The 55,510-nt window shown below is 71.6% G+C and carries 51 protein-coding genes (1 of these 51 cut by a window edge); 22 read left to right on the top strand and 29 right to left on the bottom strand.

The window, feature by feature from the left end:
• On the top strand, positions 1 to 1,637 hold the 3' portion of the coding sequence (locus ABT232_RS05920; RefSeq protein WP_351836451.1) for an ATP-binding protein. It extends 943 nt beyond the left edge of the window; only the last 1,637 of its 2,580 coding nucleotides appear in the window; the start codon falls outside the window, past its left edge; it ends in the stop codon at positions 1,635 to 1,637.
• A 63-nt stretch (positions 1,638 to 1,700) separates the two neighbouring features.
• On the opposite strand, the gene nucS is transcribed toward ABT232_RS05920, so the two are convergent.
• Positions 1,701 to 2,372 (bottom strand): endonuclease NucS, encoded by a 672-nt coding sequence (nucS, locus tag ABT232_RS05915; protein WP_351836448.1) that lies wholly within the window; start codon positions 2,370 to 2,372, stop codon positions 1,701 to 1,703.
• A 256-nt stretch (positions 2,373 to 2,628) separates the two neighbouring features.
• Between nucS and ABT232_RS05910 the strand changes: the two genes are divergently transcribed.
• Positions 2,629 to 3,021, top strand: coding sequence for an SCO5389 family protein (locus ABT232_RS05910; protein WP_351836445.1), 393 nt, complete (start codon positions 2,629 to 2,631; stop codon positions 3,019 to 3,021).
• Between the two features lie 99 nt (positions 3,022 to 3,120).
• Here ABT232_RS05910 and ABT232_RS05905 read toward each other — a convergent pair whose 3' ends face one another.
• Positions 3,121 to 4,149 carry an LLM class flavin-dependent oxidoreductase gene (locus ABT232_RS05905; RefSeq protein ID WP_351836444.1) on the bottom strand — a complete coding sequence of 343 codons (1,029 nt, stop codon included), beginning with the start codon at positions 4,147 to 4,149 and terminating at the stop codon, positions 3,121 to 3,123.
• Between the two features lie 218 nt (positions 4,150 to 4,367).
• On the opposite strand from ABT232_RS05905, the gene ABT232_RS05900 reads away from it, so the two are divergent.
• Positions 4,368 to 4,709, top strand: coding sequence for an Rv1322 family protein (locus tag ABT232_RS05900; RefSeq protein WP_351836441.1), 342 nt, complete (start codon positions 4,368 to 4,370; stop codon positions 4,707 to 4,709).
• Between the two features lie 13 nt (positions 4,710 to 4,722).
• Here ABT232_RS05900 and ABT232_RS05895 read toward each other — a convergent pair whose 3' ends face one another.
• The 7 genes from ABT232_RS05895 to mce all read right to left on the bottom strand — a co-directional run bounded on the left by ABT232_RS05895 (position 4,723) and on the right by mce (position 14,534).
• Complete coding sequence (locus tag ABT232_RS05895; protein ID WP_351836439.1) at positions 4,723 to 5,571, bottom strand: ABC transporter permease; 849 nt, start codon at positions 5,569 to 5,571, stop codon at positions 4,723 to 4,725.
• On the bottom strand, positions 5,568 to 6,818 hold the full coding sequence (locus tag ABT232_RS05890) for an ABC transporter ATP-binding protein (RefSeq protein ID WP_351836436.1): 1,251 nt from the start codon (positions 6,816 to 6,818) through the stop codon (positions 5,568 to 5,570). Before ABT232_RS05890 ends, ABT232_RS05895 begins: the two co-directional genes overlap by 4 nt.
• Before the next feature lie 132 nt (positions 6,819 to 6,950).
• Positions 6,951 to 7,721 carry an ABC transporter permease gene (locus tag ABT232_RS05885; protein ID WP_351836433.1) on the bottom strand — a complete coding sequence of 257 codons (771 nt, stop codon included), beginning with the start codon at positions 7,719 to 7,721 and terminating at the stop codon, positions 6,951 to 6,953.
• A gap of 5 nt (positions 7,722 to 7,726) precedes the next feature.
• Positions 7,727 to 8,698 carry an ABC transporter ATP-binding protein gene (locus ABT232_RS05880; RefSeq protein ID WP_351836431.1) on the bottom strand — a complete coding sequence of 324 codons (972 nt, stop codon included), beginning with the start codon at positions 8,696 to 8,698 and terminating at the stop codon, positions 7,727 to 7,729.
• Between the two features lie 85 nt (positions 8,699 to 8,783).
• On the bottom strand, positions 8,784 to 9,719 hold the full coding sequence (locus tag ABT232_RS05875) for a coiled-coil domain-containing protein (protein WP_351836429.1): 936 nt from the start codon (positions 9,717 to 9,719) through the stop codon (positions 8,784 to 8,786).
• A gap of 182 nt (positions 9,720 to 9,901) precedes the next feature.
• On the bottom strand, positions 9,902 to 13,882 hold the full coding sequence (gene scy, locus ABT232_RS05870) for a polarized growth protein Scy (protein ID WP_351836426.1): 3,981 nt from the start codon (positions 13,880 to 13,882) through the stop codon (positions 9,902 to 9,904).
• Positions 13,883 to 14,093: 211 nt separating this feature from the next.
• Positions 14,094 to 14,534, bottom strand: a complete 441-nt coding sequence (gene mce, locus ABT232_RS05865) for a methylmalonyl-CoA epimerase (RefSeq protein WP_351836424.1) — start codon at positions 14,532 to 14,534, stop codon at positions 14,094 to 14,096.
• A 147-nt stretch (positions 14,535 to 14,681) separates the two neighbouring features.
• On the opposite strand from mce, the gene ABT232_RS05860 reads away from it, so the two are divergent.
• Together ABT232_RS05860 and meaB are read left to right on the top strand one after the other, a co-directional pair.
• The gene (locus tag ABT232_RS05860; protein ID WP_351836423.1) at positions 14,682 to 15,887 is read left to right on the top strand and encodes an acetyl-CoA C-acetyltransferase; all 1,206 of its coding nucleotides are present in this window, start codon (positions 14,682 to 14,684) and stop codon (positions 15,885 to 15,887) included.
• 38 nt (positions 15,888 to 15,925) lie between these two features.
• Positions 15,926 to 16,882: a methylmalonyl Co-A mutase-associated GTPase MeaB gene (gene meaB / locus ABT232_RS05855; protein WP_351836420.1), complete on the top strand. Its 957-nt coding sequence runs from the start codon at positions 15,926 to 15,928 to the stop codon at positions 16,880 to 16,882.
• Positions 16,883 to 17,130: 248 nt separating this feature from the next.
• Here the strand turns inward: meaB and ABT232_RS05850 are convergent, their stop codons facing one another.
• Positions 17,131 to 17,667 carry a PepSY domain-containing protein gene (locus ABT232_RS05850; protein ID WP_351836419.1) on the bottom strand — a complete coding sequence of 179 codons (537 nt, stop codon included), beginning with the start codon at positions 17,665 to 17,667 and terminating at the stop codon, positions 17,131 to 17,133.
• 116 nt (positions 17,668 to 17,783) lie between these two features.
• Between ABT232_RS05850 and ABT232_RS05845 the strand changes: the two genes are divergently transcribed.
• Both ABT232_RS05845 and ABT232_RS05840 read left to right on the top strand, forming a co-directional pair.
• On the top strand, positions 17,784 to 18,449 hold the full coding sequence (locus tag ABT232_RS05845; protein WP_351836416.1) for a response regulator transcription factor: 666 nt from the start codon (positions 17,784 to 17,786) through the stop codon (positions 18,447 to 18,449).
• Entirely contained in the window at positions 18,446 to 19,885 is a 1,440-nt protein-coding gene (locus ABT232_RS05840) for a sensor histidine kinase (protein ID WP_351836414.1), read from the top strand. The genes ABT232_RS05845 and ABT232_RS05840 overlap by 4 nt, the downstream gene beginning before the upstream one ends.
• An 18-nt stretch (positions 19,886 to 19,903) precedes the next feature.
• Here the strand turns inward: ABT232_RS05840 and ABT232_RS05835 are convergent, their stop codons facing one another.
• The 4 genes from ABT232_RS05835 to ABT232_RS05820 form a co-directional block, all read right to left on the bottom strand.
• A complete protein-coding gene (locus tag ABT232_RS05835; RefSeq protein ID WP_351836411.1) occupies positions 19,904 to 20,380 on the bottom strand; it encodes a MarR family winged helix-turn-helix transcriptional regulator in 477 nt (158 codons plus the stop codon).
• A 92-nt stretch (positions 20,381 to 20,472) separates the two neighbouring features.
• On the bottom strand, positions 20,473 to 21,270 hold the full coding sequence (locus ABT232_RS05830; protein WP_351836409.1) for an AIM24 family protein: 798 nt from the start codon (positions 21,268 to 21,270) through the stop codon (positions 20,473 to 20,475).
• Positions 21,267 to 21,917 (bottom strand): AIM24 family protein, encoded by a 651-nt coding sequence (locus ABT232_RS05825; RefSeq protein ID WP_351836406.1) that lies wholly within the window; start codon positions 21,915 to 21,917, stop codon positions 21,267 to 21,269. The genes ABT232_RS05830 and ABT232_RS05825 overlap by 4 nt, the downstream gene beginning before the upstream one ends.
• Positions 21,917 to 22,549, bottom strand: a complete 633-nt coding sequence (locus tag ABT232_RS05820) for an AIM24 family protein (RefSeq protein WP_351836904.1) — start codon at positions 22,547 to 22,549, stop codon at positions 21,917 to 21,919. Before ABT232_RS05820 ends, ABT232_RS05825 begins: the two co-directional genes overlap by 1 nt.
• A gap of 228 nt (positions 22,550 to 22,777) precedes the next feature.
• On the opposite strand from ABT232_RS05820, the gene ABT232_RS05815 reads away from it, so the two are divergent.
• Together ABT232_RS05815 and ABT232_RS05810 are read left to right on the top strand one after the other, a co-directional pair.
• The gene (locus tag ABT232_RS05815) at positions 22,778 to 23,131 is read left to right on the top strand and encodes a DUF3817 domain-containing protein (RefSeq protein ID WP_351836404.1); all 354 of its coding nucleotides are present in this window, start codon (positions 22,778 to 22,780) and stop codon (positions 23,129 to 23,131) included.
• On the top strand, positions 23,128 to 23,421 hold the full coding sequence (locus tag ABT232_RS05810) for an MTH1187 family thiamine-binding protein (RefSeq protein ID WP_351836401.1): 294 nt from the start codon (positions 23,128 to 23,130) through the stop codon (positions 23,419 to 23,421). Before ABT232_RS05815 ends, ABT232_RS05810 begins: the two co-directional genes overlap by 4 nt.
• A 104-nt stretch (positions 23,422 to 23,525) precedes the next feature.
• Here the strand turns inward: ABT232_RS05810 and ABT232_RS05805 are convergent, their stop codons facing one another.
• From ABT232_RS05805 to ABT232_RS05795, 3 genes are read right to left on the bottom strand one after another with little or no spacing between them, the layout of a single operon-like run.
• Positions 23,526 to 24,176: a TetR/AcrR family transcriptional regulator gene (locus tag ABT232_RS05805; protein WP_351836398.1), complete on the bottom strand. Its 651-nt coding sequence runs from the start codon at positions 24,174 to 24,176 to the stop codon at positions 23,526 to 23,528.
• Positions 24,173 to 24,853, bottom strand: a complete 681-nt coding sequence (locus ABT232_RS05800) for a DUF4166 domain-containing protein (protein WP_351836396.1) — start codon at positions 24,851 to 24,853, stop codon at positions 24,173 to 24,175. The genes ABT232_RS05805 and ABT232_RS05800 overlap by 4 nt, the downstream gene beginning before the upstream one ends.
• On the bottom strand, positions 24,850 to 25,602 hold the full coding sequence (locus ABT232_RS05795) for a hypothetical protein (protein ID WP_351836393.1): 753 nt from the start codon (positions 25,600 to 25,602) through the stop codon (positions 24,850 to 24,852). The genes ABT232_RS05800 and ABT232_RS05795 overlap by 4 nt, the downstream gene beginning before the upstream one ends.
• Positions 25,603 to 25,777: 175 nt before the next feature.
• Here ABT232_RS05795 and ABT232_RS05790 point away from each other — a divergent pair, with 175 nt between their 5' ends.
• Entirely contained in the window at positions 25,778 to 26,287 is a 510-nt protein-coding gene (locus ABT232_RS05790; RefSeq protein ID WP_351836391.1) for a MarR family winged helix-turn-helix transcriptional regulator, read from the top strand.
• A gap of 167 nt (positions 26,288 to 26,454) precedes the next feature.
• Complete coding sequence (locus ABT232_RS05785) at positions 26,455 to 26,925, top strand: hypothetical protein (RefSeq protein ID WP_351836388.1); 471 nt, start codon at positions 26,455 to 26,457, stop codon at positions 26,923 to 26,925.
• A gap of 36 nt (positions 26,926 to 26,961) precedes the next feature.
• Here ABT232_RS05785 and ABT232_RS05780 read toward each other — a convergent pair whose 3' ends face one another.
• Positions 26,962 to 27,303 (bottom strand): DUF3817 domain-containing protein, encoded by a 342-nt coding sequence (locus ABT232_RS05780; protein ID WP_351836385.1) that lies wholly within the window; start codon positions 27,301 to 27,303, stop codon positions 26,962 to 26,964.
• Positions 27,304 to 27,439: 136 nt separating this feature from the next.
• On the opposite strand from ABT232_RS05780, the gene icmA reads away from it, so the two are divergent.
• Positions 27,440 to 29,140: a coenzyme B12-dependent isobutyryl-CoA mutase large subunit gene (gene icmA / locus ABT232_RS05775; protein ID WP_351836382.1), complete on the top strand. Its 1,701-nt coding sequence runs from the start codon at positions 27,440 to 27,442 to the stop codon at positions 29,138 to 29,140.
• 63 nt (positions 29,141 to 29,203) lie between these two features.
• Here icmA and ABT232_RS05770 read toward each other — a convergent pair whose 3' ends face one another.
• Positions 29,204 to 29,818, bottom strand: coding sequence for a TetR/AcrR family transcriptional regulator (locus tag ABT232_RS05770; protein WP_351836379.1), 615 nt, complete (start codon positions 29,816 to 29,818; stop codon positions 29,204 to 29,206).
• 227 nt (positions 29,819 to 30,045) lie between these two features.
• Here ABT232_RS05770 and ABT232_RS05765 point away from each other — a divergent pair, with 227 nt between their 5' ends.
• The 4 genes from ABT232_RS05765 to ABT232_RS05750 all read left to right on the top strand — a co-directional run bounded on the left by ABT232_RS05765 (position 30,046) and on the right by ABT232_RS05750 (position 34,265).
• On the top strand, positions 30,046 to 31,017 hold the full coding sequence (locus ABT232_RS05765; protein WP_351836378.1) for a tetratricopeptide repeat protein: 972 nt from the start codon (positions 30,046 to 30,048) through the stop codon (positions 31,015 to 31,017).
• Between the two features lie 592 nt (positions 31,018 to 31,609).
• A complete protein-coding gene (locus ABT232_RS05760) occupies positions 31,610 to 32,245 on the top strand; it encodes a DUF6230 family protein (protein WP_351836375.1) in 636 nt (211 codons plus the stop codon).
• Between the two features lie 111 nt (positions 32,246 to 32,356).
• Positions 32,357 to 32,929: a DUF6114 domain-containing protein gene (locus ABT232_RS05755; RefSeq protein WP_351836373.1), complete on the top strand. Its 573-nt coding sequence runs from the start codon at positions 32,357 to 32,359 to the stop codon at positions 32,927 to 32,929.
• The gene (locus tag ABT232_RS05750; RefSeq protein WP_351836370.1) at positions 32,919 to 34,265 is read left to right on the top strand and encodes an ICP22 family protein; all 1,347 of its coding nucleotides are present in this window, start codon (positions 32,919 to 32,921) and stop codon (positions 34,263 to 34,265) included. Before ABT232_RS05755 ends, ABT232_RS05750 begins: the two co-directional genes overlap by 11 nt.
• 94 nt (positions 34,266 to 34,359) lie before the next feature.
• On the opposite strand, the gene pyk is transcribed toward ABT232_RS05750, so the two are convergent.
• The 3 genes from pyk to pta all read right to left on the bottom strand — a co-directional run bounded on the left by pyk (position 34,360) and on the right by pta (position 39,168).
• Positions 34,360 to 35,790, bottom strand: coding sequence for a pyruvate kinase (gene pyk / locus ABT232_RS05745; protein ID WP_351836368.1), 1,431 nt, complete (start codon positions 35,788 to 35,790; stop codon positions 34,360 to 34,362).
• Between the two features lie 73 nt (positions 35,791 to 35,863).
• Positions 35,864 to 37,081, bottom strand: coding sequence for an acetate kinase (locus tag ABT232_RS05740; protein WP_351836366.1), 1,218 nt, complete (start codon positions 37,079 to 37,081; stop codon positions 35,864 to 35,866).
• On the bottom strand, positions 37,078 to 39,168 hold the full coding sequence (pta, locus tag ABT232_RS05735) for a phosphate acetyltransferase (protein ID WP_351836363.1): 2,091 nt from the start codon (positions 39,166 to 39,168) through the stop codon (positions 37,078 to 37,080). Before pta ends, ABT232_RS05740 begins: the two co-directional genes overlap by 4 nt.
• A 187-nt stretch (positions 39,169 to 39,355) precedes the next feature.
• On the opposite strand from pta, the gene ABT232_RS05730 reads away from it, so the two are divergent.
• Positions 39,356 to 40,381 (top strand): ATP-dependent 6-phosphofructokinase, encoded by a 1,026-nt coding sequence (locus ABT232_RS05730; RefSeq protein WP_351836361.1) that lies wholly within the window; start codon positions 39,356 to 39,358, stop codon positions 40,379 to 40,381.
• Between the two features lie 35 nt (positions 40,382 to 40,416).
• Here the strand turns inward: ABT232_RS05730 and ABT232_RS05725 are convergent, their stop codons facing one another.
• From ABT232_RS05725 to ABT232_RS05715, 3 genes are all read right to left on the bottom strand, one after another.
• Positions 40,417 to 41,124, bottom strand: coding sequence for an XRE family transcriptional regulator (locus tag ABT232_RS05725; protein WP_351836359.1), 708 nt, complete (start codon positions 41,122 to 41,124; stop codon positions 40,417 to 40,419).
• Positions 41,125 to 41,262: 138 nt separating this feature from the next.
• On the bottom strand, positions 41,263 to 41,967 hold the full coding sequence (locus ABT232_RS05720; protein ID WP_351836356.1) for a response regulator: 705 nt from the start codon (positions 41,965 to 41,967) through the stop codon (positions 41,263 to 41,265).
• Positions 41,964 to 43,616: a sensor histidine kinase gene (locus ABT232_RS05715; protein WP_351836353.1), complete on the bottom strand. Its 1,653-nt coding sequence runs from the start codon at positions 43,614 to 43,616 to the stop codon at positions 41,964 to 41,966. The genes ABT232_RS05720 and ABT232_RS05715 overlap by 4 nt, the downstream gene beginning before the upstream one ends.
• Before the next feature lie 169 nt (positions 43,617 to 43,785).
• Here ABT232_RS05715 and ABT232_RS05710 point away from each other — a divergent pair, with 169 nt between their 5' ends.
• A complete protein-coding gene (locus ABT232_RS05710; protein ID WP_351836352.1) occupies positions 43,786 to 45,180 on the top strand; it encodes a cation:dicarboxylate symporter family transporter in 1,395 nt (464 codons plus the stop codon).
• A 78-nt stretch (positions 45,181 to 45,258) separates the two neighbouring features.
• Here ABT232_RS05710 and ABT232_RS05705 read toward each other — a convergent pair whose 3' ends face one another.
• Positions 45,259 to 46,179 carry an NAD-dependent epimerase/dehydratase family protein gene (locus ABT232_RS05705; protein WP_450871722.1) on the bottom strand — a complete coding sequence of 307 codons (921 nt, stop codon included), beginning with the start codon at positions 46,177 to 46,179 and terminating at the stop codon, positions 45,259 to 45,261.
• Between the two features lie 45 nt (positions 46,180 to 46,224).
• Between ABT232_RS05705 and ABT232_RS05700 the strand changes: the two genes are divergently transcribed.
• From ABT232_RS05700 to ABT232_RS05685, 4 genes are all read left to right on the top strand, one after another.
• Positions 46,225 to 46,740 (top strand): Lrp/AsnC family transcriptional regulator, encoded by a 516-nt coding sequence (locus ABT232_RS05700; protein ID WP_351836346.1) that lies wholly within the window; start codon positions 46,225 to 46,227, stop codon positions 46,738 to 46,740.
• 29 nt (positions 46,741 to 46,769) lie between these two features.
• On the top strand, positions 46,770 to 47,147 hold the full coding sequence (locus ABT232_RS05695; protein WP_351836344.1) for a MerR family transcriptional regulator: 378 nt from the start codon (positions 46,770 to 46,772) through the stop codon (positions 47,145 to 47,147).
• Positions 47,144 to 47,476, top strand: a complete 333-nt coding sequence (gene trxA / locus ABT232_RS05690; RefSeq protein WP_351836341.1) for a thioredoxin — start codon at positions 47,144 to 47,146, stop codon at positions 47,474 to 47,476. The genes ABT232_RS05695 and trxA overlap by 4 nt, the downstream gene beginning before the upstream one ends.
• 198 nt (positions 47,477 to 47,674) lie before the next feature.
• Entirely contained in the window at positions 47,675 to 49,912 is a 2,238-nt protein-coding gene (locus ABT232_RS05685; protein ID WP_351836339.1) for a HelD family protein, read from the top strand.
• On the opposite strand, the gene glgB is transcribed toward ABT232_RS05685, so the two are convergent.
• The 3 genes from glgB to treS all read right to left on the bottom strand — a co-directional run.
• Entirely contained in the window at positions 49,887 to 52,775 is a 2,889-nt protein-coding gene (glgB, locus tag ABT232_RS05680) for a 1,4-alpha-glucan branching enzyme (RefSeq protein WP_351836336.1), read from the bottom strand. The two genes, ABT232_RS05685 and glgB, sit on opposite strands and share 26 nt — an antisense overlap.
• A 33-nt stretch (positions 52,776 to 52,808) precedes the next feature.
• Complete coding sequence (locus ABT232_RS05675) at positions 52,809 to 54,209, bottom strand: maltokinase N-terminal cap-like domain-containing protein (RefSeq protein ID WP_351836333.1); 1,401 nt, start codon at positions 54,207 to 54,209, stop codon at positions 52,809 to 52,811.
• An 86-nt stretch (positions 54,210 to 54,295) separates the two neighbouring features.
• On the bottom strand, positions 54,296 to 55,510 hold a 1,215-nt coding region (treS, locus tag ABT232_RS05670), incomplete at its 5' end, for a maltose alpha-D-glucosyltransferase (RefSeq protein ID WP_351836331.1).

Raw genomic sequence — 55,510 nt, 5'->3', positions numbered from 1 at the left:
AACCCCCGGCGGACGCGCCCTTCGAGGCCGCCACCGGCGACGAGATACCCCTGCCCTCGCTGGCCGAGGGAGCCGCGCCCGTCGCGCTGCTCGCCTCCCGGCTCAGCGAGTCGGCGCGCGCCACCCTGCGGTTCGCCGTCGCCCTCGGCGGCGAGGTGCCGCACCAGGCGCACCTGCCCGCCCTGGTCGGCGACACCCACGCGGACGCCGCCCTCGGCGAACTCCTCGGCTGCGCCCTGGTCGGCCCGGTCGGCGGCCGCTACCGGCTCGCCGCCGGGGTGCAGACCCAGCTGGAGGCCGCCGGATACGCCGACGACCTCCGCGACAGCGCGCTCACCGCGGCCCGGCACTACGCCTGGTGGGCGGGCCACCCCTCGGTCGCCCCCGAGCGGGTGTGCGCCGAGGCCGACGCCGTGCTCGCCGCGCTCGCCGTGCTCGTCCCGGCGACCACCCCGCCCGCCGAGGACGAGGAGAGCCCGGCGGTGCGGCTGGCCCGTACGGCGGCTCCCGCCTTCGCCGCCGGACTGCACTGGAACGCCTGGGAGCGCACCCTGCGGGCCGGCGCGGAGGCCTCCCGGCTCGCCGGAGAGGTCGCGGAACAGGCCTACTTCCACCATGAGCTCGGCATCCTCGCGCTGTGCGAGGGCCGCCTCGACCGGGCCCGCGCCGAACTGGAGGCCTCCATCGCGCTGCGCGGCGCCCTCGCCGACAAGCGCGGCACCGTCGCGGGCCGGCGCGCCCTGGCCCTCGTCGACGACCGCTCCGGCAACACCCCCGGTGTCGGTGTGGTGAGCGCCGGCCCGGTCATCGGCGCCGGCGTCGGCGACGAGGTGGCCGCCGCCCGGCACGAGGAGTCCGCCTCCCCGTCCGGCGGTGTCCCCGCGGCCCTGCCGGAGTTCCCGGCCCCGGCGCGGCCCGCCGACGGCGCCGAACTCGTCACCCACCGCTCCACGGCGGGCGGTACGGCGTCCCGGCGCGCCCGTGGCGGCCTGCGCGGCCTCGCCCGGCGCAACCTGGTCGCGGCCGGCGCCGGGGCCCTGCTCGCGGCGGTCCTCGGCACCGTGGTGACGCTCGGCGCGACCTCCAGCAACGACGCCGACAGCCCCTCGGACCAGGTCGGCGTCAACCCCTCGGCCAGCCAGGGCGAGGGCGACGACAGCCTGGACGCCGACGAGGCGGCACAGGAGGGCGACGGCGACACCGGTACGGCGACCAGCCGCCCGACCGACCCGGGCCCCGACGGCACCTTCGGCACCTCCGACGACCCCACGCCGACGGACACCGCCGCGGAGCCGGACGAGCCGTCCGACGACCCCAGCGGCACCCGGGAGCCCGGCGACGAGCCCTCCGGCTCGCCGTCGAAGCCGCCGTCGTCGACGTCGAAGCCGCCGTCGTCCACCTCCAAGCCGCCGACCGCGACCTCGAAGCCGCCGACGGAGACCTCCCAGCCGCCCACGGAGACCCCCACCGAGACGCCGACGGAGACCCCCACCGAGACCCCCTCGGAGACCCCGTCCACCTCCGACTCCGCCAGCGGTCCCGCCGACACCGGCGCCCCGGTGGAGTCCAGCAGCTCGGCGAGCGCCACCGAGAGCGGCGACACGGGCTCACCCGGCGGCGAGCAGCCGGTGATCTGAGCGCGGTGACAGCGAAGGGCCGGGTCCGTTCCCAGGACCCGGCCCTCCGTCGTGACGCTGATCTCAGAAGAGCCGCAGCTTGTCGTCCTCGATGCCGCGCAGCGCGTCGTAGTCCAGCACCGCGCAGCCGATGCCGCGGTCCGTGGCGAGCACCCGGGCCTGCGGCTTGATCTCCTGGGCGGCGAAGACACCGCGCACCGGCGCCAGATGGGGATCGCGGTTCAACAGCTCCAGATAGCGGGTCAGTTGCTCCACGCCGTCGATCTCGCCGCGCCGCTTGATCTCGACCGCGACGGTCTGCCCCTCGGCGTCCCGGCAGAGGATGTCGACCGGACCGATGGCGGTCATGTACTCGCGGCGGATCAGCGTCCAGCCCTCGCCGAGCGTGTCGATGCGGTCGGCCAGCAGCTCCTGGAGGTGCGCCTCCACGCCGTCCTTGATCAGGCCGGGGTCGACGCCGAGTTCGTGCGAGGAGTCGTGGAGGACTTCCTCCATGGTGATGATCAGCTTCTCGCCCGCCTTGTTGACGACGGTCCAGACGCCCTGTTCCTCACCGGTGCCCTCCTTCAGCGTGCAGGGCGGCGACATCCAGTTGAGGGGCTTGTAGGCCCGGTCGTCGGCGTGGATGGAGACACTGCCGTCCGCCTTCACCAGGATCAGACGGGGTGCCGAGGGGAGATGGGCGGTGAGCCGGCCGGCGTAGTCGACCGAGCATCGGGCAATGACGAGACGCATGGTCGGCAACGCTACTCGACACCCCACGCCCCACGCGATTCGCGTCCTGTTTCTCCAGAACACTCGTGTTCGGTAGTGGCCGATTGTGTGCCTATGGGGATCGGCCTGTATCGGCAATCTCCTGGTGCCGTCACCGTCTGTTGCCTACCGTAGTAAACGGGAGGTCGCGATGTGTGTACTCAGCGTGTCCGGTTCCGCGCGGGCTCCCGTATCTGTCCGGCAACCCCTGCTGGTCGGGGGTGCGAGAGGAGTACCCATGTCGCTCGACGTCTCACCGGCCCTACTCGAACAGGCCGAGCGAGGCGAGGTCGACGAAGCTGACTTCGTCGACTGCGTCCGGACCTCCCTGCCCTACGCGTGGGAGATGGTCAGCTCCCTGGTGGCTCAGCTGAAGGTGGACGGCGGAGACTTCGCCGACAACCAGACGCCCCCGCCGGACGAGCAGGCACGCGGTCAGCTCCTGCGTGCGCTCGCGAGTGACGCCATCCGCGGAGCGCTGCAGCGGCACTTCGGTGTACGGCTGGCCTTCCAGAACTGCCACCGGGTGGCGGTGTTCCCGCTGGACGCCTCGGTGGACGAGAGGCTGGCCCGCTTCACCTCGGTGCGCGCCCAGCTGCTCAACCAGTCTCCGGAGCTGCGGGACTGCTGACGCAGAGCCGCTTGCTTGCCGCTCCGTACACGGGAGGTGCGATCTGTACCGGGGCGGCAAGCTCCCCGCGTCCTACGGGCGTTGTGCGCCCGCGGGGTGTCAGCGCAGCTGCGGCAGTACCTCCGCGCCCAGCCGCCGGACGTTCTCCTCCGTCGCCGCGAGGTCTCCCGAGCCCTCGATGAGCAGGGCGAAGCGGCTGATGCCGGTCCGCTCGCTGGTCGCCGCGAGGCGGTCGGCGCACAGCCGTGGTGTGCCCACCGGGTGCAGCCCGCAGAGCAGTTCGGTGTAGGCGATCGGATCGCGCATCCGGCGCTCCCTGCCGTCCACGGTGACATGCGCGTCGAGACCTTGTTTCAGCCAGCCTGGCATCGCTTTGGTGAGGGCCTCGGCCGCGTCGACCCGGCGGTCCGCGATCTGGCAGACACCGGCCGACACATGGCCCGGGTCCGCGATCTCCTCCGCCGGCCGCCCGGCGGCCCGCGCGCAGGTGCGCCACAGGGCCACCATCTCGGCCTTTTCCTCGTCCCCGATGTGCATGCCGAGCTGCATGGGCAGTCCGCGCTCGGCCGCCATCCGCACACTGGCGGGGGAGGTGCACGCCACCATCACCTCGGGCCCGTCGACCTCCGTCAGGGACTCCGACGGCCTCGGTACGACGGCCACCTCGCGGAAGCGGTACCGCTCCCCGGCGGCCCCGACCCGGGGCTCGCGCAGCCAGCGCACCAGCAGATCGAGTGACTCGGGGAACCCCTGTTCGTACGCCTCCAGTCCGGCGCCGAAGACCTCCAGGTCCACCCACGGCCCGCCCCGGCCAACCCCCAGCGAGAAGCGTCCGCCGCTGGTGATGTGCAGCAGCGCGGCCTGCTCGCCGAGGGCCACGGGGTGGGCGGTGGGCAGCACGCTGACCGCGGTGCCGACCCGGATGCGGCGGGTGCGGCCGAGCAGCAGGGCGGCCAGGGTGATCGCCGACGGACAGGTGCCGTACGGTACGAAGTGGTGCTCGGCCAGCCAGACCGAGTCGAGCCCCGCCTCCTCGGCCACCTCGGCCGAGCGGACCGCGCGGTGCAGCGCCTCCCCCTGGCCCTGACCCGGGAACTGGGCCGCCAACATGAAACTTCCTACGCGCATCGCTCTTCCTGCTTCCTTGGCTCCGACACGGAGCTCCCCCACCCGGCATAACCGTCTGACACGTGCCGAGGACACGGCCTCGCGGATGAATTTGCGGATTGTCTGCAGAATGCCCGGTCCGGAGGGCGACTTGGGTGGTTCGCCGCTTCCGCGTACCCCGGCCGACGGCGCGTAGGCTGGACACGACCCGCTTCCTGTACAGCTGCGTGAGGTGTTCCGTGTCCCCGCGTCACAACCGACCCAAGGGCCCGAGGCATGCCGGCTCCTCCGGCCGGAGCGCCGAGGACGACCGGCCGGAGCGCTACGGCGGCTGGCAGTCGAGCGTGGACTGGCAGGGCGAGGAGTGGAACGTGCGCCATGTCGCGGGCGCGAGCGCGCAGGGCAAGAGCTACCGCTGCCCGGGGTGCGACCAGTTGATCCCCGACGGGGTCCCGCACGTGGTGGCCTGGCCCGAGCACTCGGGCGTCGACGACCGCCGGCACTGGCACAAGGCGTGCTGGAACGCGCGGGACCGCCGCACCACGCGGGTGCAGCGGTCCCGTAACGCGCCGAAGTTCTGAGCCCTCGCCCGTCCTACACGTCCCGCCGCTCCAGCAGCACATAGGCGCCGGCGAAGGCGACGGCCGTGACGCCCAGCATGATCCACAACGGGTCCCAGCCCGAGGGGCCGGACTCGCTGAGGGAGTTGGCGTAGAAGACGCCGAGCTGGTTCGGGATCGAGTACTCGAACAGGAAGTCGCGCAGGTCCTGGAGCGAGGCGGAGAACATGAACAGCGCGAGCACCAGCGGGGCGAGCACCGCGCCGATCATGATGGTGATGGCGCCGGCGGAGTGCCGGATGATCGAGCCGACGATCAGCGAGAGCAGGCCGAGCAGCGCGACGTAGAGCGAGACGCCGACCGTGCCCTTGAACCACTCGGCGCCCGAGGGCTCGCGGGCGTCCACCATGCCGACCTGGGCGAGCGCGACGAGCGTGGCGGAGACCAGCGTCACCGTGAAGGCGACCAGGAAGAAGACCACCGCCTTCGCCGCCAGCACCCGGCCCCGGGAGGGGCAGGCCGTCATCGTCGTACGGATCATCCCGGTGCCGTACTCGGAGGCCGTGGTCAGCACGCCGAGCGTGATGAGGCACATGCTGCCGAGCAGCAGCCCGAAGAAGCCGAGGGCCAGCGCCGGCTCCTCGCCGAGGTCGCCCTCCGAGGTCGAGCTGCTCACCAGCGAGCCGGCCAGCAGTCCGATGCCGACCACGAGCAGGACGAACACGCCCAGCGTCCACATCGTCGACCGGACCGACTTGATCTTCGTCCACTCGGAGGCGATGGCGTGCCCGAGGTGGGTGCGGACGACGGGGATCGGTGAGGTGTAACCGGCGTACGGCATGCCGGGCGCGGCCGGCGGGATCGGGGTCTGGGGCGTGCTCATCGGGCGTCCTCGGACTGGGTCGGGTCGGCGACGGGGGCGGCGGGCGCGGCCGGGGGCTGCGCCGGCACCGGAGGCTGGTCCTGGGGCGCGGCCGGCGCGGCGGACGGGGCCTGGCCGGGCTGCGCGGCGGGCTGGGCGTACGGGTTCGGCACTCCGGCGCCGGCCGGCGCGGGCGCCCCGTACGGGCCCTGGCCCTGCGGCATCGCGAACGGCTGGCCGCCCTGCTGGGGCGGCGGCGGGGCGTACCAGCCCGGCTGGCCCTGACCGGGCACCGGCATCGGCGGCTGGGCGCCCGGCGGCAGCGGCTGCTGGAGGCCCGCCTTCGGGTCGACGGTCGAGCGGTAGTCGACGGTGGCCTGCGTCATCCGCATGTAGGCCTCCTCCAGCGACGCCTGGTGCGGCGACAGCTCCCACAGCCGTACGTCCGTGTCGTGGGCGATGTCGCTGATGCGGGGGAGCGGCAGCCCGGTCACCCGCAGCGCGCCGTCCTGCTCGGGCAGCACCTGCCCGCCGGCCTCGGTGAGCGCGGCGGACAGCTTCTCGCGCAGCTGCGGCTCGGTGTCCGGGGTGCGCACCCGCGCGAACCCGGCGGAGTTCGCCGCGATGAAGTCCCGCACGCTCATGTCGGAGAGCAGCTGTCCGCGGCCGATGACGATGAGGTGGTCGGCGGTCAGCGCCATCTCGCTCATCAGGTGCGAGGAGACGAAGACCGTGCGGCCCTCCGCCGCGAGCGACTTCATCAGGTTGCGCACCCAGAGGATGCCCTCGGGGTCGAGGCCGTTGACCGGCTCGTCGAAGAGCAGCACCTGCGGGTCGCCGAGCAGCGCCGCGGCGATGCCGAGCCGCTGTCCCATGCCGAGCGAGAACCCCTTGGAGCGGCGCCGGGCCACGTCCTGGAGGCCCACCACGCCCAGCACCTCGTCGACCCGGCGGGCCGGGATGCCGGAGAGCTGGGCCAGCGACAGCAGGTGGTTGCGGGCCGAACGGCCGCCGTGCACGGCCTTGGCGTCGAGCAGCGCGCCGACCTGGCGGGCGGCGTTCGGCAGCTTGCGGTACGGGTAGCCGCCGATCGTCACCTGCCCGGAGGTCGGGTTGTCCAGGCCGAGGATCATCCGCATGGTCGTCGACTTGCCCGAGCCGTTGGGGCCCAGGAAGCCGGTGACGGCGCCGGGCCGTACCTGGAAGGAAAGGTTGTACACAGCGGTCTTGTCGCCGTAGCGCTTGGTCAGGCCGACTGCCTCGATCATGCTCCGCACCCATCGAAAGGTTCAGGACAGCGGGGCACACGCCCCCGTAAGGGTTAGGAGGATATCGGGGCGCTGACGGTTCCCTTCAAGGGTGAGTAAAACCCGGCCGGTCGCGCCGGCGGCCGGGCCTGTTCAGGCGTCCCGCCGCTTGAGCGTGACGTAACCGCCGATGAGTGCCGCCGCCACCCACAGGACCATGATCCCGAGGCCGCCCCAGGGGCCGTAGGGGGTGTCGTCGTCGACCGGGGGGACCACCTGCATGATCTTGCTGCCCGCCTGGTCCGGCAGGAACCGGCCGATCTTCTCCGTCGCCGAGACGTTGCCGAGGATGTTGGAGATCAGGAAGAAGAACGGCATGAGGATGCCCAGCGACAGCATCGGCGAGCGCAGCATCGCGGCGACGCCCATCGAGAACATGGCGATGAGGGTCATGTAGAGCCCGCCGCCGATGACCGCGCGCAGCACTCCGGGGTCGCCGATCGAGGCCTTCAGGCCGCCGAGCATCGCCTGGCCGAGGAAGAAGGCGGCGAAGCTGGTGGCCATGCCGACGACCAGGGCGAGCAGGGTGGCGACGGCGAGTTTGCTGAAGAGGAAGGTGCCGCGCTGCGGTACGGCCGCCAGCGAGGTGCGGATCATGCCGCTGCTGTACTCGTTGGAGACCACCAGCACCCCGAACACGATCATCGCCAGCTGGCCCAGGCTCATGCCCGCGAAGCTGATGAACGTCGGATCGAAGGAGAGCCGGTCACGGGCGCTCAAGGTGTCGAACTCGTTCTTCGACAGCGCGGAGATGAGCATGCCGAGCGCGAGCGTGACCACGACGGCGAGCGAGAGTGTCCACACGGTGGACGCGACAGAGCGGATCTTCGTCCACTCGGACCGGATGACCTGGGTGGCCGCCATGCTTCTCAGCCCCTCTTCCAGCCTTCGCCCCACTGCTGCCGCGGCTGCTGCCGCTGCTGCCGCGCGGGCGCGTCGGAGTGTGCGTGGTACTCGACCGACTCGGCGGTCAGCCGCATGAACGCCTCCTCCAGGGAGGCCTGCTGCGGGCTCAGCTCGTGCAGCACCACCTGGTGCTGCGCCGCCAGCTCGCCGATCCGCTCCGGCTTCTCGCCGTCCACCTCGAAGGCCCCGCCGCCGGCCCCCACCGCGGCGATCCCGGCACCGCTCAGCGCATCGAGCAGCCGCTCGGGCTGCGGTGTGCGGATCCGGACGTACGACCGCGAGTTCTGGGCGATGAACTCGGCCATGGAGGTGTCCGCGAGCAGCCGGCCCTGACCGATGACCACCAGATGATCGGCGGTCAGCGCCATCTCGCTCATCAGATGACTCGACACGAACACCGTCCGGCCCTGCCCGGCCAGCGACTTCATCAGATTGCGGATCCAGTGGATGCCCTCCGGATCCAGCCCGTTGACCGGCTCGTCGAACATCAGGATCCTCGGGTCGCCGAGCAGCGCGCCCGCGATGCCCAGCCGCTGGCCCATGCCCAGCGAGAACCCCTTGGCCTTCTTGCGCGCGACCGCCGTCAGACCGACCGTGTCCAGCACCTCGTGCACGCGGCGCTTTGGGATGCCGTTGCTCTGCGCCAGACAGAGCAGATGGTGGTAGGCGCTGCGGCCGCCGTGCACGGCCTTCGCGTCGAGCAGCGCGCCGATGTACTTCAGCGGGTCCTTGAGCCGGTCGTAGTGCTCGCCGTCGATCCGGACGTCCCCGGCGGTCGGCCGGTCCAGACCCAGCATCATCCGCATCGTCGTCGACTTGCCGGCGCCGTTCGGACCGAGGAACCCCGTGACGATGCCCGGTCTGACGGCGAACGTGAGGTTGTTGACCGCCACCTTCTCGCCGTACCGCTTGGTCAGCCCCTCGAGCTCGATCATGCGGCCACGCTAGAACGGGACAAAGCCCTCTGCCACCGGAGCGGCAGAGGGCTTCGCAGCTGTTCGGCTCAGCTGATCCGGCTGGTCACCGGGACTGCTGGGCAGGCACCCCACGGGAGATCGGCTCGTCCTCGGCCGGCGTGCCGGCCGCGGCCACCGCGGCGCCCGTGAGCGTGGCGAGCATCTCGCGCACGTTGGTGAGCTGGGCGTTGATGGAGTCGCGGCGGTTGGTGAGGGCGGCCAGCTCGCGCTCGGATTCCGAACGGATCCGGTCGGCCTTGGCGTTGGCGTCGGCCACGATGTCCTCGGCCTGGCGCTGGGCGGTCTCCACCGTCTGGCGGGCGCGGCGCTCGGCGTCGGTGCGCAGCTTCTCCGCCTCCAGGCGCAGCTGCTCCGCGCGGTGCTCGATCTCCGCGAGGCGCTTCTCCGCCTTGGCCTGACGCGAGGCCAGGTCGCGCTCGGACTGCTCGCGGCGCTTGGCCAGGTTGGTCTCGAAGTCCGCGGCGGCCTGGGCGGCCTTGGCGCGGGTCTCCTCGAAGAGCGCGTCGGCCTCCTCGCGCTTGGACTGCGCGTCCTTCTGCGCCTCGCTGCGCAGCTGGGAGGCGTCGCTCTTGGCCTTCTCGACGATCCGGACGCCCTCGTCCTCGGCCTTGGCCTTGCGCTCCGCCGCGAAGGACTCGGCGTCGTTGCGCACCTGCTGGGCGGCCGACTCGGCCAGCTCGCGGTGCTGCTCGGCCGCGCGCCGGGCCTCCTCGCGCAGGTCCTTCGCCTCTTCCTCGGCGAGTCGCAGGATCTTCTCGACGCGGGCGCCGAGACCGGCGTACGACGGCTCGGCGTCGCTCACCTGGGCCTGGGCGTTCTGCGTCTCGAGGTGGAGCTCCTCGATGCGCTTTTCCAGAGCGGTGATGCGGGCGAGAGCGGAGTCACGGTCGGAGACGAGCTTGGAGATACGTTCGTCCACCTGAGCGCGGTCGTACCCACGCCGCACAAGCTCGAAGCCGTAGGGGGAAGTGTCGCTCATGGGGTTCCTGTCGAATGAGACCGGTGAGGTGATAGTGGAATCCTAGGGGCCAGAACGGTGTGTCATCGAGCGGATGCGTGTTTGATCTGGAGAATGACACCCCTTTTGAGTGGCTAACCGTCGGACTGCTTGCCAAAGACTTGGCCAAAGGCCCCAGGAAACACCCAAACCCGGTCTTCTGACTACCCGTCCGACGACTTGCCACCCGATCGGGGCGCGCCCACCGTCGCACCGGCCTTGACCCCGCCGTCCTTGCCGGCCGACGGCGCCTCGAAGGACTCCAACGCCTCCAGCACGTCCTGGACACGGGAGATCTCGGCGTTGATGTCCTCGCGGCGGCGCACCAGGATCTCCAGCTCGCGCTTGCCCTCCTCGACGGTGCGCTTGGCCTCGCGGATCGCCTCGGCCTTCAGCTCCTCGGCCTCCTTGACCAGCGTTGCCTTCTTCTGCTCGGCCTCCTTCAGCAGACCCTCGGCCTTCTTCACCGCGGCGATCCGCACCTTGCCGGCCTCGGAGTTCGCGTCCGACACCAGCTCCTTCGCCTTCGCCTCGGCCTTGGCCAGCTGCTCCTCGGCCGCCTTGATCAGCGCGTCGCAGCGGTCGCCGGTGGACTTCATGGTCTCGGCGGCCTCGCGGCGGGCCCGCTCGTGCAGCTCCTCGATCTCGGTGGTGATGCGATCGCGCAGCTCCTGGGCGCGCTCCCTTATGGCCGTCGCGTCCCGGCGGGCGCCGACCAGCAGCTCGTCCGCGTCCGTGCGGGCCTTCTCCACCAGCGAGTTGCCCTCGACCGTCGCCTCGGCGACGATCCGCTCCGCCTCCTGACGGGCCGCGCCCACCATCGTGTCGGCCTGCGACTCCGCGTCCGTGGTGGCCTTCGTCGCCTGCGACTGGGCCTCGGCGAGCAGCTTGTCCGCCTCGGCCGCGGTCTCCGTGATGAGCTTGTCGACCTGCTCGGCCGCCTCCGAGCGCCGCTTGTTGGACTCCTTGCGCGCCTCGTCGAGCGTGCGCTCGGCCTCCTCGCGCGCCGCCGAGGTCAGCCGCTCGGCCTCCTCGGCCGCCTCGGTCCTGACCCGCTCCGACTCCGTCCGGATCCGCTCCGCGTGCGCCTGCGCCGACCCGACCGTCTCCGCGGCCTCGGCGCGCAGCCGCTCGGCCTCACCGGTGGCGTCCGAGAGCAGCTGCTCGGCGCTCGCGAGCGCCTCGCCGCGGACCCGCTCGGCCTCGCCGACCGCGTCCGTCGTCACCCGCTCGGCCTCGGCCAGCGCCTCGCCGCGGACCCGCTCCGCCTCCGCGATCGTCTCCGTGGTGAGCCGCTCGGCCTCCGCCAGCGCCTCGGTACGGACCCGCTCGACCTCGGCGGCCGTCTCCGTCGTCAGCCGCTCGGCCTCGGAACGCGCCTCGGTGATGAGGGTGTCGGCCTGCGTCGCCGCGTCCGACCGGATGCGGTTGGCGTCCTCGCGGGCGTCCGCCCGGGTGCGCGCGGCGGCCTGGTCGGCCTCGGCCAGGTTGTCCGACGCCTCGGTGCGCAGCCGCTGGGCGTGCTCGGCCGCGTCCGACCGCAGCCGCTCCGACTCGGCCAGCGCCTCGGCCATGGTCCGCTCGGCGAGCGCCTTGGCGGCCTCCGCCTCCGCGGTGGCCTCGTGCCGCGTCCGCGCGGCGTCCTCACCGGCCCGCTCCCGCTCCGCGTACGCGTCGGAACGGACCCGGTCGGCCTCCTCCTCGGCCTCCCGCCGGGTGCGGTCCGCGGCGTGCTCGGCGGCCGAGCGCAGCCCGGCGATCTCCTCCTGCGCCTGCTCGTGCAGTCCGGCGACCGAGTCCCGCACCTGCTGGGCGTGCTGCTCGGCGGCCGACACCATCTCGGTGGCGCGCCGGTCGGCCTCCTCGACCAGCCGGACCGCCTCGGCCTGCGCCTCCTCCACGCGCTTGCGCGCCGAGGCCAGCAGCTCCTCGCTCTGCTCGCGGGCCCGCTCGCGCTCCTGGTCGGCCTCCTGCCGGGCCGCGCCCAGCGTCTCCTCCGCCTCGCGGCGGCGGCGGACGGCCTCCTCCTGCGCGGCGGCCAGCGTCTCGGACGCCTCCGCGGCCAGCCGCTCGGCGGCGGCCTGCGCCTCGGCCCGCATCCGGTCGGCGCTCTCCTGCGCCTCCGTCCGCAGCCGCTCGGCCTCGGCCGCGGCCTCCGAACGCAGCCGTACGGCGACGGACTCGCCCTCGGCACGGGAGGCGGACGCGTCGGCGGCGGCCTCGTCGCGCAGCCGCTGGGCCTCCGCCTCGGCCTGCTGCTGGAGCGTGCGGATCCGCTCGGCGGACTCGGCGCGCAGCCGGTCGGTCTCCTCGGCGGCCTCCCGGCGGATCCGGGCGGCCTCCTCACGGGCCTCGGTCAGCGCCTGCTCGGCGGCGGCCAGCCGCGCTTCCGCCTCGGTCTGGAGGCGGGTCAGCTCCTCGGCCGCCTCCGACTGCCGGGCCGCGACCGCCCGCTCGGTGTCCTCGCGCAGCTCGCGCGCGGACCGCTCGGCCTCCGCCTTGATGCCCTCGGCCTGCTCGACGGCCTCGTCGCGCCGGCGCTCGGCCTCCGCGCGGGTGCGCTCCAGCGTCTCCTCGGCCTGCCGGCGCAGGCTGGTCGCCCGCTCGATGGCCTCGGTGCGGACCTTCTCGCTGTCCGCGGTGGCGGTCCGGCGCAGCTCGTCCGCGTCGGCCTTCGCCTTGGCGAGCAGCTCCTCGGCGGACTTCGCCGCCTCCTCGATCTGCGCCACGGCCTCCTTGCGGGCCTCGGCGCGGATCTTGTCGCCCTCGTCGACGGCGTCGGAGCGCAGCTGCTCGGCCTCGCCGCGCAGCCTGCGGGCCTCCTCCTGCAACTCGACCGTCTTGGCGCGGTACTCCTCGGTGTCGTCCTTCGCCGCGCCCTTCAGCTGCTCGGCGATGTCGTGCGCCTCGGCGCGCAGCCGGTCCGCCTCGGCCTCGGCCTCGCGGCGGATCCGCTCGGCCTCCTCGGCGGCCGCCTTGGTGGTCTGGCGGGCCTCCTCGGACGCCTTGTTGAGCACGTCCTCGGCGGTCCGGGCCGCCTTCGCCAGCTGGGTGGCGGCCTCCTCGGCGGTGACCGTGCGGGCCTTCTCGGCGGCCTCCGCGACGATCTTCTCGGCCTCGGCGCGGGCGTCCGCGACCAGCTGCTCGGCCTCCGCCTTGGTGGTCTCGGCCTCCTTGGTGGCCTCGCTGACCAGCCGGGCGACCTGCTCCTTGGCGGTGCGGGTACGGGTCTCGTTGGCCGCCTCGGCGTTCGCCAGGGCCTTGGCCGCGGACTCCTTCGCCTCGGTGACCAGCTTCTCCGCCTCGGACTGCGCCTTGCGCAGCGCCTCCTCGGCCTGCGCCATCCGCTGCTCGGCGGCGCGGCTCAGCTCGGCGGACCGACGGCGGGCCGTCTCCGACTCGGTGGCGGTGGAGCTGCGCAGCTGCTCGGCGTGGTCGGTGGCCTCCTGCGCCTGGGTGGAGGCGGCGTTCAGCAGCCGCTCGGCGTCGGCGCGGGCGCGGCGCAGCAGCTGCTCGGCCTCCGCGCGGGCGGCCTCGGCCTCGCTCTGGAGGCGCTGGCGGGCCTCGGCGGTCAGCCGCTCGGCCTCCGCGCGGGCGGCGGCCATCGCCTGCTCGGCCTCGGCGCGGGACTCGTCGAGGAGCCGGCGGGCCTGCTGCTCGGTGCGGGCGCGCAGCTGCTCGGCCCAGGCCACGTTCTCGTTGACGTGGGACTCGACGGTCTGCCGGCGCTCGGCCAGCTCCTGGTCGAGCTGCTGGCGCCGGGTCACCGCCTCCTGGTGCAGCTCGGCCTGGAGGCGGGCGGCCTGTTCGGCGTGCTCCTGCAGGATGCGCTGGGTCTGCGCGCGGGCCTGGCTCAGTTCGCGCTCGGCGTCGGCGCGGATCTGGTCGGCCTGCACCTGCGCGTTGCGCAGCAACTGTTCGGCCTGGTAGCCGATGTCGGCGCTGTCGTAGGCGGGCCGGGTCATGAGGGTACGGCGCGCCTCGTGCAGCTTGGCCCGCAGCACCTCGACCTGGTAGCCGAGGTCCTCGGCGTGCTGGATGGCCTTTTCCCGCTCGGTCCTCAGCCGCTTCATCTCGGCCTCGAACCGAGAGAGGTGGTCGACGTCAGCCGCCGGCTCTCGCTCCTGGCTCTCGTAGCCCCGCACTGCGCGGTCCCATCCGTCCCCTGGTCGCAAGTCTCTCCAAACGAGCTCCGTCCATCCGCCGAACGGGGCCCCCGGGGAATGGTGTCAGATCAACGACGGAGCATGGGCTGCTGCCCCGACGCTCGTCCCCCGAAACCCGGACCCCGGCACGGGTCGCCCCGGTGGAAGCGGGGCGACCGCCCCCAACCCTACCGGCCCCTATGTACGAGGGTCAGTGCTCAGGTGACTCAACGGGCGCCGAAGTGACCAGTTCTGTCAGTACACCGTGGCAATCCTTGGGGTGCAGGAAGGTGATTCGTGACCCCATGGAGCCGCGCCGGGGCTCTTCGTACAGAACGCGTACCCCCTTGTCCTTGATGTCGGCCGCCTCGCCGTCGACGTCCGCCGTACCGAAGGCGATGTGGTGGACGCCCTCGCCGTTCTTGGCGAGCCACTTGGCGACGGTGGAGTCCTCCCGGGTGGGCTCCAGGAGTTGCAGGTACGAAGCCCCGCCGTCGGACGTATCGTTGATCTTGAGCATGGCCTCGCGCACGCCCTGCTCCTCGTTGACCTCGGAGTGGAACACCTCGAAGCCGTAGGTGGCCCGGTAGAACTCGACGGTCTTGTCGAGGTCGAAACAGGCGATCCCGATGTGGTCGATTCGCGTCAGCATGGACTCAGTGCAGCGCTCCGGAGGTGGTTACGCAACGTGCGCGCGATCACACCGACGGCCCGGTGACGGGCGGCATACCGCTCAGTACATTCGAGTAAACCCTCGTTCACTCCTCGGTCGTGCAGGCCGGTAAGGGGATCGCAGCTCATGTCTTCTGCTACGAACGGCACGACGTCCGTCATCGTCGCGGGTGCCCGTACCCCGATGGGCCGGTTGCTCGGCTCGCTGAAGTCCTTCTCCGGAGCCGACCTCGGCGGCTTCGCGATCAAGGCCGCCCTCGACCGTGCGGGGATCGGCGGCGACCAGGTGCAGTACGTGATCATGGGCCAGGTGCTCCAGGCCGGCGCGGGGCAGATCCCGGCCCGCCAGGCCGCGGTCAAGGCCGGCATCCCGATGAACGTCCCGGCGCTCACCATCAACAAGGTGTGTCTGTCCGGCCTCGACGCCATCGCGCTGGCCGACCAGCTGATCCGCGCCGGCGAGTTCGACATCGTCGTCGCCGGCGGCCAGGAGTCCATGACCAACGCCCCGCACCTGCTGCCGAAGTCCCGCGACGGCTTCAAGTACGGCGCGGTGCAGATGCTCGACGCCATGGCGTACGACGGTCTGACCGACTCCTTCGAGGGCGTCGCCATGGGCGAGTCCACCGAGAAGCACAACACCCGCCTCGGCATCGGGCGCCCCGAGCAGGACGAGATCGCCGCCCTGTCCCACCAGCGGGCCGCCGCCGCGCAGAAGAACGGCATCTTCGAGGCCGAGATCACCCCGGTCGAGATCCCGCAGCGCAAGGGCGACCCGGTCCTGTTCAGCAAGGACGAGGGCATCCGCGGCGACACCACCGTCGAGTCGCTGGGCAAGCTGCGCCCGGCGTTCTCGAAGGACGGCACCATCACCGCCGGCTCGGCCTCGCAGATCTCCGACGGCGCCGCCGCCGTCGTGGTCATGAGCAAGGCCAAGGCGCAGGAGCTGGGCCTGGACTGGATCGCCGAGATCGGCGCGCACGGCAATGTCGCGGGCCCGGACAACTCGCTCCAGTCGCAGCCGTCCAACGCGATCGTCCACGCCCTGAAGAAGGAGGGCCTGGAGGTCTCAGACCTCGACCTGATCGAGATCAACGAGGCCTTCGCCGCGGTCGCCGTGCAGTCCATGAAGGACCTCGGCGTGTCCACCGAAAAGGTGAACGTCAACGGTGGCGCGATCGCCCTGGGGCACCCGATCGGCATGTCCGGCGCCCGGCTCGTCCTGCACCTCGCCCTGGAGCTGAAGCGGCGCGGCGGCGGGGTCGGCGCGGCCGCGCTGTGCGGTGGTGGCGGCCAGGGCGACGCACTGATCGTGCGGGTGCCCAAGGCCTGAGTGTTCGCGATAGCGCACATCTAGTGAACGGAGCTGTGATGCAGGACGTCTCCTCGCTGGTCGCCCAGGCCAGGGAAGGCCGGCCCCGGGCGGTGGCCCGCCTGATCTCCTTGGTGGAGGGGGCGTCCCCGCAGCTCAGGGAGGTCATGGCGACCCTCGCCCCGCTCACCGGCAACGCCTATGTCGTCGGTCTGACGGGCTCGCCCGGAGTCGGTAAGTCGACCTCGACCTCGGCGCTGGTCACCGCCTACCGCAAACAGGGAAAGCGGGTCGGTGTGCTCGCCGTCGACCCGTCCTCGCCGTTCTCCGGCGGCGCCCTGCTCGGCGACCGTGTGCGGATGTCGGAGCACGCCTCCGACCCCGGCGTCTACATCCGCTCGATGGCCACCCGGGGCCACCTCGGCGGCCTCGCCTGGGCCGCACCGCAGGCGATCCGTGTCCTCGACGCGGCCGGCTGCGACGTGATCCTGGTCGAGACGGTCGGCGTCGGCCAGTCGGAGGTGGAGATCGCCTCCCAGGCCGACACCTCCGTGGTGCTGCTCGCCCCCGGCATGGGCGACGGCATCCAGGCGGCCAAGGCCGGAATCCTGGAGATCGGCGACCTGTACGTCGTCAACAAGGCCGACCGGGACGGCGCCGACGCCACCGCCCGCGAACTCAACCACATGCTGGGCCTCGGCGAGAGCCGCGGCCCCGGCGACTGGCGGCCCCCGATCGTCAAGACGGTCGCCGCGCGCGGCGAGGGTGTCGACGAGGTCGTCGAGGCCCTGGAGAAGCACCGGGCGTGGATGGAGGAGCGCGGCGTCCTCGCCGAGCGCCGCCGCGCCCGCGCCGCCCGCGAGGTGGAGACCATCGCGGTCACCGCGCTCCGCGAACGCATCGGCGACCTGCACGGCGACCGCCGGCTGAGCGCGCTGGCGGAACGGATCGTCGCGGGCGACCTCGATCCGTACCGCGCGGCGGACGAACTGGTGGCGGGGCTCACCGAGGGCTGAGACGGCCGCGCGGCGGGGCTCACCCAGGGCTGAGACGGGTTGCGCGGCGGGGCTTGCGCCTGCGGTGCCGGGTGCGGGTGGTGGGTGGCTGGGCGCGCAGTTCCCCTGAACGCGGCTTCCCCGCGCCCCTGAACGCGGCTTCGCCGCGTCAGGCGCGTCAGCGCCGAAAGGGGCGCGGGGAACTGCGCGAGCGACACCGAACGACCCGCACCCGGCGACGCAGCCCGGCCCGGCAGAACCGGGCCCGCTCAGTCCTCGTCGGAGTCGTCGTCCCGCTCCGCCGTGACCGTGCCCGTCCTCGGGTCGACCCGCCAGTCCCGCTCCGACCCGGCGGTCTCCACGCTCCACCCCGCGGCGCCCTCCTCCTCCAGGTCCACGGACGTCACGACCCCCTTCGCGGCAGCGGCCCGCGCCGCCTCCCGCGCGTCCACCTCGGCGCCCTTCAGCGCGCGGCGCGCCTGAGCCGTGTCGTCCTCGTCGTGGTCGGTGTCGGTGCCGAGGACCTTGCCGCTCGCCGGGTCGACCCGGACGGTGTAGGAGGTCGTGCCGGAACCGAGGACCTCGACCTCCCAGGCGGCGACGTCACGCTCGTCGTCCCGCTCGTCGTCCAGGTCCACGGAGACCACCGTGCCCGGCCGCTCCTTCAGCGTGGCGTCGATGGCCTGGACGGCCGTCACCTTGCTCGCGGGCGCCCGGTCGGTGCCCCCGTCCGCGAAGGCGACCGCCGCCGCGCCGCCGGTCAGGGCGGTGGCGGTGACGGCGGCGATGAGGATGGTGCGCTTCATGGGAGTCCCCTCCGAATGCGGTTCGTTTCGACGGCACCCACCCTGCCGAGCCCGACCTGAAGCCACGCTGAAGGCACCTGAAGATCGCTTCAGCTTCGGTTTGCCACTCTTGACCCATGCGCCTGCTGATCGTCGAGGACGAAAGACGCCTCGCCCTGTCCCTGGCCAAGGGCCTCACCGCGGAGGGCTACGCGGTCGACGTCGTCCACGACGGCCTGGAAGGACTGCACCGGGCGAGCGAGTCCCCGTACGACCTGGTCGTGCTCGACATCATGCTGCCCGGCATGAACGGCTACCGGGTCTGCTCCGCCCTGCGCGCCGCCGGGAACGACGTGCCGATCCTGATGCTCACCGCCAAGGACGGCGAGTACGACGAGGCGGAGGGCCTGGACACCGGCGCCGACGACTATCTGACCAAACCGTTCTCGTACGTCGTCCTGGTGGCCCGGATCAAGGCGCTGCTGCGCCGCCGGAACACCCCCGGCGCGGCTCCTGTGCTCGCCGTCGGCGACCTGCGGCTGGAGACCGGGGCCCGCCGCGTGCTGCGCGACGGCACCGAGGTGCCGCTCACCGCGAAGGAGTTCGCGGTGCTGGAGCACCTGGCGCTGCGGACCGGCGAGGTGGTCTCCAAGGCCGACATCCTGGAGCACGTCTGGGACTTCGCCTACGAGGGCGACCCGAACATCGTCGAGGTGTACGTCAGCGCGCTGCGCCGCAAGCTCGGCGCCGGGCTGATCCGTACCGTGCGGGGCGCCGGTTACCGGCTGGAGGCGCCGCGATGAGGCGGCCGTTCGGCTCGGTCCGGGCGCGGGCCACGCTGGCCGCGACGGTCGTGGTGGCCGTGGTGCTGATCGCGGCCGGCGCGGCCGTCCTGCTGTCGTTGCGCACCACCCTGGAGAGCCGGGCCGACTCGGAGGCCGACGGCGTCGCCCGGCAGATCGCCTCGCGGATCGCCGCGGGCACCGCCTACGCCGATCTGGACCTGCCCGACGCCGAGGACAATCCGGTGCAGGTCGTCGGCGAGGACGGCCGGGTGCTCGCGGTGAGCGAGGGCCTGGAGGCGATCAGCGGCACCGGAGTCTCCGGCGTCGTCCCGGCGGGCGGCCCGGCCGCCGGGCGGGACGCCGAGGACGCCGAGGAGGCGGCAGACGGGGAGAGCGACTTCGACGGCGGGGACGCCGGCGAGCTCGGCGACATCACCTGGCACGGCTCGGGCACGGCCACCGTGGACGGCGAACGCACCGCCCAGCGCTTCGCCGCGGCCGAGGTCACCGACGCCCGGGACCAGGAGGTCCGGGTCTACGCCGGTGCCTCGCTCGCGGCCCAGCAGGAGGCGGTGCGCATCGCGTCCACCGTGATGCTGATCGGGCTGCCCGTGCTGCTCGCGGTGGTGGGCTCGGTGACCTGGCTGGTCACGCGGCGCGCGCTGCGTCCGGTCGAGGGGATCCGCCGGGAGATGGCCGAGATCACGGCCTCCGAGGACCTGTCCCGGCGGGTGCCCGAACCCGGCACCCATGACGAGATCGCCCGTCTGGCCCGCACCACCAACGAGACGCTGGCCGCGCTGGAGACCTCGGTGGAACGCCAGCGCCGGTTCGTCGCCGACGCCTCCCACGAACTGCGCAGCCCGATCGCCTCGCTGCGCACCCAGCTGGAGGTGGCCGCCGCCCATCCGGAGCTGCTGGACCTGGACGGGGCGGTCGAGGACACCGTACGGCTGCAGCGGCTCGCCGCCGATCTGCTGCTGCTGGCCCGGCTGGACGCGGGGGAGCGGCCCGCGGGCACGCCGGTCGACCTGGTGGCGCTGGCCCGGGAGGAGGCGGCGGGGCGGACGCGGGTGACGGTGGTGGCGGACACCGCCGAGGGCGGCCCGCACGTGGCCGGATCTCGTGGGCAGCTGGGTCGGGTGCTCGCCAATCTGCTGGACAACGCCGAGCGGCACGCGCGGTCGGCGGTCACGGTGACGGTGCGCCGGGCGGGGGAGCGCTCGGCGGTGCTGGAGGTCGCCGACGACGGGCACGGGGTGCCGGAGACCGACCGCGAACGGATCTTCGAACGGTTCGTACGACTGGATGACGCGCGCGGCCGCGACGAGGGCGGCGCGGGGCTCGGTCTGGCGATCGCCCGCGATGTCGCCGTCCGGCATGGCGGCACGCTCACCGTCCGTGCGGCGCCGGCCGGCGGAGCTCTGTTCGAGCTCCGCCTGCCAGTGGTCTGATCCTTTGGAAGTACCTGGTCAGGGGCGTCCGCGGTGGCCGCGAAGGTGCTCGGCGATGGGCTTGAGGGCCTTGTCGAGTTCCGTCAGGGCCTCGGGGGAGAGCAGGTCGATGAAATGGCGGCGGACGGACGACACATGGTGCGGGGCGACCTTCTGCATCGTCTCCATGCCGTGTTCGGTGAGTACCGCGTACAGGCCGCGGCGGTCGGACTCGCAGTTCTCGCGACGCACCAGGTTGGCGTTCTCCATCCGGGTGATCTGGTGCGACAGGCGGCTCTTGGACTGGAGGGTGGCGGAAGCGAGGTCGCTCATCCGCATCCGCAGGTCGTCCGACTCGGAGAGGTTCACCAGGATCTCGTAATCGTTCATCGTCAGGCCGAACGGCTGCAGATCCTTCTCGAGCTGGTACGTCAACAGCCTGTTGACCTCCAGGTGGGTGCGCCAGGCGCACTGCTCCGCATCGGTCAGCCAGCGCGTGGCCGTCTCGGTCTCCATGAATGAAGTCTACCTAAGAAGTTGAATGATGAACTAGTCTCGGTGGTGTGACTGTGCGCACGCGTTCGATGTCACACTCCGCAGACTACCGCTCACAGCCCGAAGCGACGCTGGAGGTCTCCCAGCTGTCCGGGAAGGCGCGGTGTCCCGGTCTGCGCCCCGTGTCCTCCGGCCATCCCGCGGCCGGGCACGCCGGCCTGGTGCGGAATCGCCCCCGTGCTCTCCTCGGGCATGAGGGTCTCGGAGGACTGGAGCAGGACGGTACCCGCTCCCACGAACTCGAACTGGTGCTCCTCCCCGGAGGCCCCGCCGAGGCCCGTCATCGCACGTAGACCGCCCAGGACGCCCGTCAGATACCCGTGGTCGTAGTGATGACACGGTGACGGGCAGTCGGCCCAGCCGACGAGTGCCTGCGGGTCCACCCGGATCGGGGGTTCCAGGAACACCACCGGACCGTTAGATGCGGCCACGAACTTCCCGGTTCCGATCAGCGTGAGAAAGCCCGGCACGATCGACTGTTTGAGGGCCAGAGTTGGCTGAAAAGCGAGCAGATTGCCCGCGCGGATCGTCAGATTGCCGTCTTCGAGGTCGAAGGAGTTCACATCGAAGGCCCGGTCGGCGAGCAGCATCTTGCCCGAGCCCTCGGCCACCACCCACTCGCCGGCGTGCAGCGGCGAGTGGAACGACGTGCGCACCAGCCGGTCCAGCCGGCCGTGCCCGACACCGTTGAAGTCGATCGAGCCGTAGTAGGCGATCATCTTCCCCTTCTGCAGGAACCACCGGGTCCCCGTCAGCTCCACGCAGAAGGTGTACGGATTCACGTTGTCGTCGGCCGGCAGGCTCGCGGGGTCGAGGACCGCCGGGCCGCCCGGCGTCGCGTGGGTGCTCACAGCTTCTCCTCCGAGGCCTGGACGTACACCGCGCCGGTTCCGCTCAGCTCCAGCTGGAACGCCTCGCCGGAGCCCCGGCCCACCATGTCCCGCCAGCCCAGCGCGGTCGACAGCTTGTTGCGGACGTCGCCGTGGTGGGCGACGTAGGCCTGCGGGTCCACGTGCACCGGGCGCTGGGGCGAGATCGGGATCTCGAAGACGCCGCCGTGGGCCATCACGGCGACCGCGCCGTGGCCCTTGAGCGTGGTGGTGAACAGCCCCTGCCCGGAGACCTGCCCGCGCACCATGCCCATGACCCCGCCCTGCGAGCCCAGGAACATCGTCCCCTGCTGGAGGGTGCCCTCGAAGGCCAGGAGGCGGTCGGCCTCGACGTACAGGGTGTCGCCGGCGAGGTTGATCACATGGACGTGATGGCCGCCGTGCCCGAACAGGACGGTGCCGCTGCCCTCCACCGTCATCAGGGGCGTGTCCTCGTCGGCGACCCGGCGGCCGATCATCGACATGATCCCGCCCTGGCCGCCGGCGGTGTTGGGCGTGAAGGACACCTCGCCCTGGTAGGCGAGCATCGCGCCGCGCTGGCTGAACAGCCGCTGACCGGGCACCACGGTCGCCTCGACCATCTTCGGGTTGAGCTCCCGGAAGGTCATCACACATCCCCCGCGATCGTGTTCCGCTCGCTGGGCTGCACGTACACCAGCCCGTCGCCCTCGAAGCGGATCTGGAATGCCTCGCCGCCGCCCTCGCCCATCAGGGTGCGGAAGGTCACACCGGACTGGAAGGACTGCCGCAGGCTCCCCTGGTGCGCCACGTACGCCCCCGGGTCGACGGTCAGCGGGTACTGCGGGCTCACCCGGAGCACCACCGCGGGCCCGTCCGAGGTGATCGCCGCCTGGCCGTGCCCCTCGACGGTCGTGGTGAACAGTCCGTTGCCCTGCGAGGCGCCGCGCAGCCCGGTGAAGCTGGTGCCGGTGCGCAGCGTGCCGTCGGTCGCGAGCAGATTGCTCGACTCCACGTACAGCTTGTCGCCCCGCAGGCCGACCAGGTTGATCTCGGACGCCCGGTCCGCGAACCAGCAGGTCCCGTGCCCCTTCACCTCCATCACCGTCATCTGCTCCCCGGTGATCCGCCGGGTCACCATCCCCCGGATGCCCTCACCGCCGCCGCTCAGCTTCTTGAAGGCCATCTGCCCGTCGTACGCGACCATCGAGCCGTTCTTCGCCCTCACGGCGTCCCCGGTCATGTCGACGGCGAGCACCTTGCTGCCCTGAAGTCGGAACATCGCCACGTCTGCGACGGTAACCGCCGGGGCTGTGCGCGGACAGGGTCCCGGGCAGGAGACGGACCCTGAACGAACCCGGAGGCCGCCCCGAGGCGGCCTTGAGCCCGGGCGGCCCCCCTCTCGGGGCTCCCGGCGCCGTTTGCCACAATGGAGCCCGCTTGTGCATCCGTTCACAAAGCGGCTGCGTCCTCAGCGCATTTCCCAGCGACTCCCACCCGAAGGTGACCCGTGGACATCAAGACCGCCAGCGCCCTGCGCCGCCTCCGCCTGGTCTCGGCCCCCGAGGCCGTCTCCTTCCTCGTCCTGCTCGTCTGCTCCGTGCTCAAGCGGACCACGGACTTCAACGCGGTACCGGTGATGGGCGCCGTGCACGGCGTCCTCTTCGTGCTCTACGTGATCTTCTGGGCCGACGCCTGGAACCGCGCCAAGTGGTCCCTCGGCACCGCCGCCCTGTACTTCGTCCTCTCGGTCCTGCCCACCGGCGGCTTCTTCGCCGAGCGCCGGCTCAAGCGGGAGGCCGAGGACGCGGTGATCGCCTCGCGCGCCCGCCACCAGCAGCGGGAAGGGGCCGTGAAGGCATGATCGTCGCCTTCTCCGTGACGCCGCTGGGCGTCGGCGAGGACGTGGGGGAGTACGTCGCCGACGCCGTCCGGGTGGTCCGCGCCTCCGGGCTGCCCCACCGCACCGACGCGATGTTCACCTCGATCGAGGGCGAGTGGGACGAGGTCATGGACGTCGTCAGGCGTGCGGTGGCCGCCGTGGAGGCCCGCGCGCCGCGGGTCTCCCTGGTCCTCAAGGCCGACATCCGGCCCGGGGTGACGGACGGGCTCACCTCCAAGGTGGAGACCGTCGAACGGCACCTCGCCGAGTAGCGCGACCGGTCCCACGCGGACCTCGGTGACGGGCCCGGTGGCGGGCGACGGGCCCGGTGACGGGCCCACTGAGGGGGGCCCACTGACGGGCTCGGTCTACGGGCTCAGTGACGGGCCGTACGGCGCAGATGGTGCCGGACGGCCCGTTGTGCCACCGGGCCCAGCTCCTCCAGCGCCGCCACCAGCGCGCCGAGCTGCTCCAGCGCGTCCAGCGCCGAGCCCGCCCCGGCCGCGTCGACCCCTTCGTACAGCTCGATGCCCACGAAGGACGCCGCCACCGCCCGCGCCAGCCCGGCGGGATCGGTGAGCCCGGCGAACGGCGTCGCCGCCAGCACCCGCACCAGGACCTGCTCGATCTCGTCGATCCACAGCCGCAGACCCGCCGCCGTCGCGGGGCCGAGCGGGGCATGGGTCTGGGCGCCGGCGAGCAGCTGGCCGAGGAGCGCCACATGGCCGTCGGCCCGCTGCTCGTCGTGGATCGCGCGGCCCACCGCCAGCAGCTCGGAGAGGGACGCGACCTCCGCCAGGCGGGGACGGTAGCGCGCGACCACCTGCTCCGCCCCGTACCGGCAGGCCGCCGCGAGCAGCTCGTCGACCGATCCGAAGTGGTAGAAGACCAGCGCCTGGTTGACCCCGGCGGCCGCCGCGATCGTGCGCGCCGAGGTCTTCGCGATGCCCTGCTCGGTGAGCGTGCGCAGCGCGCCTTCGAGGAGCTTGGTCTTGGTCTCCTGCGCCTTGGCCGTCTCCGGGCTCATGCGCGGGACTCCTCGCGGACCGGGCGCAGACCGGGCCGGACGCCGCAGCTTCGGACGTCGGTGTATGTCGCCGTGAAGCTGCCCTCGTAGCCGAAGAGCGGGCCGGCGTAGGCGTTGACGACCCGGACCCGGATGCGGAACCGGCCCGTGGCGTCGTCGTAGGACTCGCGCACCGTTGCCGTCGCCCCGACGAGCGCGGGCACCCTGACGTCCACCGGCCCCTCCCGGAAGCGGTGCTCGCCGGAGCGGATCAGCAGCGAGCCGTCGGGCTCGGCGCGCAAGTGCAGCTCGCTGGCGAGGTGCTGGTGGGTGCCGAGATAGTCGAGGACGCGGGCGCCCTTGGGGCTCAGCACCATCTGGGCGTCGAAGCGGCGGGGGCGGCCGGGCAGCCGGAAGGTTCGCACGAAGCTCACCGTCTCACGGCCGAAGCGGTCGGTGTACGGAACGTTCTCGATGGTGAAGGGGACGTCGCGGCCGGTGCGCGGGAGAAGGATGTTGCGGGTGGCGCCCAGCGCGAGGAACGGCTTGACGAAGGCGCCCCCGTGCCAGATCCGGGTCATCACGCCCCGGCCGGTGCACGCCTCGCCGCTCGCCAGGCCGACCGAGAAGCGGCGCCGCAGCTCCGGGTGGAGCCGGTCGAAGTCGGAGCCCATCACCGTACGGAAGATCGACGTCATCGCGGGTTCTCCAGGGTGCGCAGCAGGCGGGGCGCGCGGACGTGGGTGGGCGGGGTGCGCAGACAGCGGCGGGCGGCCGGGGTGCCGGACAGCGGCTGCTTGAACAGCGCCACGCAGACGGCGACGATCAGCAGCAGCGGGCAGAGGTACGCCATCGACGCGGCGAACGGGCCGAACAGGCGCAGCGCGGAGCCCAGGCCGAGGCCGGTGCAGGCGACCGTGACGACGAGCGCGCGGACGGCCAGCTCGGCGAGCCAGTTGAGCAGCGCACGTTCCGGGGTGATGCCGCGCTCCAGCCACAGGCGGAGCCGGTCGAAGGACCAGGCGGTGGCCCAGCCCATCAGCGGGCGGAACAGGAGCCGGTCGGCGAGCGCGCCGAACGCGCCCCAGCGGGGCCGGTAGTCGTAGCCGGTGAGGAAGCGGACGCCGTCGCCGTCCGGGATGTACCGCCAGTAGCCGCTGCCCTCGGCGAGCAGGGAGAGCGGGTGCGGGGAGGAGAAGCGCAGCGCGGAGGTGCGGGTGCCGTCGGGCCGTTCCCGCTCGCCGGCCGAGACGCCGGTGCCGGCGACGGTGAGGAAGGGCAGCAGGCGGGTGGCGTACCGGAAGCGCTGGGGCTCGCCCTCCGCGCGCGGGAGGTGGGTGATCTCGGTGAAGCGCAGGTCCCAGCGCTGGTGCTGGGACGGCTCCTGGGTGCGGGACCAGAGCCGGTCGAGATCGGCCCGGATCCGGGTCTCTATGTAGAGCCCCATGGTGTTTCCCCCGTTCGACGGTGTTTTGAGCGTCCGCTCAAAATCCTGGAACGGGACGCTACACCTCTTTGAGCGATCGCTCAAAGAGGTGTGCGGCAAAGACATGTCCAGGGCCTGGGACCGAAAGGCGAGACAGGGCTGACCGGCATATGACCGGCCGGTAAGGTCTGATGACGTGCCGAAGCCGCTCAGTCTTCCTTTCGACCCCATCGCCCGCGCCGACGAACTCTGGAAGCAGCGCTGGGGAAGCGTGCCGTCCATGGCCGCGATCACCTCGATCATGCGGGCGCACCAGATCCTGCTCGCCGAGGTGGACGCGGTGGTCAAGCCCTACGGGCTGACGTTCGCAAGGTACGAGGCGCTGGTGCTGCTCACCTTCTCCAAGGCCGGTGAGCTGCCGATGTCCAAGATCGGCGAGCGGCTGATGGTCCACCCGACGTCCGTGACCAACACCGTCGACCGCCTGGTCAGGTCCGGCCTGGTCGCCAAGCGCCCCAACCCCAACGACGGCCGCGGCACCCTCGCCTCCATCACTGACAAGGGCCGCGAGGTGGTCGACGCCGCCACCCGCGACCTGATGGCGATGGACTTCGGCCTCGGGGTGTACGACGCCGAGGAGTGCGGCGAGATCTTCGCGATGCTGCGACCGCTGCGGGTGGCGGCGAGCGATTTCGAGGAGGAGTAGCAGCCGTCAGCACCGGCGGTGTGTTTACCGCTTTGCGGTGATCCGCCGGTCGGCGTAACGATTCGGTTCATCGGCACCGCATGTGCCCCTGGCAATCTCTGGTCGACCGACATTCGGATGATCGGCGTCCGGATTCATCGACCAACAGGGGAAGTGCCTTGTCGAGCATGCGCGAAATCGCCCGTGGCGTGTTGTCCGCCGGCAGCGCCGCGGTTCTCGCCGCCGCCGTGACACTGGGTGTGGCGGGACCGGCCAAGGCCAGTGCCACCGGGACCACCGCCATCGGGAGCTTCAGCTACGACCTGCACGGGGTGGGCGTCAAGGTTCCGGTCGGGTGCTTCCTCACCCACAGCATCAAGGGCTCGGGCAAGCGCATCACCAGTCAGTTCGCGGGCGTCGACTGCGCCGGCCTGGCGGCCACCTTCTCGCAGTTCTGCAACTGGAGGATGGACTTCGCCTACGCGGACACGAACAACAAGACGTACCGGACGTCCCGCGGGGCCACGCACACCGAGTGCAAGGGCGATCCGTTGCGCAGGACCCGTCCGCAGACCTTGCCGAAGTACGGCAAGGCGTGCGCCAAGTTCCATGTGAACGGCAAGCTGCGGGCCACGCAGTGCCACTACATCACCAAGTGAGATCCGGACGGCGCCGGTGGCCCGCCGGTGCCGGCGTCAGGTCGTCGCGGGGCTCGGCTCGGCCTTGTCGACGATCAGGGGCTGCACCTCGCGGGTGAGCTTGCGCTCGACGAAGAAGGCGGCGGTCGGGATGGTGCCGGCCAGCAGCACCCACAGCAGGCGGCCCATCGGCATCTTCGCCTTCGTTCCGAGATCGAAGGCGAAGATCAGGTACAGCACGTACAGCCAGCCGTGGGCGACGCCGACGAGGGAGACGAAGCCGTCGAACCCGTCCATGTCCAGCAGTCGCTTGCCGATCACACCGACCGTCAGAGCGATCAGCAGGACTGCGGTGACGTAGGCCATCACCCGGTAGCGGGTCAGGACGCTCTTCTTCATGGCGTCGAGCGTAGCCGGTGCCTCCCGGCCCCCGAGCCGCGGCCCGCGTGGCCGTGGACACAGTCACCGGCACCCATCGCGGGACGCGGGCTGTCAGCCATCGACATTTACTAGGACGTCCTAGTAAATTCGAAGCATGGACGCTGACGCCATCGAGGAGGGCCGCCGACGCTGGCAGGCCCGGTACGACGCCGCGCGCAAGCGCGACGCGGACTTCACCACGCTCTCCGGCGATCCCGTGGAGCCGGTGTACGGGCCGCGGCCCGGGGACCGCTACGAGGGGTTCGAGCGGATCGGCTGGCCGGGAGAGTACCCCTTCACCCGGGGCCTGTATCCGACCGGCTACCGGGGGCGCACCTGGACGATCCGGCAGTTCGCCGGGTTCGGCAACGCCGAGCAGACCAACGAGCGCTACAAGATGATCCTCGCGGCGGGTGGCGGCGGACTCTCGGTGGCGTTCGACATGCCGACCCTCATGGGCCGCGACTCCGACGACCCGCGCTCGCTGGGCGAGGTCGGGCACTGCGGGGTGGCGATCGACTCAGCCGCCGACATGGACGTCCTGTTCAAGGACATCCCGCTCGGTGACGTCACCACGTCGATGACCATCAGCGGGCCCGCCGTGCCCGTCTTCTGCATGTACCTGGTCGCCGCCGAGCGGCAGGGTGTCGATCCGGGCGTGCTCAACGGCACACTCCAGACGGACATCTTCAAGGAGTACATCGCGCAGAAGGAGTGGCTGTTCCAGCCCGAACCCCATCTGCGGCTCATCGGCGACCTGATGGAGTACTGCGTCGAGCGCATCCCCGCGTACAAGCCGCTGTCCGTCTCCGGCTACCACATCCGCGAGGCCGGCGCGACGGCCGCGCAGGAGCTGGCCTACACCCTGGCCGACGGGTTCGGTTACGTGGAGCTGGGGCTGAGCCGCGGGCTGGACGTCGACGTGTTCGCACCCGGCCTGTCCTTCTTCTTCGACGCGCACGTCGACTTCTTCGAGGAGATCGCCAAGTTCCGCGCGGCGCGCCGGATCTGGGCGCGCTGGATGCGGGACGTGTACGGGGCCAGGAGCGAGAAGGCGCAGTGGCTGCGGTTCCACACGCAGACCGCCGGCGTCTCGCTGACCGCGCAGCAGCCGTACAACAACGTGGTGCGTACCGCGGTGGAGGCGCTGGCGGCGGTGCTCGGCGGGACCAACTCGCTGCACACCAACGCGCTCGACGAGACGCTGGCGCTGCCGAGCGAGCAGGCCGCGGAGATCGCGCTGCGCACCCAGCAGGTGCTGATGGAGGAGACCGGCGTCGCCAACGTCGCCGATCCGCTGGGCGGTTCGTGGTACGTCGAGCAGCTGACGGACCGGATCGAGGCGGACGCGGAGAAGATCTTCGAGCAGATACGGGAGCGCGGACTGCGGGCCCACCCGGACGGGCAGCACCCGATCGGGCCGATCACGTCCGGAATCCTGCGGGGCATCGAGGACGGCTGGTTCACCGGCGAGATCGCCGAGTCGGCGTTCCGGTACCAGCAGGCGTTGGAGAAAGGTGACAAGAGGGTGGTGGGCGTCAACGCGCACCACGGCTCGGTCACCGGCGACCTGGAGATCCTGCGGGTCAGCCACGAGGTGGAGCGGGAGCAGGTCCGCGCGCTCGGATCGCGGCGCGGCGAGCGGGACGAGGCCGCGGTGCGCTCCGCGCTCGACGGCATGCTGGCCGCGGCGCGCGACGGCTCCAACATGATCGAGCCGATGCTGCGGGCCGTCCGCGCGGAGGCCACCCTCGGCGAGATCTGCGGGGTGCTGCGGGACGAGTGGGGGGTGTACACGGAACCGGCGGGATTCTGAGCCGGCCCGGCCGTTCGCCGGCGCCGCGCGGCCGTCGCGCGGCGCCCGGCGCGTGAGGCGGTGTCAGACCGCGGCCCAGCCCAGCAGGAGCAGGCGGGTGAGGCCCTGGACCCACTGCTCGTCCACAGGCTCCGCGCTCACCAGTTCGCGGTGCACCACCGCGCCCGCCACCACGTCGAAGATGAGGTCGGCGGTACGAGCTGCCTCCTCGGGATCCGTCTCGGAAGGCAGCTCGCCGCGTTCCTGGGCGCGTGCGCGGCCCTCCAGGACCAGGCGCTTCTGGCGGTCGACGATGGAGTCGCGGATGCGTCGGCGCAGGGCGTCGTCGCGGGTGGACTCGGCGACCACCGCCATCAGACCGCTCTTCGCCTCCGGCCGGGCCAGGATCGCCGCGAACTGCAGGACCACGCCCTCGATGTCGGCGGCGAGCGTGCCGCGGTCGGGCAACCGCATCTCGTCGAAGAGTTCGGCCACCGCGTCGACGACCAGTTCGTTCTTGCCCGCCCAGCGGCGGTACAGCGTCGTCTTCGCCACCCCGGCGCGGGTCGCCACGTCGCCGAGGGTCAGTTTCGACCAGCCCAGTTCGACCAGCGCCGCCCGGGTCGCGGCCAGGATCGCGGCGTCGGCGGTGGCGCTGCGCGGGCGTCCGGCCCGTCCGGCGGTGGTGCGGCTCTGCATGGCCCCGACCATATCCGGCACTTTCCGGACGGTCCGTACGCCCGCGCAGTGAGGGAGATCACCGACGCGTGGTCACGGCCGGGCCCTCGGCGGTATTACGCTACGACTCGTAGCGAAAGCGTGTGCGCGGCACACCTGAGCGACGACCACTGGGCGTGGGGTGGGGACCCGGCGCCGGCTTTCACATCGTTTTTCACAGACGCGCGCGAACGGGGGAGGATAGACGCATGCAGCCACGGAACATGTCCATGAGCGGCGTCGTCGACCTCGCCGCGGTCAAGGCGGCCCAAGAGGCCAAGGCCAAGGCCGAGCAGGCGCGCGCCCAAGCGGCCCGCCAGGGCGGGGGCGGGGCCGTCTCCCCGGCCGATCTCGTCATCGACGTCGACGAGGCCACCTTCGAACGCGACGTCCTCCAGCGCTCCACCGAAGTCCCGGTCGTCATCGACTTCTGGGCCGAGTGGTGCCAGCCCTGCAAGCAGCTGAGCCCGGTCCTGGAGCGGCTGGCCGTCGAGTACGACGGGCGCTTCCTGCTCGCCAAGATCGACGTCGACGCCAACCAGATGCTGATGCAGCAGTTCGGGATCCAGGGGATCCCGGCCGTCTTCGCGGTCGTCGCGGGGCAGGCGCTGCCGCTCTTCCAGGGCGCGGCGGGCGAGGCGCAGATCCGCGAGACCCTCGACCAGCTGGTCGCCGTCGCCGAGCAGCGCTTCGGTCTGACCGGCCTCACCGTCGACCCGGAGGCCGAGCCGGGCGCCGCCGAGGCGCCCGTCCAGCCGGTGGGCCCGCACGAGGCGACGCTGAACGCCGCCGCGCGGGCGCTGGACGCCGGTGACCTGGGCGGGGCCGTCCAGGCGTACAAGAACGTGCTGGCCGACGACCCGGCCAACCCGGAGGCGAAACTCGGTCTGTCGCAGGCCGAGTTGCTCCAGCGGGTGCAGGGCCTGGACCCGCAGCAGGTCCGCAAGGACGCCGCGGAGAAGCCGGCCGACGTGCAGGCGCAGATCGCCGCGGCCGACCTGGACCTCGTCGGCGGTCATGTCGAGGACGCGTTCGGACGGCTCATCGACACCGTCGGCCGCACCTTCGGCGACGACCGGGACACCGTACGGCTGCGGCTGCTGGAGCTGTTCGAGGTGGTCGGGGCCGACGATCCGCGGGTGACCGCGGCCCGCAGGGCGTTGGCGCGCGCCCTGTTCTAAGAGTGGCGAAAGCCGCCGAGGCAGCACCTGAGCGGCCGCGCTTTACCAAATCTTGGTAATCGCGGCCGCTGTTACTGCCAGTAAGTCGCAGGCCTTCTTCTGTCGGGTTCCGTCCCGACTTTCCTTCTTTGTCACCCCCGTCGAGGCCACCCAGTGTCGCCGAGCGAGACCGGGGGGTCGTTGTTCGGTTATCCGGCCGTTACTAGCGAGTAACGAACCCCCTTGTGCGGGCGGCGAGAATGCACCACGATCGGCGACGCTCGGTCCATTCCCGCACCCCGACAGCCGGTCGGGTCAAGGGATTTCCTGGGTCCCCACCGAGCAGAGCCCGACGGCGGTGCCGTCGGCTCTTGGGCAGGGGGGTCTTCGCCGGTAGGCGAAGCCTGTCCGGCAGGGTTGTGCGTGATGCGTGTCAGGCGCGACCAGTGGTTGTCGCTCGGGGGTGATCGCCGGTGATTCGGGCGCGGTACGCGCCGCCGAGCGCGGGCGCTCTCCTTCCCGAGGACGTAGCACTTCTCCCATCCCTGCCCGGCTGAGCCGCCGATCCGGGGGCCAGTCAGGTCAGGAGATGTACGTCCGAGAAGGAGGAAATATGGAGTCCCAGGTGCGTGGCGGGACCAGATGGAAGCGGTTCGCCGTGGTCATGGTGCCCAGCGTGGCCGCCACGGCTGCGATAGGCGTCGCCCTCGCGCAGGGTGCTCTCGCCGCGTCGTTCAGCGTTTCCGGACAGTCTTTCAAGGTGACGACCGAGCAGCTCGACGGCACGGGCTTCGTGCAGTACGGCGCTCTCGACGAGGGCTACACGCTCGACGGCAAGAAGACGGTTCACCCCGTCGCCGTCTCGGCGTTCAAGTCCGCGACCATCAAGAACATGTGTCAGTCGGTCGTCACGCCGAACATCCCGGTGCTCGGCAACGTCAGCCTGATTCTGCGGGCGGGCCAGGGTGACACCCCGGTCAAGGCCGAGAACCTGTACATCGACGTCGCCGAGCTGGAAGGCGACGCCGTCTTCCGTGGCATCGACATCGGTGTGGCCGCCAAGGACGCCGCCAAGGGTCCGGGCATGAAGGGCGGCAAGGAGCAGTCGAACCCGTACGGCTTCGCGCAGCAGGCCGACTCGGTCACCCTGACGGACGTGAAGCAGACGGCGTGGGCGACCACCGCCGGCACCTTCAAGCTCAGCGGCCTGAAGATGTCGCTGTCGACGGGTGTCAAGGAGTGCTACTAAGCACTCGCTGACGGGCGGGGGCGCCGCCGGCACCCCCGCCCGTCCACTCTCCAACTCTGCACTACGCAGTACCACTCACCACGGCAACGCCGTTCCAGGGAGCTGTTTTCCATGAGCGCCGAGACTCCTGCCGCACCCGGCCACGACGAGCACTACCTCCGGGTCTTTCGGCGGAACTTCCGCGCCTGGCGGGGCACCCGGCCGTTCTGGGCCGGTCTGTTCGTCATGCTCGGCGGACTCCCCATCGCCTACTTCCCGTACGCGAACCTCCGGCTCGGCCATCTGACGCTGGCGATGGCCACCACCGCGGGTGCCGGGTCCCTGATCATCGGCGTGCTCCTCGTCGTCCTGGGCGTCAGCCTCTGGTTCCAGAAGCACGTGCGGGTCTTCGCGGGTGTGGCGGCGATCCTGCTGGCGCTGGTGTCCATCCCCGTCTCCAACCTCGGCGGCTTCCTCATCGGCTTCCTGTTCGCCCTCATCGGCGGCGCGATGGCCGTCTCCTGGGCCGAGGACGCGCCGCCGGCGCCGCGTAAGACGGACTTCGAGGCAGCCGGCACCGCCCCCGAGGGCGCGGTCGCCCACGACCCGTCCCCCGGCCCGGTCACGGACACGGTGGGTGCAACCGACGATCTGTCAGGAACGAGCCCCGGCAACGAGGCGAACGGGAGGCACAGTGCCGGCTGACGAGGTGACCCACGGGGCTGATGTGGACGAGTCCCGTGTGAGAACCGGGCCGCGCCACGCGGCACCCAAGAAGCCGCTGTTCACCAGGCTCCACATGCCTGCCGGAAAGGCCATAGCCCTCGCGGCGATGCCGACCGCGGTCCTGATGGGGATGGGGTTCACGCCGAAGCTCGCCCTCGCCGAGGACCAGCCGGCGTCGCGCAGTCTGACGGCCGACGAGTACAAGGACTGCGTCGCGGCCCTGGAAGGCGCCGAGAACGGCGAGACCGCCACGGCCACGCCGTCCCCGTCCGCCTCGGCGAGCGAGGACGCGTCGGACGGCGGCGCCGAGCCGACCCCGTCGGCGACGTCCGGGGACGGCTCCCCGGACGCGGAGGAAGGCTCCTCGGGTGAGGACTCTTCGGCGGATTCAGGTTCCGCCGACGAGCCCGCACCCGCGCCGTCCGCCTCCGCCGAGGGGAGTGCGACCAAGGCGCCCGAGAGCGCGGCGACGCCCGCGCCCTCGCCGTCCGAGACGCAGAAGGGCGTGCTGGAGACCATCGGCGACACGGTCACCGGTGTGGTCGACGGAGTCGTCGACGGCATCACCGGCGGCGGCGCCGAGGAGAGTCCGAGCCCCACGCCGTCCCCGTCCGCCTCGGCCACCCCGAGCCCGAGCGCGAGCCAGGGCGGTGACCCGGCGAGCGGTGACACCGGCGGCGAGGACCCGGTCGAGGAGACCACCGACGAGGTCACCGACGCGGTGGAGGACACCGAGGCGGGCGCCGGGGACGCGCTTCCCGAGGCGACGCAGGAGGCGACCGAGGCCCCGGAGGCCACGGCCACTCCCTCGCCGTCGGCGAGCGCCACCACCGACGTCGACGACTGCCCGGTCGCCACGGACGCGGAGGGCGGGGTCGACAACCCGGTTCCGCTGCCCGACGACCCGTGGTACCTGGACGCCAGTTCGCTGACGCTGAAGGGCGCCTCGTACAAGGGCATCGTCGAGGTGCGGACCGCCAACGGCACGGTCAAGAAGGTGCTGAAGTACGTCATATCCAACGGCACCGACATCGGCGACCTGCACCAGACGGTGAAGGACGAGCTGACCGGCAAGACGTACCACGTGCAGGCCGCCAAGGGCTCGACGTCGACCATCACCGACGGCGACACGGTGATGTACACCGAGAGCATCTCCGGCAACCTGCTCGGTCTGATACCGATCACGTTCGACCCGGGGCACCCGCCGCCGCTGGACATCCCGCTGATCTACTTCACCAAGGTGAAGGTGGTGCAGGCCGGCCAGTTCGGCGGCACCCTGCACGTCCCCGGGCTGCATCAGTACATCACCGACTGAACAGCCCCCACAGTCCCGTCCGGGAGCCGCGAAAGCACCGAGGGCGCCCCCTGTCGCAGGGGGCGCCCTCGGTGTCGTACCGGACGGCGGCGCGTCAGTCGCGGTCGCCCTCGCCCAGGTGGTGCACCCGGACCATGTTGGTGGTGCCGGGGACGCCGGGGGGCGAGCCGGCGGTGATGACCATGATGTCGCCCGGGTTGAAGCGCTTGAGCTTCATGACCTCCTGGTCCACCAGGTCGACCATCTCGTCGGTGCTGTTCACGAACGGCACGACGTAGGGCTCCACGCCCCAGCTGAGCGCCAGCTGGTTGCGGGTGGACTCCTCGGTGGTGAACGCCACGATCGGCTGGGAGGCGCGGTAGCGCGAGAGCCGGCGGGCGGTGTCACCGGACTTGGTGAAGGCGACCAGGCCGCGGCCGCCGAGGAAGTCGGCGATCTCGCAGGCCGCGCGGGCCACCGAACCACCCTGCGTCCGCGGCTTCTTGCCCGGCACCAGCGGCTGGAGGCCCTTGGACAGCAGCTCCTCCTCGGCAGCCTGGACGATCTTCGACATCGTCTTGACGGTCTCGATCGGGTACGCGCCCACGCTGGACTCGGCGGAGAGCATGACCGCGTCGGCGCCGTCCAGGATCGCGTTGGCCACGTCGGAGGCCTCGGCGCGGGTCGGACGGGAGTTGGTGATCATCGACTCCATCATCTGGGTCGCCACGATCACCGGCTTGGCGTTGCGGCGGCACAGCTCGATGAGCCGCTTCTGCACCATCGGGACCTTCTCGAGGGGGTACTCGACGGCCAGGTCGCCGCGCGCGACCATCACACCGTCGAACGCCATCACGACGTCCTCCATGTTGTCGACCGCCTGCGGCTTCTCCACCTTGGCGATGACGGGGACGCGGCGGCCCTCCTCGTCCATGACCCGGTGGACGTCGGCGACGTCCTTGGCGTCCCGGACGAACGACAGCGCGACCAGGTCGCAGCCCATGCGCAGCGCGAACCGCAGGTCCTCGATGTCCTTCTCGGACAGCGCGGGCACGTTGACGGCCGCGCCGGGCAGGTTGATGCCCTTGTGGTCGGAGATGACACCGCCCTCGATGACGATCGTCCTCACCCGCGGGCCCTCGACGTCCAGGACCTTCAGCTCGACGTTGCCGTCGTTGATCAGGATCTGGTCGCCGCGCGCGACGTCGCCGGGCAGACCCTTGTAGGTCGTGCCGCAGATCGTCTTGTCACCCGGGACGTCCTCGGTGGTGATGGTGAACTCGTCACCACGCACCAGCTCGACCGGCCCCTCGGCGAAGGTCGCCAGCCGGATCTTCGGGCCCTGGAGGTCGGCGAGCACACCGATGGCCCTGCCGGTCTCCTTGCCGGCGGCCCGGACGCGGTCGTACCGCCCCTGGTGCTCGGCGTGGGTGCCGTGGCTGAAGTTGAAGCGGGCCACGTTCATGCCGGCTTCGATCAGGGCGACCAGTTGCTCGTGGGAGTCGACCGCGGGGCCGAGAGTACAGACGATTTTCGAACGGCGCATGGGGCGATCCTATCGGTTTGTTTCGCTGCGGAATATTCCGGCTGGCGGAAAATACAAAAGGGCGGGATGCCGCTCAAGTGAGATTCGATGAGCCATTAACCAGCGCGTACGTCTGAGTCGCAATCTCCAGTTCCTCGTCGGTCGGTACTACGGCAACTGCGACCCGCGCGTACTCGGGCGAGATCAGCCGCGGTTCGCTTCCGCGTACGGCGTTCAGCTCGCCGTCGACCGCCAGTCCCAGCTCCTCCAGGCCCGCCACGGCCGCCTCCCGCACGGGCGCCGCGTTCTCGCCGACGCCGGCGGTGAAGGCCACCGCGTCCACCCTGCCGAGCACGGCGTAATAAGCGCCGATGTACTTCTTCAGCCGGTGAATGTAGATGTCGAAGGCGAGTTGCGCCTGTTCGTCACCTTCATCCACCCGTCGGCGGATCTCCCGCATGTCGTTGTCACCGCACAGTCCGATCAAGCCGCTCTTCTTGTTGAGAAGAGTGTCGATCTCGTCGGTGGACATTCCGCCGACACGCATCAAATGGAAGATGACGGCCGGATCCATGTCGCCGGAGCGGGTACCCATCACCAGCCCCTCCAAAGGCGTCAGTCCCATGGAGGTGTCCACGCAGCGGCCGCCGCGCACCGCCGAGGCGGACGCCCCGTTGCCCAGGTGCAGCACGATCACGTTCACCTCCTCCGGCGCCCTGCCCAGCAGCTTCGCGGTCGCGCGCGAGACATAGGCGTGCGAGGTGCCGTGGAAGCCGTAGCGGCGGATGCGGTGCTCGTCGGCCGTCTTGACGTCGATCGCGTAGCGGGCGGCCGACTCCGGCATCGTGGTGTGGAACGCGGTGTCGAACACGGCGACCTGAGGCAGGTCCGGCCGCAGCGCCCGCGCGGTGCGGATGCCGGTGAGGTTCGCCGGGTTGTGCAGCGGCGCCACCGGGATCAGCCGCTCGATCTCGGCGAGCACGGTGTCGTCGATGACGGTCGGCTCGGTGAAGTGCTTGCCGCCGTGCACCACCCGGTGGCCGATCGCGGCCAGTTCGGGCGAGTCCAGGCCGAGGCCGTCCTCGGCCAGCCGCTCGGAGACGGCCTTCAGGGCGGCCTCGTGGTCGCGGATCGGCTCGGTCCACTCATGGGTCTCGTCGGCGGCGACCAGGGTGTGCCTGATCCGGGAGGTCTCCTCACCGATGCGCTCGACGAGCCCCACCGCCAGCCGGCTGCTGTCGCTCATGTCGAGCAGCTGGTACTTCACCGACGAGGAGCCGGAGTTGAGGACGAGGACACGGGTCGAGCTCACTGGTCGGACGCCTTCTCGGTCGGGGACTGGGCCTGGATCGCCGTGATGGCGACGGTGTTGACGATGTCCTGGACGAGCGCGCCCCGGGACAGGTCGTTGACGGGCTTGCGCAGACCCTGGAGCACCGGGCCGACGGCGATCGCGCCGGCCGAGCGCTGCACGGCCTTGTAGGTGTTGTTGCCGGTGTTGAGGTCCGGGAAGATCAGCACGCTGGCCTGGCCGGCCACCTCGGAGCCGGGCAGCTTGGTCGCGGCGACCGAGGGCTCGACGGCGGCGTCGTACTGGATCGGCCCCTCGATCCTCAGATCGGGCCGGCGGGCGCGGACCAGCTCGGTGGCCTCGCGCACCTTGTCCACGTCGGCGCCGGAGCCGGAGGTGCCGGTGGAGTACGACAGCATCGCGATCCGCGGCTCCACCCCGAACCGGGCGGCCGTGGTCGCCGACTGCACGGCGATGTCGGCCAGCTGCTCGGCGTCGGGGTCCGGGTTGACCGCGCAGTCGCCGTAGACGAGGACCTTGTCGGCGAGGCACATGAAGAAGACCGAGGAGACGATGCTCGCCTCCGGCTTGGTCTTGATGATCTCGAAGGCCGGGCGGATGGTCGCGGCGGTGGAGTGCACCGAGCCGGACACCATGCCGTCGGCCAGCCCTTCCTGCACCATCAGCGTGCCGAAGTAGTTCACGTCGGAGACGACGTCGTAGGCCAGCTCCACGGTGACGCCCCGGTGGGCGCGCAGCGCCGCGTACTGCTCGGCGAAGGCGTCCCGCAGCTCGGAGGTGGCCGGGTCGATCAGCTGGGTGTCGCCGAGGTCGATGCCGAGGTCGGCGGCCTTCTTGCGGATGCGGTCCTCGGGGCCGAGCAGCGTCAGCTCGCAGACGCCCCGGCGCAGCAGCACCTCGGCGGCGTGCAGCACCCGCTCCTCGGTGCCCTCCGGCAGCACCACCCGGCGGCGGTCGGCGCGAGCCTGCTCCAGCAATTTGTGCTCGAACATCATCGGCGTGACCCGGTCGCTGCTCGGCGCGGACACCCGCTTGAGCAGGTCGCCGGTGTCGACGTACCGCTCGAAGAGGCCGAGCGCGGTCTCCGCCTTGCGCGGGGTGGCCGCGTTGAGCTTGCCCTCCAGGGAGAACAGCTGCTCGGCGGTGGGGAAGCTGTTGCCGGACACCGAGAGCACCGGGGTGCCGGGGGCGAGGCGGGCGGCGAGGGTGAGGACGTCGTCGTTCGGCACCTCGTTCAGGGTGAGCAGGACGCCGGCTATCGGCGGGGTGCCGGCGCTGTGCGCGGCCAGCGAGCCCACCACCAGGTCGGCCCGGTCGCCGGGGGTCACCACCAGGCAGCCCGGGGTCAGGGCGCCCAGGAAGTTCGGCAGCATGGCGCCGCCGAAGACGAAGTTCAGCGCGTCCCTGGCGAGTCCCGAGTCGTCGCCGAGCAGCACCTTCGCGCCGAGCGTGTGGGCGATCTGGGAGACGGTCGGCGCGGACAGGGCGGGCTCGTCGGGCACCACGAAGCAGGGCACCGGGAGCCGGTCGGCGAGCCGCTCGGCGATCTCGTCGCGGTCCTCGCGCGCGACCCGGTTGGTGACCATGGCGAGGACGTCGCAGCCCAGGCCGTCATAGGCGCGGTAGGCGTTGCGGGTCTCGGCGAGCACCGACTCCGCGGTCTGCTTGCGGCCGCCGACCACCGGGATCACGGACGCGGCGAACTCGTTGGCGAGCCGGGCGTTGAGGGACAGCTCGTCGGGGAACTGGGTGTCGGCGAAGTCGGTGCCGAGGACCAGGACGACGTCGTAGTCGCGGGCGACCAGGTGGAAGCGGTTGACGAGGGTGGAGACCAGCTCGTCGGTGCCGCGTTCGGCCTGGAGCGCGGAGGCCTCCTGGTGGTCCAGACCGTAGACGGTCGCCGGGTCCTGGGACAGCCGGTAGCGGGCGCGCAGCAGCTCGAAGAGGCGGTCGGGCCCGTCGTGGACGAGGGGACGGAAGACGCCCACCCGGTCGACCTGGCGGGTCAGGAGTTCCATGACCCCCAGCTCGACGACCTGGCGGCCGTCGCCGCGGTCGATACCGGTCACGTACACGCTGCGCGTCACGCGTGCTCTCCGTTTCGTCTCGGGTGGCCTACAAAAATCGCCCACCGAGGTGAGCAGAACCCTCTTGACAATACCCCCGGCGCTGGATAAGGCGCCCGTCAAGAGTGGTGCGCCGCGGCGGGGTGTGGGACGTGGAACAATCGGTAGTGGCTCACCGGTGTCAACAGCGAGCAGGAGACACAGCACGATGCGTATCGGAGTTCTCACCGCAGGCGGCGACTGCCCCGGCCTGAACGCAGTGATCCGGTCGGTCGTGCACCGAGCGGTCGACAACTACGGTGACGAGGTCATCGGCTTCGAGGACGGCTACGCGGGCCTTCTGGACGGCCGCTACCGCACCCTCGATCTGAACGCGGTCAGCGGCATCCTCGCCCGCGGCGGCACCATCCTCGGCTCCTCCCGGCTGGAGCGCGACCGGCTGCGCGAGGCCTGCGAGAACGCCGGCGACATGATCCAGAACTTCGGCATCGACGCGCTGATCCCGATCGGCGGCGAGGGCACGCTCACCGCGGCCCGGATGCTGTCCGACGCCGGGCTGCCCGTGGTCGGTGTACCGAAGACCATCGACAACGACATCTCCTCCACCGACCGCACCTTCGGTTTCGACACCGCCGTCGGCGTCGCCACCGAGGCCATGGACCGCCTCAAGACCACCGCCGAGTCCCACCAGCGGGTGATGGTCGTCGAGGTGATGGGTCGGCACGCCGGCTGGATCGCGCTGGAGTCCGGCATGGCCGCCGGCGCCCACGGCATCTGCCTGCCCGAGCGCCCCTTCGACCCCGCCGACCTGGTCAAGATGGTCGAGGAACGATTCGCCCGCGGGAAGAAGTTCGCCGTGATCTGCGTCGCCGAGGGCGCCCATCCCGTCGACGGGTCCATGGACTACGGCAAGGGCGCGATCGACAAGTTCGGTCACGAGCGCTTCCAGGGCATCGGCACCGCCCTCGCCTACGAGCTGGAGCGCCGCCTCGGCAAGGAGGCCAAGCCGGTCATCCTCGGCCACGTCCAGCGCGGCGGCGTCCCGACCGCGTACGACAGGGTCCTCGCCACCCGCTTCGGCTGGCACGCCGTGGAGGCCGCCCACCGCGGCGAGTTCGGCCGGATGACCGCGCTGCGCGGCACCGACGTCGTGATGGTGCCGCTGGCGGAGGCGGTGACCGAGCTGAAGACGGTCCCCAAGGACCGCATGGACGAGGCGGAGTCGGTCTTCTAGGCCCCCGGACCGCGGCGCCCCCGCCGGGCTCACGCTCAGGCGGTGTGCCGCTGCACGGTCGTCCAGAAGTACTCCACGATCCGGTCGACGAACTCCCGGCCGGACTCGTCGGCGTCGCCGCTGCCGCCGCCCCAGCTGAGGGTGGCCACCATGTGCCCCTGGTAGTCCTGGTGCAGTTCCTGCAGGGCGCTCTCCAGGATCTGCTTGTCCAGCGGCACGACCTTGCCCACCGGACGGACGTACGCCTGCCAGCGCGTGGTCACCGCGCTGCGCAGCAGGTCGGCGAGCTTGGTCTCGCGGCCGGTGACCGCGACGAAGGCCGGCAGGTCGAGGTCGAGCAGCTCGGCGAGGGCCGCGGACTGCCGGTCGGTGCCGCGCCACTCGTCGTGCTCTTCCATCCGCAGATACGCGAGCAGTTCCAGGCCGACCGCGCGGGCGACGTCCTCCGGGGCGAGCCCGCGGGCGATGCGGTGCTCCTTCAGCGTCCGCGGGCTGCCTATCAGCTCGCCCGGCGAACACCACAGCACCCCGGCCAGCGCGGTCAGCTCGGGGCTGCTGGGGCTGGACACCCCGCGCTCCCAGGCGATCACCAGATCCGGGGTCACGTACGGCAGTCCGTAGGACGCCCGCATGCCGTAGGCGACATGCTCGGGCCCCATACCGAGGGCTGCCCGCAGCCGGCGGGCGGCGAGGGCGTTGAAGGGCGGGGCGGGCTGGTTCGGTTGAGCTGAGGGTCGGCGCACGGTGCACCAACGTAGGGGTCCGGGGGGCCTGTTGACTACGGTCTGTCCGGCCACAATCACAGATCGTAGGAACGTACGGTTTTGGCCGTGGCCGACGTACTACTGCTCGGTCACCCCTTGACGACTCGGCGTGATCCCTCAGCGGCCGCGGGTCGCGCCGGTCACCCAGCGGTACACCAGCTCGGGTCGCCCCACCTGCCCGTACAGCGGGCTGCGCACCGCCCGCCCGGCGTCCACCAGGTGCTCCAGATAGCGCCGGGCGGTGATCCGCGAGATCCCCACCGCCTCCGCCAGCGCGGTCGCGGTCAGCCCGTCGCCGGACTCGCGCAGCGCGGCCGTGACGCGTTCCAGCGTGGGCGCGCTCAGGCCCTTGGGCAGTGCGGCCGGGCCCGGGGCGCGCAGGGTGGCGAGCGCGCGGTCGACCTCGTCCTGTCCGCTGGCCTCGCCGGCCGTGCCGCGGAACTCGGCGTAGCGGATCAGGCGGTCGCGCAGGGTGGCGAAGGTGAACGGCTTCAGCACGTACTGGACGACGCCCAGCGAGACGCCCTCGCGGACCACCGCCAGGTCCCGGGCCGACGTCACCGCGATGACGTCCGCGTGATGCCCGGCCGCCCGCAGCGAGCGGGCCAGCTGGAGGCCGTGGGTGTCCGGCAGGTGCAGGTCGAGCAGGATCAGGTCCACCGGCGTCCGGTCCAGGGCCCGGCGGGCCTCGGCCCCGGTGTGCGCGGTGCCGACGGCGGCGAAGCCCGGGACCCGGCCCACGTACATCACATGCGCGTCGGCGGCGACCGGGTCGTCCTCCACCACGAGCACGCGGATCGGCTGCTGCTCCGGGGCCGTCATGCGTCACCTCCGGACAGCGGTCCGGTCGTGGCGGAGGCCGCGGACGTGGCCGGTGTGCGCAGCGGCATCCGCACCTCGAACTCGGCGCCGCCCCCGGCGGCCCCGGCGACCGTCAGGGCGCCGGTGTGCCGGTGCACGGCCTGGCGGACCAGGGCGAGGCCCAGGCCCCGGCCGGCGGGCCCGGCCGGCTTGGTGGTGAAGCCCCGCTCGAAGACCTGGTCGGCCTGGGAGGGGTGCACGCCCGAGCCGGTGTCCGAGACCCGCAGCACCAGGTCGCCGTCCTCGGTGTACGCCGCGACGGTGACCCGTGCCCGCGGGCTGCCCTGGGCCGCGTCCACCGCGTTGTCGATCAGGTTGCCGAGAATGGTCACCAGATCGCGGGACGGCAGGTCCGCCGGCAGCACTCCGTCGTCCAGCCGGCTGTCCCGCGACACCACCAGTTCCACGCCCCGCTCGTGCGCCTGGGCCGTCTTGCCCAGCAGCAGCGCGGCCAGCACCGGCTCGCCGACGGCCGCGACCACCCGGTCGGTGAGGGCCTGGGCCAGCTCCAGCTCGGCGGTGGCGAAGGCGACGGCCTCCTCGGCGCGGCCCAGCTCGATCAGGGAGACGACGGTGTGCAGCCGGTTGGCCGCCTCGTGGGCCTGGGAGCGCAGCGCCTGGGTGAAACCGCGCTCGGAGTCCAGCTCGCCCATCAGCGACTGGAGTTCGGTGACGTCGCGCAGGGTGACGACGGTGCCCCGGCGCTCGCCGCCGGAGACCGGGGAGGTGTTGACCGCCAGTACGCGGTCGGTGGTCAGATGCACCTCGTCCACCCGTGGCTCCGAGGCCAGCAGTGCGCCGGTCAGCGGCGCGGGCAGGCCCAGCTCCGCCACCGAGCGGCCGACCACGTCGCCGTCGACGCCCAGCAGTTCCCGGCCGCCGTCGTTGATCAGCGCCACCCGGTACTGCCCGTCCAGCATCAGCAGGCCCTCGCGCACGGCGTGCAGCGCGGCCTGGTGGTAGTCGTGCATCCGGCTCAGCTCGGCCGCGTTCATCCCGTGGGTGTGCCGGCGCAGCCGGGCGTTGACGACGTAGGTACCGATCGCGCCGAGCGCCAGCGCGCCCGCCGCCACCGCGAGCAGCGCGGTCAGCTGGCCCCGGGCCCGCTCACTGATCGCCTCCACCCGGATGCCGGCGCTGACCAGGCCGACGATCCGCTTGTCCTCGTCCTCGACCGGGGTGACCGCGCGCACGGACGGGCCGAGCGTGCCGGTGTAGGTCTCGGTGAACGTCTCGCCCCGCAGGGCCCGCTCGGTGTGGCCGAGGAAGCGCTGCCCTATCTCGGTCTCCAGCGGGTGGGTCCAGCGGATGCCCTCGGGATTCATGATCGTGACGAAGTCGACCTCGGTGTCGCGCATGACCCGCACCGCGTACGGCTGGAGCGCGGCCGTCGGGTCGGGGGTGCGGATCGCCTCCCGGACGGACGGGGAGTCGGCGACCGCGCGGGCCACCGCGGCGGCCTGGCGGCCCGCGGCCTCCTCGGCCTGCCGGGCGTCGCTGACGTAGGTGAACAGCGCGTACCCGGCGACCACCACCGCGATCAGCACGGCCTGCATGGCGAAGAGCTGGCCGGCCAGGCTGCGGGGCCGGGGGAGGGGCGGGAGGCGCATGCCCTCAGTCTGCCTGTCCGCCTCGGCGTGAACTCAATGAACGCAAGGGTGACCGCCCTCACACGGCGGGAGATAGTCACGGCATTCCCCGTCCGGACATCCCCCGGACCTTCCCCCGGACGTGAGCCGCACGCCGGTGATGCCGACGACGTCGTCAAGGAGGGCAGCTGTGACCAGCACACCCGAAACGGCCCCTGCCGCACCCACCGCACCCCCCGCCAGGCGGGACCGCACCCACTATCTCTACATCGCGGTGATCATCGCGGTGGCGCTCGGTATCGCCGTGGGCCTGGCCGCTCCCGACTTCGCGGTCGAGCTGAAGCCCATCGGCACCGGCTTTGTGAACCTGATCAAGATGATGATCTCGCCGATCATCTTCTGCACGATCGTGCTCGGGATCGGCTCGGTCCGCAAAGCCGCGAAGGTCGGCGCCGTCGGCGGCATCGCCCTCGGCTACTTCCTGGTGATGTCCCTGGTGGCGCTGGCCATCGGCCTGGTCGTCGGCAACATCCTGGAGCCCGGCACCGGCCTCGCGGTCACCGACGCCGTCAAGGACGCCGGACACGCGCAGATCGACTCCGAGGCCAAGGGCACCACCGAGTTCCTGCTCGGCATCATCCCGACCACGATCGTCTCCGCCTTCACCGAGGGCGAGGTCCTGCAGACCCTGCTCATCGCGCTGCTCGCCGGGTTCGCGCTGCAGGCCATGGGCTCCGCCGGGCAGCCGATCCTGCGCGGCGTCGAGCACATCCAGCGGCTGGTCTTCCGCATCCTCGCCATGGTGATGTGGGCCGCCCCGATCGGCGCGTTCGGCGCCATCGCGGCCGTCACCGGCTCCGCGGGCCTCGACGCGCTGAAGAGCCTCGCGGTCCTGATGCTCGGCTTCTACGTGACCTGCTTCCTCTTCGTCTTCCTGGTGCTCGGCGCGCTGCTGCGGATCGTCTCCGGACTGAACGTCCTGGCCCTCTTCAAGTACCTGGGCCGCGAGTTCCTGCTGATCCTGTCGACGTCCTCGTCGGAGTCCGCGCTGCCGCGGCTCATCGCCAAGATGGAGCACCTCGGCGTCAGCAAGCCGGTGGTCGGCATCACCGTCCCGACCGGCTACTCCTTCAACCTCGACGGCACCATGATCTACATGACCATGGCGTCGCTGTTCATCGCCGACGCGATGGGGACGCCGATGTCGGTCGGCGAGCAGATCCCGCTGCTGCTGTTCCTGCTGGTCGCCTCCAAGGGCGCGGCGGGTGTCACCGGCGCGGGCCTGGCCACGCTCGCCGGCGGTCTCCAGTCGCACAAGCCGGCGCTGGTGGACGGCATCGGGCTGATCGTCGGCATCGACCGCTTCATGAGCGAGGCGCGGGCGCTGACCAACTTCGCGGGCAACGCGGTCGCCACCGTGCTGATCGGCACCTGGACCAAGGAGATCGACAAGGAGCGGGTGGCGGAGGTGCTGGCCGGGCGGGCGCCGTTCGACGAGAAGACCCTGCTCGACGATCACGGCACGGCGCCGGCGCGGGACGAGGCGGAGGTGCCCGACCAGCGGGTGGAGCTGGCCAAGGCGTAGCGCTCCGGGGCGCGGGGAGCCGCCGTCGCACGGCCGCGGATCGCGCGGCGGCCGGTGGCACGGCTCCCCGCGCCCGCGTCATCCCTCCACGAGGGCGGTCCCCAGGGTCTCGGCGACCGCCCGCGGCAGCCACCGCCGGGCGTCGCCGAAGGTGAACCCGAGTTCGGTGGCACGGGAGTTGTCCATGCCGTAGGAGCGGGTGAAGGCGTACGGCGAGACCTCGCCGACCTCGACGGTCCGGTAGACGATCCTGCCCTGCGGGAGGCGGGCGGCCACCGCCTCGCACAGCTCCCGGGTGGTGAGCACCCCGTGGGAGGCGGCGTTGACCGGCCCGGTGAACTCCGCGCCGACCGCCCAGAACAGGAAGTCGGCGGCCTCCTCGACATGGATGAAGGTGGCGGGCCGGTTCACCGGCGGCACGACGACGGGCTCGCCGGAGCGGACGCGGTCGGCGTAGTGCGCGAGCCGGCCGGTGAAGTCGTCGTCGCCGCCCAGCACATGGGCGAGCCGCACGGCGGTCCAGTCGAAGCCCGTGCCGGCCGCGAACACCGCCTCCGCCTGCCGCTTGCCCTCGCCGTAGTGGGCGTCCCGGAACGCGGGCTCGTCCCACGGCAGTTGCGCGTCCACGGCGACCGTGCGCGGATCGACGGCGGATTCGCGGACCAGGGCGGGGGAGTCCTCGTACTCGTAGACCTCCACCGTCGACGTCATCACATAGCGGCGGGTGCGCCCGGCGAAGACGCGGCGGGCGATGTCCGCCTGGCGCGGGGTGTAGCAGACCTGGTCGACGACGACATCCAATGCGCGTGTTCCGAGGGCGGCGGTGAGGGAATTCTCGTCGTCGCGGTCGGCGACCAGGTGAAGTGTTCCGGGCGGTGCGGCGGAAGAACCCCGATTGAGGACCGTGACCCGGTCTCCGGCGGCCAGCAGACGCTCGATCAGCCGCTTGCCTATATAGCGGTTTCCGCCGATGACCAGTATCTCTCGTGCCTTTTCCATGACCATAATTCTCCCGGCGTACACCGATGTCCTGAAGGGGGAACCATGGGAGTTCCGGCGGCTGTGCCGAAAGAACCTCGGCAGCTGCGCGCGGCCACCGGCGAAACGTCGGTGGCCTTCGACGCGCTGGACCGGCAGATCCTCCAGCTGCTCCAGACCGACGGCCGGATCAAGCTGAGCGAGCTGGGCCGCCGGGTGCGGCTCAGCCCGGCGGCGGTCACCGAGCGGGTGCGCCGGCTGGAGGCGGCGGGAGTGATCAGCGGCTACGGCGCCCAGGTCGTCCCGGCCCGGCTCGGCTACGGCATCCAGGCGTTCATCCGGGTCGACCCGCACGGCGGCTACACCCTCCGGCACCCCAGGACCCTGGAGCTGATCGGCCGCCCGGAGATCACCGAGGCGCATCACGTGGTGGGGGAGGACTGCTGGATCCTCAAGGTCGCCGTCCGTGACACCGTCCACCTGGAGGAGGTGCTGGAGCTGGTCTCCGCGCTGGGCCGCACCACGACGTCGATCGTGCTGACCTCGCCGGTGGAGCGGAAACCTCTGCTGCCGTTGCCTTGACGTCGGCGTCAAGCCGTACGTTCGTACCCATGCGAATCGGCGAGCTGGCCGCACGGGCCGGGACCACGACGCGGACGCTGCGGTACTACGAGGCGCGGGGGCTGCTGCCCGCGCGGCGCGACGGCAACGGCCACCGGGCCTACGACGAGGCCGACCTGACCCTGCTGCGGCAGATCAGGACCCTCCAGGACTTCGGTTTCGACCTGGAGGAGACCCGGCCCTTCGTGGAGTGCCTGCGGGCCGGGCACCCGGAAGGCGATGTGTGCCCGGCCTCGCTCGCGGTCTACCGGCGCAAGCTGGACGAGCTCGACGCGCTGATCGGCGAGTTGCAGGCGGTACGGGCCAAGATCGGCGTCCGGCTGGCGCTGGCCGAGGACCCGATGTGCGAACTGGGAGGGAAGCTGTGATCAAGGCGGCGGGTGTGGCCGAGGTGACGGACGCGGACTTCGCGACGGAGGTGATCGGGTCGAAGCTGCCGGTGCTGGTGGAGTTCACCGCCGACTGGTGCCCGCCGTGCCGGCAGATGGGCCCGGTGCTCTCCGCGGTGGCCGAGGAGGAGGGGGAGCGGCTGAAGGTGGTCCAGCTGGACGTGGACACGAATCCGGAGACCACCAACCGGTACAAGGTGCTGTCCATGCCGACCTTCATGGTCTTCCGGGACGGGGAGCCGGTGAAGGCCATGGTGGGCGCGCGGCCGAAGCGGCGGCTGCTGGAGGAGATCTCCGAAGCCCTCTGAGCCCGCTGACCTCTTATACGGCGGTCGACCGCACAAGAAAACCCCCGGGTAATTGCGCCCGGGGGATTTTTCTGCGTATATTCAGTGGTTCGCGACTTCGGCATCGCAGTCGATGTCACAAGTCGCGGAGAAGTTCAGTGGGCACAGTATATCCGGGCGGGAGTGGAATTGTCAAACTCCGAATTTCCAGACGATGAAATGCGTCAGGAGCAGGAATTCATCGACGAGCTCTACACGCGTGTGGACGTGCTGCGCTCAGACGCCGAGTCCTCGGTCACGGACGCGCTCGCCCAGGGCGACAAGCCCATGCAGGCCCGCCTCGAGCGGGACATCCTGGTCGCCGAGCGGTCCGGGCTGCTCGCCGCGCTGAACGCGGTGGACGGCTCGCTCTGCTTCGGGCGGATCGACCTCACCTCCGGCGTGCGCCACCACATCGGCCGGATCGGACTGCGCGCCGACGACGACGAGCTCACCCCCGTCCTCATCGACTGGCGGGCGGAGGTCGCCCGGCCCTTCTACCTGGCCACCGGCCACACTCCGATGGGCCTGCGCCGCCGCCGGCACATCGCCACCGAGGGCCGCACGGTCACCGCGCTGCACGACGAACTCCTCGACCTGGGCGACCGGGAGCGGACCGGCCACGAGGACCCCTCCGGCGACGCCGTGCTCCTCGCCGCCCTGAACTCCGCGCGCACCGGCCGGATGAACGACATCGTGCAGACCATCCAGGCCGAGCAGGACGAGATCATCCGGGCCCCGCACCGCGGGGTGCTGGTGGTCGAGGGCGGCCCCGGCACCGGCAAGACGGCCGTGGCCCTGCACCGCGCCGCCTACCTCCTCTACGAGCACCGGGAACTGCTCGCCAAGCGGGCCGTGCTGATCGTCGGCCCCAACCCGGCCTTCCTCGGCTACATCGGCGAGGTGCTGCCCTCCCTCGGTGAGACCGGCGTGCTGCTGGCCACCGTCGGCGAGCTGTACCCCGGCGTGAAGGCCACCGCCGCCGACACCGAGGAGGCGGCCGCGGTCAAGGGCCGCGCCGGCATGGCCGAGGTGCTCGCCGCCGTCGTCCGCGACCGGCAGGCGCTGCCCGACCCGGTGATCGCCATCGAGCACGACCGCGAGATCCTGATGCTCGACGACGGCCTGGTGAACGTCGCCCGCGAGCGGACCCGGGCCGCGAAGCTGCCGCACAACGCGGCCCGCGAGCACTTCGAGGGCCACATCCTCAACACCCTCACCGAGCTGTACGCCGAACGCATCGGCACCGACCCCTACGACGGCTCCAGCCTGCTCGACCCCGCCGACATCACCCAGATCCGCGACGACCTCGCCGAGAACCCCGAGGTGTGGTCCGCGATCGACCGACTGTGGCCGGTGCTCTCCCCGCAGCGGCTGGTCGCCGACTTCCTCGCCGACCCGGAGGGCTACCTCGCCGACGAGGACGCCGCCGCGATCCGCCGCCCGGTCACCCGGGCCTGGACGGTCGCCGACGTACCGCTGCTCGACGAGGCGGCGGAGCTGCTCGGCGAGGACGACCGGGCGGTCCGGGCGCGCGCCGAGCGGGAGCGGGAGACGCAGATCGCCTACGCGCAGGGCGTGCTCGACGTGTCGTTCGCGTCCCGGACGTACGAGTTCGAGGACAAGGAGGAGGGCGACCCGGAGGCCTCCGAGGTGCTGTCCGCGCACGACATCATCGACGCCGAGCGGTTCGCCGAGCGGCACGAGGAGGAGGACCACCGCAGCGCCGCCGAGCGCGCGGCGGCCGACCGCACCTGGGCGTTCGGGCACATCATCGTCGACGAGGCGCAGGAGCTGTCGCCGATGGCCTGGCGGCTGCTGATGCGGCGCAGCCCGACCCGCTCGATGACCCTGGTCGGCGACCCGGCGCAGACCGCGGAGGCGGCCGGCACGGGCTCCTGGGCCGACATCCTCCAGCCCTATGTCGAGGACCGCTGGGAGCACACCCGGCTCGGCGTCAACTACCGCACGCCCGCCGAGATCATGGACCTCGCGGCGGCCGTCGTCCGCGCCGAGAACCCGGACTTCGAACCGCCCAGCTCGGTCCGCTCCACCGGCGTACGGCCCTGGGTGCGCGCCACCGACGACCTGCCCGGCGCGGTCGAGAAGGCCGTCGCCGAACTCACCCCGGCCGAGGGCCGGCTCGCCGTGATCGCCCCGCGCGAGCTGCACCGCCGGCTCGCCGCCCGGCTGGACGGGGTGACGGCGGGCGCCGAACCCGACCTGACGCGGACCGTCGTCCTGCTCGACCCGCGCCAGGCCAAGGGCCTGGAGTTCGACTCCGTGCTGGTCGTCGAACCCGGCCGGTACGGCACCAGCGACCTCTACGTCGCCCTGACCCGCGCCACCCAGCGGCTCGGCGTCCTGCACACCGGCGTCCTGCCCGAGGGCATCAGGCGGGCCGCAGCCACACCGTAGCCAGCGGCGGCAGTGTCAGCCGGATGCTCGCGGGGCGGCCGTGCCAGCCCTGCGACTCCGGCTTGACGGGGTCGGGCCCGGTGACGCCGCTGCCGCCGTAGCGGGCGGCGTCGGTGTTGAGGACCTCGTGCCAGGCGGGGATGTCGTCGGGGACACCGAGCCGGTAGTCGTGGCGGACGACCGGGGAGAAGTTGCTGACCGACAGCAGCGGGGTGCCGTCGGCGGCCAGCCGCAGGAACGCCAGCACGTTGTCGTCGGCGGCGTCCCCGACGATCCACTGGAAGCCGTCCGGATGGACGTCCCGCTCCCACAGCGCCGGGCTGTCCGTGTAGACCGTGTTGAGGTCGCGGACCAGGTCGAGCACCCCGCGATGGTCCGCCGCCGCGCCGTACCCCGGGTCCAGCAGCCACCAGTCGGGCCCCTGGGCCTCCGACCACTCCGCGCCCTGCGCGAACTCCTGGCCCATGAAGAGCAGCTGCTTGCCCGGGTGGGCCCACATGAAGGCGAGATAGGCGCGGTGGTCGGCGCGCTGCTGCCACCAGTCGCCGGGCATCTTGGAGACCAGGGACCGCTTGCCGTGCACCACCTCGTCGTGCGAGATCGGCAGCACGTAGTTCTCGCTGTACGCGTACACCATCGAGAAGGTCATCTCGTGGTGGTGGTACTTGCGGTGCACCGGCTCCTTGCTCATGTACTGGAGCGAGTCGTGCATCCAGCCCATGTTCCACTTCAGCCCGAACCCGAGCCCGCCGAAACCGCTCGGGCCCTTGTGGTGGGTGGCCCGGGTGACGCCGTCCCAGGCGGTGGACTCCTCGGCGATGGTCACCACGCCCGGCACCCTGCGGTACACGGTGGCGTTCATCTCCTGGAGGAAGGCCACCGCGTCCAGGTTCTCCCGGCCGCCGTGCACGTTCGGCGTCCACTGGCCGGAGTCGCGCGAGTAGTCCAGGTAGAGCATCGAGGCGACCGCGTCCACCCGCAGCCCGTCGATGTGGAACTCCTCGCACCAGTACACGGCGTTGGCGACCAGGAAGTTGCGGACCTCGTTGCGCCCGTAGTCGAACTCCAGCGTGCCCCAGTCGGGGTGGGCGGCCCGCAGCGGGTCGGCGTGCTCGTACAGCGGCCGCCCGTCGAACTCGGCGAGCGCCCAGTCGTCGCGCGGGAAGTGCGCCGGCACCCAGTCCATGAGGACGCCGATGCCGGCCCGGTGCAGGGCGTCGACCAGGAACTTGAAGTCGTCCGGGGTGCCCAGCCGGGCCGTGGGCGCGTAGAAGCCGGTGACCTGGTAGCCCCAGGAGCCGCCGAAGGGGTGCTCGGCGACCGGCATCAGCTCGACATGGGTGAAGCCGAGGTCCTTGACGTAGGCGGGCAGCTGCTCGGCGAGCTGCCGGTAGGACAGGCCGGGCCGCCAGGACGGCAGGTGCACCTCGTACACCGAGAACGGCGCCTCGTGCGCCGGCCGCTCGGTACGGCGCGCCAGCCACTCCTCGTCGTTCCAGGTGTGCCGCGAGGCGTGCACGATCGACGAGGTGTTCGGCGGGATCTCGGTGCGGCGGGCCATCGGGTCGGCGCGCAGGGTCCGCGACCCGTCCGGCCGGGTGATCTCGAACTTGTACAGCTCGCCCTCGCCGATCCCGGGCACGAACAGCTCCCACACCCCGGAGGAGCCCAGCGAGCGCAGCGGGTGGCCGGCGGCGTCCCAGTAGTTGAAGGTCCCGGCCAGCCGGACGCCGCGGGCGTTCGGTGCCCACACCGTGAACCGGGTGCCGGTCACCTGCTGGTGGGTCATCGGTTCGGCGCCGAGCGCCCGCCACAGCTGCTCGTGCCGGCCCTCGCCGATCAGGTGCAGATCGAGTTCGCCGAGCGTCGGCAGGAAGCGGTACGGGTCCTCCATCTCGACGACGCTCTCCTCGTACGCCACCAGCAGGCGGTACTCGGGGACCTCCTCGAGCGGCAGCAGCGCGGAGAAGAAGCCGAGCCCGTCGTCGTGCAGCTCGGCCCGCAGCTCCGCGGCGACGACGGTGACCGACCGGGCGTGCGGCCGGAAGGCCCGGAAGGCGAGCCCGCCGGGCACGGGGTGGGCGCCGAGCACGGAGTGCGGGTCGTGATGGGTGCCGGCGAGCAGCCGCTCGCGGTCTGCGGCGTCGAGCGCGGCGCCGGCGGGCGGCGCGGCGACGGCCTTCCTGGCGGAGGCCCGCCGGGCCGGCGCCTTCCCGGCGGGTGCCTTCTTCGCCGGTGTCTTCTTGGCCGGGGCCTTCTTGGCCGGGGCCTTCGCCGTCGCCTTCTTGGCGGTGGCCTTGGCCGCGACCTTCTCCACGGCCTTCTTCGCGACGGTCTTCTTGGCGACCGCCTTCTTCGCTGCGGCCTTCTTCGCTGCGGCCTCCTCGGCGGTGACCTTCTTGGCCGCGGCCTTCTTGGTGACCGCCTTCTTGGCGACGGCCTTCTTGGTGACGGTCTTCTTCGCGACCGCCTTCTCCGCCGCGGCCGTCTCGGTGGCGGTCTTCTCGGCCGCCGCCTGACGCGCCACCGCTTTCTGTGCCACCGATTTCTGTGCCACCGATTTCTGTGCCACCGACTTCTGCGCCGGAGCCTTCTTGGCCGCCGCCTTCTTCGTGACGGCCTTCTCGCCGGTCGACTGCCGGGCCACGGTCTTCTTCGCGGCGGCCGTGTCGGGCACCGCCTTCTGGGCCGGTGTCCTCGGGGCCGTCTTCCTGGCGGTGGTCTTCTTCGCGGTCGCCTGCCGCGGCACCGTCTTCTGCACGGCGGCCTCTTGCGCGGCGTTCTGCTCCGCGGCCGTCTCCTCGGCCGTCTGCTCGGCCGTCTGCTTCGGGTCCGAACCGCTGGACGGGGTGCGGGGAGTCACGGGCGGGGCCTCCTGGGAAAGGTCAGGGGAGGGTCAGGTCGGTTGGTTCGAGGCGAGACGCCGTATCGCCGACAGCGGTACCGGGAGCCAGTCGGGGCGGTGCCGGGCCTCGTAGACCACTTCGTACACCGCTTTGTCCGTTTCGTAGGCGCGCAGCAGCACCGGGTCGTGCCGCGGGTCGCGGCCGGCGGCCTCGGCGTACCCGGAGCAGTACGCGGCCCGGCAGGTCTCCGCCCAGCCCGGCACCCGGGGCCGCACCGAGTGCGCGGCGTAGTCGAAGGAGCGCAGCATCCCGGCGACGTCCCGCACGGCCGGCTGCGGCATCCGCCGCTCCGCCAGCGGCTTGGCCGGTTCGCCCTCGAAGTCGATCAGGGTCCACTGTCCGGCGGGCGAGCGCAGGCACTGCCCGAGGTGCAGATCGCCGTGGATGCGCTGGGCGGTCCAGGTGCCGCCCTCCGCGCCGAGCTGGGCGACCGCCTCGAAGGCGCCGCGCAGGTTCGGCGCGTACGGGCGCAGCGCGGGCACCGCCTGGGCGGCGGCGTCGAGGCGTTCCACCATGGCGTCGACCAGCACCTGGAGCTGGGTGTGGCCGAGGGTGACGGTCGGCAGGGCGCGGGCCAGCGCGGTGTGCACCTCGGCGGTGGCCCGCCCGAGGGCCCGTGCCTCCGTGCCGAAGTCCTCGCCCTTGGCCAGCTCCCGCAGGGCCAGCTCCCAGCCGTCGGCCGCGCCCTGCACATACGGCTGGAGCACGCCGAGGACGTACGGCTCCCCGCCCAGCTCGGCCCGCAGCCACGCGGTCGGCGCGGGCACCCGGGGGCAGCCTTCGCGGGCCAGCGCGAGGGGCAGCTCCAGGTCGGGGTTGACGCCGGGGACGATCCGGCGAAGCAGCTTCAGGATGAACGTATCTCCGTAGACGACCGAGGAGTTGGACTGCTCGGCGGTCATCGCGCGCGGGACGAGGCCGGACCGGATCTCCTGGCCGGGCTCGCGTTCGAAGCGCAGTCCGCCGATCCGGGCCCGGGTGCGCAGGGCCTCCAGGAGGAGGTCGGCGGGGCGGGGGTCGAACAGGGCCTCGTAGACGGTGCGGCCGGTGAGCGGTCCCTCGGTGACATGGCCGATCAGCGCGGGCGCCAGCCGAGGCGGCAGCGCCTCGCGCGCGCCTATCAGCAGCTGGTAGCAGTCTCCGGGGGCCGAGGCCGCGCCGTGCACCGGGGCGAGCGGCTGGTGGACCTGGAGCAGCAGGTGGTACAGGCCCAGCTTGCCACCGGCCGGCAGCAGTTCGGTGGCCGCCACCAGGGAGAACCCGGTGACCGGGCGCCCTTTGCCCGCGAACCACCGCTGCCGGGGCAGCCACTGACTCAGCAGGGGTTCCAGCGACGCTAAGAGACCGGGACCGATGGTCGTGCTGACGGGCCGGGTGACGGCTTCCGACATGGGTTGCGTCCTTTCCCCGGATGCGGTCGGGGGGTTACGGCATGCGTGCCCCGGGCGGGGCGGTGGAAACCGCCCCGCCGCGGGTTCTAGGCGGCGTCCTTGCGGAGCCGGAACCAGTAGAAGCCGTGACCTGCCAGGGTCAGCAGATACGGCAGTTCGCCGATGGCGGGGAAGCGCACCCCGCCGATCAGCTCGACCGGGTGGCACCCGGCGAAGGGCCGCAGATCCAGCTCGGTCGGCTGCGGGAACCGGGAGAAGTTGTGCACGCACAGCACCAGGTCGTCGCCGTGCTCCCGCAGGAACGCCAGGACCGCCGGGTTGGAGGACTGGAGTTCGGTGTAGGAGCCGAGGCCGAAGGCCGGGTTCTGCTTGCGGATCTCGATCATCCGCCGGGTCCAGTGCAGCAGCGACGACGGCGACGCCATGGACGCCTCGACGTTGGTGACCTGGTAGCCGTAGACCGGGTCCATGATGGTCGGCAGGTAGAGCCGGCCGGGGTCGCAGGTGGAGAAGCCCGCGTTGCGGTCGGGCGTCCACTGCATGGGCGTGCGGACGGCGTCCCGGTCGCCGAGCCAGATGTTGTCGCCCATGCCGATCTCGTCGCCGTAGTAGAGGATCGGCGAGCCGGGCAGCGACATCAGCAGGGCCGTGAACAGCTCGATCTGGTTGCGGTCGTTGTCCAGGAGCGTGGCGAGCCGGCGCCGGATACCGATGTTGGCGCGCATCCGCGGATCCTTGGCGTACTCCGCGTACATGTAGTCGCGCTCTTCGTCGGTGACCATCTCGAGGGTCAGCTCGTCGTGGTTGCGCAGGAAGATGCCCCACTGGCAGCTGGAGGGGATGGCCGGGGTCTTGGCCAGGATCTCCGAGACCGGGTAGCGGGACTCACGGCGCACGGCCATGAAGATGCGCGGCATGACCGGGAAGTGGAAGGCCATGTGGCACTCGTCGCCGCCGCTGGCGTAGTCGCCGAAGTAGTCGACGACGTCCTCCGGCCACTGGTTGGCCTCGGCCAGCAGGACGGTGTCCGGGTAGTGGGCGTCGATCTCCTTGCGCACCCGCTTCAGGAACTCGTGGGTCGCGGGAAGGTTCTCGCAGTTGGTGCCCTCCTGCGCGTACAGGTAGGGCACCGCGTCCAGCCGGAAACCGTCGATGCCGAGGTCCAGCCAGAACCGCAGCGCGGAGATCATCTCCTCCTGCACGGCCGGGTTCTCGTAGTTGAGGTCCGGCTGGTGGGAGAAGAACCGGTGGAAGAAGTACTGCTTGCGGACCGGGTCGAAGGTCCAGTTGGAGACCTCGGT

The sequence above is a fragment of the Streptomyces sp. NPDC001532 genome (assembly GCF_040298625.1).
Classification (GTDB): Bacteria; Actinomycetota; Actinomycetes; order Streptomycetales; family Streptomycetaceae; genus Streptomyces.
The sequence above is the reverse complement of the archived record's forward strand: the minus strand, read 5'-3'. Positions and strand labels throughout refer to the sequence as shown.

Excerpts from the sequence above, each read along its gene's own strand:
- ABT232_RS05755 (WP_351836373.1), top strand. The coding sequence starts at position 32,357 with ATGAGCGCCGAGACTCCTGCCGCACCCGGCCACGACGAGCACTACCTC.
- ABT232_RS05675 (WP_351836333.1), bottom strand. The coding sequence starts at position 54,209 with ATGTCGGAAGCCGTCACCCGGCCCGTCAGCACGACCATCGGTCCCGGT.
- meaB (WP_351836420.1), top strand. The coding sequence starts at position 15,926 with ATGCAGGACGTCTCCTCGCTGGTCGCCCAGGCCAGGGAAGGCCGGCCC.
- ABT232_RS05765 (WP_351836378.1), top strand. The coding sequence starts at position 30,046 with ATGCAGCCACGGAACATGTCCATGAGCGGCGTCGTCGACCTCGCCGCG.
- ABT232_RS05720 (WP_351836356.1), bottom strand. The coding sequence starts at position 41,967 with ATGACGGCCCCGGAGCAGCAGCCGATCCGCGTGCTCGTGGTGGAGGAC.
- ABT232_RS05785 (WP_351836388.1), top strand. The coding sequence starts at position 26,455 with ATGCGCGAAATCGCCCGTGGCGTGTTGTCCGCCGGCAGCGCCGCGGTT.
- ABT232_RS05845 (WP_351836416.1), top strand. The coding sequence starts at position 17,784 with ATGCGCCTGCTGATCGTCGAGGACGAAAGACGCCTCGCCCTGTCCCTG.
- ABT232_RS05810 (WP_351836401.1), top strand. The coding sequence starts at position 23,128 with ATGATCGTCGCCTTCTCCGTGACGCCGCTGGGCGTCGGCGAGGACGTG.
- ABT232_RS05875 (WP_351836429.1), bottom strand. The coding sequence starts at position 9,719 with ATGAGCGACACTTCCCCCTACGGCTTCGAGCTTGTGCGGCGTGGGTAC.
- ABT232_RS05730 (WP_351836361.1), top strand. The coding sequence starts at position 39,356 with ATGCGTATCGGAGTTCTCACCGCAGGCGGCGACTGCCCCGGCCTGAAC.
- ABT232_RS05715 (WP_351836353.1), bottom strand. The coding sequence starts at position 43,616 with ATGCGCCTCCCGCCCCTCCCCCGGCCCCGCAGCCTGGCCGGCCAGCTC.
- ABT232_RS05895 (WP_351836439.1), bottom strand. The coding sequence starts at position 5,571 with ATGAGCACGCCCCAGACCCCGATCCCGCCGGCCGCGCCCGGCATGCCG.
- ABT232_RS05705 (WP_450871722.1), bottom strand. The coding sequence starts at position 46,179 with ATGGAAAAGGCACGAGAGATACTGGTCATCGGCGGAAACCGCTATATA.
- ABT232_RS05825 (WP_351836406.1), bottom strand. The coding sequence starts at position 21,917 with ATGACCTTCCGGGAGCTCAACCCGAAGATGGTCGAGGCGACCGTGGTG.
- ABT232_RS05820 (WP_351836904.1), bottom strand. The coding sequence starts at position 22,549 with ATGTTCCGACTTCAGGGCAGCAAGGTGCTCGCCGTCGACATGACCGGG.
- ABT232_RS05880 (WP_351836431.1), bottom strand. The coding sequence starts at position 8,698 with ATGATCGAGCTCGAGGGGCTGACCAAGCGGTACGGCGAGAAGGTGGCG.
- ABT232_RS05905 (WP_351836444.1), bottom strand. The coding sequence starts at position 4,149 with ATGCGCGTAGGAAGTTTCATGTTGGCGGCCCAGTTCCCGGGTCAGGGC.
- ABT232_RS05805 (WP_351836398.1), bottom strand. The coding sequence starts at position 24,176 with ATGAGCCCGGAGACGGCCAAGGCGCAGGAGACCAAGACCAAGCTCCTC.
- ABT232_RS05910 (WP_351836445.1), top strand. The coding sequence starts at position 2,629 with ATGTCGCTCGACGTCTCACCGGCCCTACTCGAACAGGCCGAGCGAGGC.
- ABT232_RS05835 (WP_351836411.1), bottom strand. The coding sequence starts at position 20,380 with ATGGAGACCGAGACGGCCACGCGCTGGCTGACCGATGCGGAGCAGTGC.
- mce (WP_351836424.1), bottom strand. The coding sequence starts at position 14,534 with ATGCTGACGCGAATCGACCACATCGGGATCGCCTGTTTCGACCTCGAC.
- ABT232_RS05795 (WP_351836393.1), bottom strand. The coding sequence starts at position 25,602 with ATGGGGCTCTACATAGAGACCCGGATCCGGGCCGATCTCGACCGGCTC.
- ABT232_RS05685 (WP_351836339.1), top strand. The coding sequence starts at position 47,675 with ATGCGTCAGGAGCAGGAATTCATCGACGAGCTCTACACGCGTGTGGAC.
- ABT232_RS05800 (WP_351836396.1), bottom strand. The coding sequence starts at position 24,853 with ATGACGTCGATCTTCCGTACGGTGATGGGCTCCGACTTCGACCGGCTC.
- pyk (WP_351836368.1), bottom strand. The coding sequence starts at position 35,790 with ATGCGCCGTTCGAAAATCGTCTGTACTCTCGGCCCCGCGGTCGACTCC.
- ABT232_RS05695 (WP_351836344.1), top strand. The coding sequence starts at position 46,770 with ATGCGAATCGGCGAGCTGGCCGCACGGGCCGGGACCACGACGCGGACG.
- ABT232_RS05840 (WP_351836414.1), top strand. The coding sequence starts at position 18,446 with ATGAGGCGGCCGTTCGGCTCGGTCCGGGCGCGGGCCACGCTGGCCGCG.
- ABT232_RS05770 (WP_351836379.1), bottom strand. The coding sequence starts at position 29,818 with ATGCAGAGCCGCACCACCGCCGGACGGGCCGGACGCCCGCGCAGCGCC.
- ABT232_RS05890 (WP_351836436.1), bottom strand. The coding sequence starts at position 6,818 with ATGATCGAGGCAGTCGGCCTGACCAAGCGCTACGGCGACAAGACCGCT.
- ABT232_RS05780 (WP_351836385.1), bottom strand. The coding sequence starts at position 27,303 with ATGAAGAAGAGCGTCCTGACCCGCTACCGGGTGATGGCCTACGTCACC.
- icmA (WP_351836382.1), top strand. The coding sequence starts at position 27,440 with ATGGACGCTGACGCCATCGAGGAGGGCCGCCGACGCTGGCAGGCCCGG.
- ABT232_RS05760 (WP_351836375.1), top strand. The coding sequence starts at position 31,610 with ATGGAGTCCCAGGTGCGTGGCGGGACCAGATGGAAGCGGTTCGCCGTG.
- ABT232_RS05860 (WP_351836423.1), top strand. The coding sequence starts at position 14,682 with ATGTCTTCTGCTACGAACGGCACGACGTCCGTCATCGTCGCGGGTGCC.
- ABT232_RS05850 (WP_351836419.1), bottom strand. The coding sequence starts at position 17,667 with ATGAAGCGCACCATCCTCATCGCCGCCGTCACCGCCACCGCCCTGACC.
- nucS (WP_351836448.1), bottom strand. The coding sequence starts at position 2,372 with ATGCGTCTCGTCATTGCCCGATGCTCGGTCGACTACGCCGGCCGGCTC.
- ABT232_RS05700 (WP_351836346.1), top strand. The coding sequence starts at position 46,225 with ATGGGAGTTCCGGCGGCTGTGCCGAAAGAACCTCGGCAGCTGCGCGCG.
- ABT232_RS05885 (WP_351836433.1), bottom strand. The coding sequence starts at position 7,721 with ATGGCGGCCACCCAGGTCATCCGGTCCGAGTGGACGAAGATCCGCTCT.